This is a genomic window from Chloroflexota bacterium (genome assembly GCA_035652535.1).
Classification (GTDB): Bacteria; Chloroflexota; UBA6077; order UBA6077; family SHYK01; genus DASRDP01.
Window position 1 is genome coordinate 1 of record DASRDP010000036.1, and the last position, 57,671, is coordinate 57,671.

At 66.4% G+C, this 57,671-nt stretch carries 49 protein-coding genes (1 of these 49 running past the window's edge); 28 read left to right on the forward strand and 21 right to left on the reverse strand.

Going from position 1 to position 57,671, the window contains the following annotated elements:
• The first annotated feature begins 59 nt into the window (after positions 1 to 59).
• Positions 60 to 557 (forward strand): pyridoxamine 5'-phosphate oxidase family protein, encoded by a 498-nt coding sequence (locus tag VFC51_04440; GenBank protein ID HZT06254.1) that lies wholly within the window; start codon positions 60 to 62, stop codon positions 555 to 557.
• Between the two features lie 65 nt (positions 558 to 622).
• Complete coding sequence (locus VFC51_04445; protein HZT06255.1) at positions 623 to 1,756, forward strand: cupin domain-containing protein; 1,134 nt, start codon at positions 623 to 625, stop codon at positions 1,754 to 1,756.
• Positions 1,757 to 2,075: 319 nt separating this feature from the next.
• Here the strand turns inward: VFC51_04445 and VFC51_04450 are convergent, their stop codons facing one another.
• Positions 2,076 to 3,365: an aromatic ring-hydroxylating dioxygenase subunit alpha gene (locus VFC51_04450; protein ID HZT06256.1), complete on the reverse strand. Its 1,290-nt coding sequence runs from the start codon at positions 3,363 to 3,365 to the stop codon at positions 2,076 to 2,078.
• 267 nt (positions 3,366 to 3,632) lie between these two features.
• On the opposite strand from VFC51_04450, the gene VFC51_04455 reads away from it, so the two are divergent.
• The 4 genes from VFC51_04455 to dnaA all read left to right on the forward strand — a co-directional run bounded on the left by VFC51_04455 (position 3,633) and on the right by dnaA (position 8,748).
• The gene (locus VFC51_04455; GenBank protein ID HZT06257.1) at positions 3,633 to 5,276 is read left to right on the forward strand and encodes an ABC transporter substrate-binding protein; all 1,644 of its coding nucleotides are present in this window, start codon (positions 3,633 to 3,635) and stop codon (positions 5,274 to 5,276) included.
• Positions 5,277 to 5,289: 13 nt separating this feature from the next.
• Positions 5,290 to 6,228 (forward strand): ABC transporter permease, encoded by a 939-nt coding sequence (locus VFC51_04460; GenBank protein HZT06258.1) that lies wholly within the window; start codon positions 5,290 to 5,292, stop codon positions 6,226 to 6,228.
• Complete coding sequence (locus tag VFC51_04465; GenBank protein ID HZT06259.1) at positions 6,225 to 7,199, forward strand: ABC transporter permease; 975 nt, start codon at positions 6,225 to 6,227, stop codon at positions 7,197 to 7,199. The genes VFC51_04460 and VFC51_04465 overlap by 4 nt, the downstream gene beginning before the upstream one ends.
• A gap of 181 nt (positions 7,200 to 7,380) precedes the next feature.
• Entirely contained in the window at positions 7,381 to 8,748 is a 1,368-nt protein-coding gene (dnaA, locus tag VFC51_04470) for a chromosomal replication initiator protein DnaA (protein ID HZT06260.1), read from the forward strand.
• A gap of 58 nt (positions 8,749 to 8,806) precedes the next feature.
• Here dnaA and VFC51_04475 read toward each other — a convergent pair whose 3' ends face one another.
• Positions 8,807 to 9,748 (reverse strand): DUF6612 family protein, encoded by a 942-nt coding sequence (locus VFC51_04475; GenBank protein ID HZT06261.1) that lies wholly within the window; start codon positions 9,746 to 9,748, stop codon positions 8,807 to 8,809.
• Between the two features lie 85 nt (positions 9,749 to 9,833).
• On the opposite strand from VFC51_04475, the gene VFC51_04480 reads away from it, so the two are divergent.
• Both VFC51_04480 and VFC51_04485 read left to right on the forward strand, forming a co-directional pair.
• A complete protein-coding gene (locus VFC51_04480; protein ID HZT06262.1) occupies positions 9,834 to 10,502 on the forward strand; it encodes an NUDIX domain-containing protein in 669 nt (222 codons plus the stop codon).
• Between the two features lie 61 nt (positions 10,503 to 10,563).
• Positions 10,564 to 12,015: a UbiD family decarboxylase gene (locus VFC51_04485; protein ID HZT06263.1), complete on the forward strand. Its 1,452-nt coding sequence runs from the start codon at positions 10,564 to 10,566 to the stop codon at positions 12,013 to 12,015.
• Positions 12,016 to 12,049: 34 nt separating this feature from the next.
• Here the strand turns inward: VFC51_04485 and VFC51_04490 are convergent, their stop codons facing one another.
• Both VFC51_04490 and VFC51_04495 read right to left on the reverse strand, forming a co-directional pair.
• Positions 12,050 to 12,697 carry a hypothetical protein gene (locus VFC51_04490; GenBank protein HZT06264.1) on the reverse strand — a complete coding sequence of 216 codons (648 nt, stop codon included), beginning with the start codon at positions 12,695 to 12,697 and terminating at the stop codon, positions 12,050 to 12,052.
• 51 nt (positions 12,698 to 12,748) lie between these two features.
• Positions 12,749 to 13,771 (reverse strand): hypothetical protein, encoded by a 1,023-nt coding sequence (locus VFC51_04495; protein HZT06265.1) that lies wholly within the window; start codon positions 13,769 to 13,771, stop codon positions 12,749 to 12,751.
• 112 nt (positions 13,772 to 13,883) lie between these two features.
• Here VFC51_04495 and VFC51_04500 point away from each other — a divergent pair, with 112 nt between their 5' ends.
• The 4 genes from VFC51_04500 (at position 13,884) to VFC51_04515 (ending at position 19,561) form a co-directional block, all read left to right on the forward strand.
• Positions 13,884 to 15,227 (forward strand): aromatic ring-hydroxylating dioxygenase subunit alpha, encoded by a 1,344-nt coding sequence (locus VFC51_04500; protein HZT06266.1) that lies wholly within the window; start codon positions 13,884 to 13,886, stop codon positions 15,225 to 15,227.
• A gap of 53 nt (positions 15,228 to 15,280) precedes the next feature.
• Complete coding sequence (locus tag VFC51_04505; GenBank protein HZT06267.1) at positions 15,281 to 17,026, forward strand: peptide ABC transporter substrate-binding protein; 1,746 nt, start codon at positions 15,281 to 15,283, stop codon at positions 17,024 to 17,026.
• Between the two features lie 161 nt (positions 17,027 to 17,187).
• On the forward strand, positions 17,188 to 17,703 hold the full coding sequence (locus tag VFC51_04510; GenBank protein ID HZT06268.1) for a TadE family protein: 516 nt from the start codon (positions 17,188 to 17,190) through the stop codon (positions 17,701 to 17,703).
• Between the two features lie 271 nt (positions 17,704 to 17,974).
• Positions 17,975 to 19,561 carry an ABC transporter substrate-binding protein gene (locus VFC51_04515; protein ID HZT06269.1) on the forward strand — a complete coding sequence of 529 codons (1,587 nt, stop codon included), beginning with the start codon at positions 17,975 to 17,977 and terminating at the stop codon, positions 19,559 to 19,561.
• 63 nt (positions 19,562 to 19,624) lie between these two features.
• Here VFC51_04515 and VFC51_04520 read toward each other — a convergent pair whose 3' ends face one another.
• The 8 genes from VFC51_04520 to VFC51_04555 all read right to left on the reverse strand — a co-directional run bounded on the left by VFC51_04520 (position 19,625) and on the right by VFC51_04555 (position 29,699).
• Positions 19,625 to 21,337, reverse strand: a complete 1,713-nt coding sequence (locus VFC51_04520; GenBank protein ID HZT06270.1) for a peptide ABC transporter substrate-binding protein — start codon at positions 21,335 to 21,337, stop codon at positions 19,625 to 19,627.
• Positions 21,338 to 21,363: 26 nt separating this feature from the next.
• On the reverse strand, positions 21,364 to 22,473 hold the full coding sequence (locus VFC51_04525) for an amidohydrolase family protein (GenBank protein HZT06271.1): 1,110 nt from the start codon (positions 22,471 to 22,473) through the stop codon (positions 21,364 to 21,366).
• Positions 22,474 to 22,580: 107 nt separating this feature from the next.
• The gene (locus VFC51_04530; GenBank protein ID HZT06272.1) at positions 22,581 to 24,284 is read right to left on the reverse strand and encodes an ABC transporter substrate-binding protein; all 1,704 of its coding nucleotides are present in this window, start codon (positions 24,282 to 24,284) and stop codon (positions 22,581 to 22,583) included.
• A gap of 380 nt (positions 24,285 to 24,664) precedes the next feature.
• The gene (locus VFC51_04535; protein ID HZT06273.1) at positions 24,665 to 25,153 is read right to left on the reverse strand and encodes a hypothetical protein; all 489 of its coding nucleotides are present in this window, start codon (positions 25,151 to 25,153) and stop codon (positions 24,665 to 24,667) included.
• Positions 25,154 to 25,172: 19 nt separating this feature from the next.
• Positions 25,173 to 26,693, reverse strand: a complete 1,521-nt coding sequence (locus tag VFC51_04540) for a cobyric acid synthase (protein ID HZT06274.1) — start codon at positions 26,691 to 26,693, stop codon at positions 25,173 to 25,175.
• Complete coding sequence (locus VFC51_04545; GenBank protein ID HZT06275.1) at positions 26,693 to 27,931, reverse strand: histidinol-phosphate transaminase; 1,239 nt, start codon at positions 27,929 to 27,931, stop codon at positions 26,693 to 26,695. The genes VFC51_04540 and VFC51_04545 overlap by 1 nt, the downstream gene beginning before the upstream one ends.
• On the reverse strand, positions 27,928 to 28,857 hold the full coding sequence (gene cbiB, locus VFC51_04550) for an adenosylcobinamide-phosphate synthase CbiB (GenBank protein HZT06276.1): 930 nt from the start codon (positions 28,855 to 28,857) through the stop codon (positions 27,928 to 27,930). Before cbiB ends, VFC51_04545 begins: the two co-directional genes overlap by 4 nt.
• A 380-nt stretch (positions 28,858 to 29,237) precedes the next feature.
• Positions 29,238 to 29,699, reverse strand: coding sequence for a transposase (locus VFC51_04555; protein ID HZT06277.1), 462 nt, complete (start codon positions 29,697 to 29,699; stop codon positions 29,238 to 29,240).
• A 293-nt stretch (positions 29,700 to 29,992) separates the two neighbouring features.
• On the opposite strand from VFC51_04555, the gene VFC51_04560 reads away from it, so the two are divergent.
• The 16 genes from VFC51_04560 to VFC51_04635 all read left to right on the forward strand — a co-directional run bounded on the left by VFC51_04560 (position 29,993) and on the right by VFC51_04635 (position 48,746).
• A complete protein-coding gene (locus tag VFC51_04560; protein ID HZT06278.1) occupies positions 29,993 to 30,802 on the forward strand; it encodes an aspartate/glutamate racemase family protein in 810 nt (269 codons plus the stop codon).
• Positions 30,799 to 31,272, forward strand: coding sequence for a VOC family protein (locus VFC51_04565; GenBank protein HZT06279.1), 474 nt, complete (start codon positions 30,799 to 30,801; stop codon positions 31,270 to 31,272). Before VFC51_04560 ends, VFC51_04565 begins: the two co-directional genes overlap by 4 nt.
• Before the next feature lie 79 nt (positions 31,273 to 31,351).
• On the forward strand, positions 31,352 to 33,388 hold the full coding sequence (locus tag VFC51_04570) for a hypothetical protein (GenBank protein ID HZT06280.1): 2,037 nt from the start codon (positions 31,352 to 31,354) through the stop codon (positions 33,386 to 33,388).
• A 68-nt stretch (positions 33,389 to 33,456) separates the two neighbouring features.
• Positions 33,457 to 34,479, forward strand: a complete 1,023-nt coding sequence (gene tsaD, locus VFC51_04575; protein ID HZT06281.1) for a tRNA (adenosine(37)-N6)-threonylcarbamoyltransferase complex transferase subunit TsaD — start codon at positions 33,457 to 33,459, stop codon at positions 34,477 to 34,479.
• A gap of 238 nt (positions 34,480 to 34,717) precedes the next feature.
• A complete protein-coding gene (groES, locus tag VFC51_04580) occupies positions 34,718 to 35,008 on the forward strand; it encodes a co-chaperone GroES (protein ID HZT06282.1) in 291 nt (96 codons plus the stop codon).
• A gap of 57 nt (positions 35,009 to 35,065) precedes the next feature.
• Positions 35,066 to 36,691, forward strand: a complete 1,626-nt coding sequence (gene groL, locus VFC51_04585; GenBank protein ID HZT06283.1) for a chaperonin GroEL — start codon at positions 35,066 to 35,068, stop codon at positions 36,689 to 36,691.
• A 57-nt stretch (positions 36,692 to 36,748) separates the two neighbouring features.
• Positions 36,749 to 38,014, forward strand: coding sequence for a Rieske 2Fe-2S domain-containing protein (locus VFC51_04590; protein ID HZT06284.1), 1,266 nt, complete (start codon positions 36,749 to 36,751; stop codon positions 38,012 to 38,014).
• Positions 38,015 to 38,178: 164 nt separating this feature from the next.
• Positions 38,179 to 38,970 carry a HAMP domain-containing sensor histidine kinase gene (locus tag VFC51_04595; protein HZT06285.1) on the forward strand — a complete coding sequence of 264 codons (792 nt, stop codon included), beginning with the start codon at positions 38,179 to 38,181 and terminating at the stop codon, positions 38,968 to 38,970.
• On the forward strand, positions 38,967 to 39,707 hold the full coding sequence (locus VFC51_04600) for a response regulator transcription factor (GenBank protein HZT06286.1): 741 nt from the start codon (positions 38,967 to 38,969) through the stop codon (positions 39,705 to 39,707). Before VFC51_04595 ends, VFC51_04600 begins: the two co-directional genes overlap by 4 nt.
• 353 nt (positions 39,708 to 40,060) lie before the next feature.
• Entirely contained in the window at positions 40,061 to 40,888 is an 828-nt protein-coding gene (locus VFC51_04605) for a response regulator transcription factor (GenBank protein ID HZT06287.1), read from the forward strand.
• A gap of 301 nt (positions 40,889 to 41,189) precedes the next feature.
• Complete coding sequence (locus tag VFC51_04610) at positions 41,190 to 42,440, forward strand: MFS transporter (protein ID HZT06288.1); 1,251 nt, start codon at positions 41,190 to 41,192, stop codon at positions 42,438 to 42,440.
• A 30-nt stretch (positions 42,441 to 42,470) separates the two neighbouring features.
• Complete coding sequence (locus tag VFC51_04615; GenBank protein HZT06289.1) at positions 42,471 to 43,868, forward strand: mercuric reductase; 1,398 nt, start codon at positions 42,471 to 42,473, stop codon at positions 43,866 to 43,868.
• Positions 43,865 to 44,722, forward strand: coding sequence for a metallophosphoesterase (locus VFC51_04620; protein HZT06290.1), 858 nt, complete (start codon positions 43,865 to 43,867; stop codon positions 44,720 to 44,722). The genes VFC51_04615 and VFC51_04620 overlap by 4 nt, the downstream gene beginning before the upstream one ends.
• Positions 44,723 to 44,749: 27 nt before the next feature.
• Positions 44,750 to 45,997 (forward strand): D-alanyl-D-alanine carboxypeptidase, encoded by a 1,248-nt coding sequence (locus VFC51_04625; GenBank protein ID HZT06291.1) that lies wholly within the window; start codon positions 44,750 to 44,752, stop codon positions 45,995 to 45,997.
• Between the two features lie 68 nt (positions 45,998 to 46,065).
• Complete coding sequence (locus VFC51_04630; GenBank protein ID HZT06292.1) at positions 46,066 to 47,793, forward strand: ABC transporter substrate-binding protein; 1,728 nt, start codon at positions 46,066 to 46,068, stop codon at positions 47,791 to 47,793.
• Between the two features lie 29 nt (positions 47,794 to 47,822).
• Positions 47,823 to 48,746 carry an ABC transporter substrate-binding protein gene (locus VFC51_04635; protein ID HZT06293.1) on the forward strand — a complete coding sequence of 308 codons (924 nt, stop codon included), beginning with the start codon at positions 47,823 to 47,825 and terminating at the stop codon, positions 48,744 to 48,746.
• Between the two features lie 3 nt (positions 48,747 to 48,749).
• On the opposite strand, the gene VFC51_04640 is transcribed toward VFC51_04635, so the two are convergent.
• From VFC51_04640 to VFC51_04680, 9 genes are all read right to left on the reverse strand, one after another.
• Positions 48,750 to 50,192, reverse strand: coding sequence for a PQQ-binding-like beta-propeller repeat protein (locus VFC51_04640; GenBank protein ID HZT06294.1), 1,443 nt, complete (start codon positions 50,190 to 50,192; stop codon positions 48,750 to 48,752).
• Positions 50,193 to 50,226: 34 nt separating this feature from the next.
• On the reverse strand, positions 50,227 to 51,261 hold the full coding sequence (locus tag VFC51_04645) for an ABC transporter substrate-binding protein (GenBank protein ID HZT06295.1): 1,035 nt from the start codon (positions 51,259 to 51,261) through the stop codon (positions 50,227 to 50,229).
• Positions 51,262 to 51,304: 43 nt separating this feature from the next.
• The gene (locus VFC51_04650) at positions 51,305 to 52,171 is read right to left on the reverse strand and encodes an ABC transporter permease (protein ID HZT06296.1); all 867 of its coding nucleotides are present in this window, start codon (positions 52,169 to 52,171) and stop codon (positions 51,305 to 51,307) included.
• Between the two features lie 3 nt (positions 52,172 to 52,174).
• Positions 52,175 to 53,032, reverse strand: a complete 858-nt coding sequence (locus VFC51_04655; GenBank protein ID HZT06297.1) for an ABC transporter ATP-binding protein — start codon at positions 53,030 to 53,032, stop codon at positions 52,175 to 52,177.
• 129 nt (positions 53,033 to 53,161) lie between these two features.
• A complete protein-coding gene (locus tag VFC51_04660) occupies positions 53,162 to 53,983 on the reverse strand; it encodes an ABC transporter permease (GenBank protein ID HZT06298.1) in 822 nt (273 codons plus the stop codon).
• Positions 53,980 to 54,951: an ATP-binding cassette domain-containing protein gene (locus VFC51_04665; GenBank protein HZT06299.1), complete on the reverse strand. Its 972-nt coding sequence runs from the start codon at positions 54,949 to 54,951 to the stop codon at positions 53,980 to 53,982. Before VFC51_04665 ends, VFC51_04660 begins: the two co-directional genes overlap by 4 nt.
• A 47-nt stretch (positions 54,952 to 54,998) precedes the next feature.
• Entirely contained in the window at positions 54,999 to 55,259 is a 261-nt protein-coding gene (tatA, locus tag VFC51_04670) for a twin-arginine translocase TatA/TatE family subunit (protein HZT06300.1), read from the reverse strand.
• 53 nt (positions 55,260 to 55,312) lie between these two features.
• Positions 55,313 to 57,079 (reverse strand): phosphoenolpyruvate carboxykinase (GTP), encoded by a 1,767-nt coding sequence (locus tag VFC51_04675; GenBank protein HZT06301.1) that lies wholly within the window; start codon positions 57,077 to 57,079, stop codon positions 55,313 to 55,315.
• A gap of 98 nt (positions 57,080 to 57,177) precedes the next feature.
• On the reverse strand, positions 57,178 to 57,671 hold the final stretch of the coding sequence (locus tag VFC51_04680; protein HZT06302.1) for an FAD-dependent oxidoreductase. The gene runs 1,093 nt beyond the window's last position; only the last 494 of its 1,587 coding nucleotides appear in the window; its start codon lies off the right edge, out of view; its stop codon occupies positions 57,178 to 57,180.

Here is a 57,671-nt window from a genome sequence, read left to right on the forward strand (position 1 = left end):
CGCGGTGGGAGAGGGCTGTGCCGACGCACCCGAACACAATCTCAACAACTGGAGCAACCATGTCGCAAGACCACCCAGCCGCTGACCGTCCACAGTTTCCAGAGGGCTACGGTGTCGACCGAACACATCGGGCCGACATGCTGAGCTGGGATGACGCGGGGGAGCGTCTCGCCGCTGCGCGGAACTACTGGGTGTGCACCGCCGACGCGGCCGGTCGTCCGCACGCCGCGCCCGTCTGGGGGCTGTGGTCGGACGGCGCGCTCTACTTCTCCACAGACCCGGCTTCGCGCAAGGGACGGAATCTGGCGGCGAGGCCGGAGGTCGTGGTCCACCTGGAGAGTGGGGATGACGTCGTCATCATCGAGGGGACGGCGGAGCGCGTGCGAGATGTGGCCCTCCTGGAAGGCCTCGTCGATCCGTACGAGCGCAAATACGGCGTCCGCGTGGACTTCACCGACGAGAGCTTCGCCGTCTACGTGGCGCGGCCGCGGCGGGCGTTTGCGTGGTTCGAGCGCACCTTTCCGACGACGGCGACGCGCTGGCGGTTCGACGCCTAACGCCCTTTCGCGCCGGCTGGCGCCTCGACGATACTAAAGCTGCCATTGGATGGAAGGAGAGATGCATGGCCGCTGCGCCGGATAAACCGCGACCAGACCTCTTGAGCCGCACGCCCGCGTACCAGAACGGCGGGTTCACCTACGACCGGTGGATGGAAGCCCAGGGGCTGCCCATTCACCGGGGCTACTACATCGGAGACCTGCGCACTGCGCCGCTCGGTCGCTGGGACGAGCGGGAGTGCGACGCCGCCTTCATTCAGCTCATGGGGCAGGAGGGCGTGAGCGAGGCGCGGATCAGCGAGATCCGCCCTGGGGCCACGCTGCCGCCGCTGAAGCTGGCGGTCGACGAGCTGATCTACGTCGTCGAGGGGCGCGGTCTCACCACCGTCTGGCCCTCCGAGGGGGCGGCGAAGACCACCTTCGAGTGGCAGACGCGGAGCATGTTCGTCGTACCGCACAACTTCACCCACCAGCTCTCCAACGCGCAGGGCGACCGCCCCGTGCGCCTGCTCCACTACAACTACCTTCCCGTCGCCATGTCGGCCGTCCAGGATCCGTCCATCTTCTTCAACAACCCGGTCGGGGTGGGAGAGTCCGTCGAGGACCAGCTCTACGCCGAGGCGCGCGGGATCACCGGAGAGATCCAGGGGATGCCGGCGCCGGGCTCGTTCTGGTACGGCAACTTCTTCCCGGACATGGGCGCCTGGGACAAGCTGGTGCCATTTCGGGGCCGGGGCGCGGGCGGCACAACGGTCTTCGTCGGGTTCCCCGGCTCAGAGCTGTCCTGCCACATGTCGGTGTTCCCCGCCCGAACCTACAAGCGCGCGCACCGACACGGACCCGGGCGCGTCATCGTGATCCCGCGCGGCGAGGGCTTCTCGATCCTGTGGGAAGAGGGGAAGGAGAAGATCGTGGTCCCGTGGCACGAGGCGAGCCTCTTCGTCCCGCCGAACCGCTGGTTCCACCAGCACTTCAACCTGGGCGGCGAGCCGGCGCGCTACCTCGCCTTTCATCCGCTGCGCCAGTTCTCGGGCCATGCCGAGAGCGTGCAGGATCGAGCCCGCGACCAGATCGACTACACGGCCGAGGAGCCGTGGGTTCGGGAGAAATTCGAGGCGGAGCTGGCGCAGCGGGGGCTCAGCACGGGGATGCCGCCGGAGGCGTACACGATTCCCAACTACGAGTGGGGGTACGACTGACGACCGCTCCTTCCCCCCTTGCGGGGGAAGGCGGGGATGGGGGGGTCCCCCTCACCCTCACCCTCTCCCCCGACCGCGGGGGAGAGGGGATTGACCGCTCCTTCGCCCCTTGCGGGGGAAGGCGGGGATGGGGGGTGTCCCCCTCACCCTCCCCCTCTCCCCCGACCGCGGGGGAGAGGGGATTGACCGCTCCTTCCCCCCTTGCGGGGGAAGAGTGTGGAACCCGGTAGGGCGGGGGTTTATCCCCCGCCGCGACGTCGAGCATTGCGTCGGGTCGGCTGGGGACAAGCCCCAGCCCTACCAGACTAGCCCTACCAGACTAGTGCACCGGCTCCAGGACGGCCTTCTCGCCCTGCAGCCGAATGGCCGCTTCCTTGAGCACCGGGCTGTACTTGCTCGCCTGCCCCGCGCGGCTGATCTGGTTGGGGTCGCCGCGGTTGAAGAGCACCTGCTCGGTGTGCAGCTCGTGACAGACGTTGGTGGCGGGGTCCCGGAAGATGTTCATCGGGTCCTCGCCCTTCTCCACCTTCAGGAGGTTCAGCTCGAGCAGCTTGCGGTACATCGCGACGCCCTTGTCCGACAGCCCCAGGTGCTCCTCGCGACGATCGGCAATGTCGCCCTGCGTGTACCACATCGCCATGTCCTGGCCGCTGTTGTTGTCCAGATACTGCCACTCCGGCTGGCCGTGCTCGTCGAGGCCGGGCACCGGGACGTCGTAGAGCGGGATCGTCTCCTGCGGGCGAATCTCGAGGCCCGGCCGCGGCGGATGGGCCGAGTACCACCAGTACAGCGTGTGGGTGTCGTCGATGGGGACACGGATCTGGAAGGCATTGCCGGTCCGCAGGATGTTTGGGAAGACGACGGGGTGCCCCACGGACCAGCCGTCGTCGTCCTCCGTCATCCCCTCGAGGAGCCGCCGCTTGATGATGCCGTACTCGAAAACGTCGAAGCCGATCTTGGTGTGCTTCCAGGGCGTCTTGCCCAGATTGGCGTCGTAGCGCTTGAGGTCCGGGCGGCCGAGGCGCTGCAGGACGTAATTCGAGAAGTACGTGTGCAGCCACTCCACGTGGACCGGGTCCAGGGAGTTCTCCATGATCTGGAGCCAGTTGCAGGGAATGATCGCCGTCCCGATGTCGCGCATCACGTTGTCCCACACGAAGAGGTCCCAGTTCGGGATCAACGGCGCCGGCTGCGGCCCCAGGTACGCGAAGATCATGCCCGCCTTTTCCTGCACGGGGTAGGCGGTGATGGTCACGCGGTCCCTGAACGTGCTGCCCGGGTCCTCGGTCTGCTCGTATGGCTGATCGAGGCAGCGACCCGTCGCGTCGAAGAGCCAGCCGTGATACGCGCAGCGGAGGCCGTCCTGCTCGGGGATGCCGAACACCATGCCAGCGCGGCGGTGGGGGCAGCGGTCGCCGACGAGACCGAGCTTCCCCTGGCGGTCGCGATAGAGCACGAGATCCTCGCCGAGCAGACGAACGGGACGGGTCCCGTGTTCCTTGAGCTGTGCGCTCGCGGCGATGGGGTGCCAGTAGCGCCGGAGCAGGGTGCCCATGGGCGTTCCGGGCCCTACTCGCGTCATGCGCTCATTCTCCTGCTCGGTCAGCATCGCTCTCCTCCCGTGGCCAGGATCAAGTGGCTGGCGAATCTGTTGATTTTCGCGTGAAACTCGGGCAGTTTGGGTTCCCATCGTATCACGAAGCGCGATTTCGTGCGATTCCCGTGGCGACGAGCGGCGGCCGGCGCCCGACGCCGGTTAAAAGAGCCGCAGCTTGACACTTCCGGCGGGCACGCGTATCACTCTGGTAACATGGGCCCGCTTCTTGGGCGCCTTTCCGTCGCCGCTCGCCAACCCTGATTCGCATGGTGGATAAGAATGCCGAAATTTCGCAGTCTGTATTGGCTCGCGAGCCTCTTGCTGCTGCTGGCGTCCTGCACGTCAGCCGCGTCGCCGACGCAGAACCCGGGCGGGGCCTCGCGTAAGGGCGGGGTGCTGCGGGTGGCGACGCTCGGCGGGGCGCCGAAGGTGCTGCATCCCTATCCCGAGCCCCAGTACAACACGACGCCGCTGGCGGACGCCCTCACCCTGATGGAATCCGGACTCATCGACCTGAACTACGACACCCTCGACTACTGGGTCAATCCGGACTATTGCCTTGCCAAGGACATGCCCGTCATCTCACCCGATGGACGCACCTTCACCTTTACCCTCCGCGACGACATCAAGTGGAGCGATGGTCAGCCCATCACGTCCGCGGACTTCCAGTTCGCGTGGGACAACGCAAGCAAGCCCGAAAACGACTTCGTCGGCCTCGACGACCTGGAGCGCATCGCGTCCTTTACGACGCCGGACCCGAAAACGATCGTCGTGACCCTGAAGGAACCCCTTGCACGGTTCCTCGCCATGGGGATCGCGGCCGGCATCGGGCCCGTTCCCAAGCACGTCTGGGAAGGGAAACCGTGGCTGGACCCCAACGGCAACCCGGAGATCTTGAAGCCGACGGTGGTTAGCGGCCCGTTCATACCCAAGGAGATCAGCGCCGAGCGCACCACCTTCGTGCGGAACCCCAACTACTGGGGCAAGGCGCCCCAGCTCGACGAAATCGACTTCATCGCCGCTTCGCCCCAGACGGCGCTGGAGCTGGCGAAGACCCAGCAGGCGGAGTGGGTCGAGCAATTCCCGCCCTCGCAGTTCACCGAGGCGAAGCAGATCAGCACCCTCAATGTTATCGACTGGTCTGGCGCCTCTGGGAGCTATCGAAGCATCGAGTTCAACCTGCGGCGTCCGCTGCTCGCCGACAAGCGCGTTCGGGAGGCGCTCGTCCGCGCCATCAATCGCGCGGACCTCATCCAGTTCGAGGACAATCTCGCGGTTCCCCAGTACGGCCTCTACACTGAGGGCAACACGAAGTGGGTGAACCACAACGTCGAGCACTACGACTACGACATGAACAAGGCGAAGAGCCTGCTGAAGGACGCGGGCTACACCCTCGACGGTACGGTGCTGAAGGACCGGAGCGGACAGCCGGTCAAGGTGGAGATCCTGTTCCCGACCACGAGCCAGCCGCGGCAGAAGATGGCCGCGTACCTGCAGCAGCAATGGAAGCAGCTCGGGATCGACGCCACGGTGACGGGACTCGAATTCAACACGTTCGTCGACCGCGCCCAGCGTCAGAAAGACTTCGACATCACGATGGGAAGCTGGACCGCCGGGCTGGACCCCGACGGGATCCGCAGCCAGATCAAGAGCGACGGGACGCAGAATGCCACGGGCTATTCGAATCCCCGCGTCGACCAGCTCATGGACCAGGGTGCCGTGGAGCAGGACGAGGGACGACGGAAGTCGATCTACGACGAGGTCCAGAAGACCGTCATGGACGACCTTCCCATGTTCCCGACCGTCACCCTGAAGAACTTCACCGCTTTCGACAAGAAGGTCCAGGGCGTATCGCCATCCAAGGGCGGCGACATCCTGACGGCGAACAACATGCAGGTCCTCTCGTGGTCGCTGGCGCAGTAGCTCTCACCTTCTGATGCACCAATTCCTCATCCGGCGGCTCATTCAGTCAGCGCTGCTGCTCTGGCTGCTGATGACGTTCACCTTCGCGCTGACGCGGCTCACGCCCGGCGGGCCGGAGGCCGCATTCCTCGAGAACCCCAAGATCACGCAGGAGGACATCGCGCGGATGCGCGCGCGGTTCGGCCTGGACGACCCGATGCCCCTTGCGTACGCGAAGTGGCTCACGAGCGCCGTGACCCTGGACTTCGGGCGCTCGTACTTCTACCTGCGTCCGCCTCTGGACGTGATGAAGGATCGAGTGTGGCCGACGGTTCAGCTCGGGCTCCTCGCCTATTGCTTCGCGGTGCTCGGCATCCCCCTTGGGATCGTGGCGGCGTTTCACCGAGGGCGCCCACCAGACGTCATCATTCGGATCTTCACCGTCCTGTGGGACGCCGTGCCCACCTGGTGGATGGCGCTGGTCATCATCGTCGTCCTGAGCGCGACCATCGGCTGGTTTCCCCAGGGCCAGGGGCGAGACGGTCCCGTCGACTGGTTCACCCACATCATCTTTCCGTCCATGATTCTGGGAATGGGTGGGATGGTGGCCTTCACCCGGTACGTGCGCAGCCAGGTGCTGGAGGTCCTGGGGCAGGACTACGTGCGCGTCGCGCGCGCGAAGGGACTGCCCGAATACATCGTCACCGGGCGCCACATCCTGCGCAACTCGCTGCTCCCGGTCGTCACGCTGCTGGGCGGATTTCTCCCCTCGCTGCTCTCGGGCGCCGCCATCACCGAGGGGATCTTCAACTGGCCGGGGATGGGCCGCCTCTATCTGGAGGCGGCCTCCACGCGCGATTACCCGCTCCTGCTGTGCATCATCACGGTCCTGACGCTGGCGACCCTGATCGGCATGCTCTGTGCCGACCTGCTGTATGGATTCGTCGACCCGCGCATTCGGTACACGCGATGACGCAGGTCACGGGCCAGCCGCAGTTCTCGCGCACGACCGGCCGCGATGGCGCGCGCGACCGCGAGGCACGCCCGCCGAAGGACGCCCAGGTCGAGGAGATCGTTCCGTCCAAGGGGCTGTATCGGCGCGCATGGGAGAAGTTCCGGCATGACCCGGTCAGCGTGGCGGCGGCCTGCGGTCTCAGCCTCATCGTCCTCATCACCCTGCTCGGGCCGGTGTTCGCGGACCAGGTCCTTCACACCACACCGGAGACCATCATGCGCCTGCCGGACCAGCGGGTCGCCATCTTGCAGCCGCCGGATTCGCGGTTCCTGCTCGGGACCGACGACCTCGGCCGTGACGTCCTCACGCGACTGCTGTACGCCGGTCGTGTTTCCCTCTCCATCGGCTTCATGGTCGCGTTCATCTCCATCGTCGTCGGCACGGCCGCTGGGCTGGCTGCGGGCTATTGGGGCGGATGGGTCGACGACGTCATCAACGCCGTCATTCAGTTCGTCTTCAACATCCCCGGGCTCTTTGTCCTCATCATTCTCTCCGTCATGTTCCGCCCCGGCGTCGTGGCGCTGGCCATCATCTTCGGCTTCTTCTTCTGGCCTGGCACGGCGCGGCAGGTGCGCGGGGTCGCGCAGTCGGTCCGAAACCTCGACTACGTGGTTGCCGCGCAGTCACTGGGGGCCAGCAGCGTGCGGGTGATGGTCCGCCACATCCTGCCGAACGTGGCCAACATCATCATGGTAGTGGCCGGGTTCGACGTCGCCGGCGCGATTCTGGGCGAGTCGGCTCTCAGCTACCTTGGGTTTGGGGTCCAAGTTCCCCTCTCGAGCTGGGGCAACATGCTGAGCGGGTCCATCGATATGTTCCACAAGGCCCCGTGGCTCGTCTATCCGCCCGGCGCCATGATCTTCGTCACCGTCCTCTGCGTGGTGCTGCTTGCCGACGGGCTGCGGGATGCCCTCGACCCTCGGGTATAGCGCGGACTACGCGAAACAACCCAACCAAAACCGTCATGCCAGCTAGACATCAAGGGGCCCGGTATTCGTCCGGCGCGCTCGGTGGCGTTTGTTAACATGCTGATCACGATCCCGATCCCCGAGCTTTCCACTATTCGTACCCTGGGTTTCGTGACTTCACCATCCAGGACGGGCGATGGCCATCGACACCCATCGGATCTGGCAGAGCGCGCTCGGCGAGCTGCAGATCCAGATGCGCCCCGAAGACTTCCGGACCTGGTTCCGCGATACGGACTTGCTCTCCTTCGACGGCTCGAAGTGCGTCGTGGGAGTCGAGAACCCGTTCAACCTCGAGTGGCTATCCACGAAATGCAACGGGCTCGTGAGCCGGACGCTGCAGACGCTCATCGGCCAGCCAGTCGGCGTAGAGTTCGTGATCGGCCGCGGTGAGGACAAGGCGACCGCCGAGCCGCTGCAGCTCTCCCCCCCACCGCGCCGCGCGAGCCTGCGCGCGCGCCGCTCGCGAGCACGGGACGATTTGCAGGCAGCCATCTCGCCACGGTACGTGTTTGAGACCTTCGTCGTGGGCACGAACAACCGCCTGGCCCACGCGGCGTGCATTGCCGTGGCGGAGCGACCGGGCCAGGTCCACAATCCGCTCTTCATTTACGGCGGCGTCGGCCTGGGGAAGACACACCTGCTGCACGCGATCGGCCACGCGGCGATCGACCGCGGGCTGCAGGTGGTGTACGTGTCGTCGGAGACGTTCACGAACCAGTTCATCGAATCCATCAGTCGGGGCCGAATGGAGGAGTTTCGGTCCAAGTATCGCCAGCCCCACATCCTCCTCATCGACGACATCCAGTTCATCGCCGGGAAAGAGGGCACGCAGGAAGAGTTCTTCCACACCTTCAACGCCGTGTACGAGGCGAGTGGTCAGATCGTGATCACCAGCGACCGGCACCCGAAAGCGATTACGACGCTGGAGGACCGCCTTCGCTCGCGCTTCGTGTGGGGACTGATGGCGGACATCCAGCAGCCCGATCTGGAGACTCGGATCGCCATCCTCCGCGCGAAGACCGCCGAGACGGGGCGGTCCGGCAGGCCCGTGGCCCCGCCCGAGGTGCTGGACTTCATCGCCGCCAAGGTGCCGAGCAACATCCGCGAGCTGGAGGGAGCCCTCAATCGCGTCCTAGCCTATGCGGAACTGGCGTCGACGCCCGTTACGCTGGAACTCGCCGCGGCGGCGCTGGAAGACGTCATCGCACCCGCCGGGAAGCGCGCCATCGCGCCTGCCGCGGTGATTGATGCCGTCTGCTCCGCGATGGGCGTGGCGCGGAGCGACGTGGAAGGGAAACAACGCGATCGACGCGTCCTCCTGCCCCGCCAGATCGCCATGTACCTGTTGCGGGAGGCGACCGAGCTCTCCCTGTCGGAGATCGGCGCGCTGTTCGGCGGGCGGGACCACTCGACCGTGCTCCACAGCTGCGAAAAGATCGCCAACGGCCTGCAGCACAACGGCCACCTGCGGAACACGGTGCGCGCGATTCAGGAAGCGCTCGGCCATTAATCGTTGCGCCGACGAGCGCGCGCTCTGGTATTCGTCCGAGTCGCGCTCGGCCGCAGCCCTACAGGGTCGGCGGCTCCACCCGTATCGCGGGATTGTTGAAGTCCGTGACGGTGAAGTTGAGATGGATGGTCATCGAACCGGCGGAACCTGCAGACATCTCCGTGTCCGGCATGACCATCGTCATCGTCATTTCCATGGAATCCACATACTGCGTGGCCTTATTGACGCTCAAATTGAGATGCACGGTCATGCTGCTGAGATCGAACATGTCCATGCCCGTCATGTCTGTGCCCATCATGGACGCGGCGGACGAACCCTCGGCAATCGCCTGCGCCATGTCGACGTCAGTCGAAACCCGATAGGAGGCGCCCTCATCAGATACCGTCGGGTTGATCAAGAAGCGTGAGAGGTCCGTGTTGCCGGGGCGCGCCATCATTGTCGGGTTGACCGGCGCGCTCAAGTCAGAAGAGCTCATGGTTTCCCATGATCCATCGCCGGAGCGCGTCCAGAGCTGGGACCCCACCATGAGAATCTCGCCCGAGAATCCGAGCGCGCCCGAGCTGATGGTCATGTGCATGCGATCCGGAGCGACGAACTCGGCGGTGATGGGCATGTTCATCGAAAAGGACATGTCCGTTGCGTCCATCTGGAAATCCATGGCCCCGCGCATTCGCATGCTGGTCACGCCGTTCATCGCGGCATTGCTCGCGTCGAGGAGCGCGCGCGCGTCGGGGAGCGCTGCGGTCGTTGGCGCCGAAATAGCCGTTGGCGTCGCGGCGGTCACCGCGGTGGGCGTCGCCGTGGCGGGCACGCTCGTTCCGCGCGGAGTCGCCGTGGCGGCGCCCGAGGTGGACGGCTTCGTCGTGGGCACGGCGGCGGGCGTGGCAACGCTGGTCGCCGTCCGCTGAGACTGGGCGAACGCCGCGGGCGCGCCCGCAGCCTGAATGCCGACCGCGGCTATGAGGAGGATCGCGAGCACGCAGGATCGGAGCTCGGACATCAGGCTCTCCACATGTGCGATTTCGGGCAACGGCTGGGGAAGTATAGCGATCTCACGACGCAAAAACCCGCGAGGTTGGAGACGGATGGACCACGACGAGCTATTCGACCTCTGCGATCGAGATGGGCGGCGATTGGGGCAGACCAAGGTCCGACGCGACGTCCACCGCGACGGCGATTGGCATCGGTCCTTTCACTGCTGGGTGGTTGCAACCGGACCCCCGGTTCCGGGGATCGTTCTCCAGCGCCGCGCCGCGAACAAGGAGACCTGGCCGAGCCTGTGGGACGTCAGTGTCGCTGGGCACTACAGCGCGGGGGAGGGGATCGAGGGGGGCCTGCGCGAGGTCCGCGAGGAGCTCGGCCTGGACGCCGCTGCGAGTGACCTGATCCACGTCGGCTGGCGGCGCGAGGAGGTGGCATTCGACAACGGAATCATCGAACGGGAGGTGCAGGACGTTTACGTTTTGCTGCGGTCTCTCTCGCTCACTGATGTGCGCCCGACAGCGCCGTGGGAGGTGAGTGGCGTCGCGATCGTCCCCGCCCCGACGCTTCGCATGCTGGCGCGCTCGGGCAGCGCAAGCGCCGTGGTGCCCGGTGGGCCGCTGGGCCCCGACGGAATCGTCCGGGTGGGCACGATGGAAATCCGCCACGATACGCTGGTGCCGAGGGCCGGCAACTATTACGGCAAGGCCACCCGGCTTTGCGAGGCGCTGGCTTCCGGCGCTGCGACCGTTCGACGACGCCGCTGGTGGTAGCCCTCGTGTCGGCGGACGAGAGTCGCTATGATTGGCCAGCGAATCCTTCAAGGAGTGCGGCATGCCAGGGATGATCTTCGACGACCTCCAGACATACATCGACGCGGCGATGGAAGTGGACGAGTGGCGCGTCATCGAAGACGCAGACTGGAATGAGGAGATCGGAGCGCTAACGGAAGCGGTGGCCGAGCTGATTCCTGAGCCGCCGCTCCTCCTTTTCGATCGGATCAAGGGGTACCCGCCCGGCTATCGGGTCGTGAGCCTGCCGATGGCGTCCGCGAAGCGCGCCGCCCTCGCCATGGGCCTCGACATCGACGGCAAGGGCATCGGGCAGCTCCGCGAGATGGCCGCCGAGAAAATGAAGAACGTGAAGCCGATTCCGCCAGTCTTCGTTCCCACCGGGCCCGTGATGGAGAACATCCTCACTGGCGACGCGGTCGACATCTTTAAATTCCCGGTGCCGCGCTACCACGCGTCCGACGGCGGGCGCTACATCGGTACGGGCGACACCGTGATCAACAAGGATCCGGACAGCGAGTTCGTCAATGCTGGCACCTATCGCATCGAGGCTCACGAGAAGGACCTCCTCGGCCTCTGGATGAGCCCTGGACAGCACGGGCGCCAGATCTGCCAGCGGTACTGGGATCGTGGCGAGGCCTGCCCCATCGTCGCTATCTTCGGTGGCGACCTGCTGACTTTCATGGTCTCTTCGCGTCCGCTCCCCTGGGGGCGGTCCGAGCTGGACCACGTGGGCGGGCTGCGCGGGCGCCCACTGGAGGTTGTGAAGGGCCCGATCACCGGCCTTCCCATCCCCGCCCACGCGGAGATCGCGATCGAGGGAGAGGTGCCGCCCCCCTCGGTCGAGTCTCGCAACGAGGGTCCCTTCGGCGAATGGCCCGGCTACTACTCCGGCGGCTCGCTCGGAACCGGTGAGCCCCAGCCCGTGATTCGCATCAAGGCGATCTATCACCGAACGCACCCGGTCATCAACAACTCCGCGCCACTGTGGCCGGGCGCCCAGAAGTTCGGCCTGAACTACGGTCGAGCGAAGGACCGCTTGGAGGCCGCGGGCATTCAGGACGTGGTGGCCGTCGGCAGCCCCATGCCCTACATCGACGTCGTTTCCATCAAGCAGCGCTACGCCGGTCATGCCAAACAGGCTGCCCTCGCGATGACGTCGGGGATGCGCAACGGTCGGTGGGTCGTCGTCGTCGACGAGGACATCGATCCACACAACCTGAAGGAGGTGCTGTGGGCCATGACGACGCGATGCGACCCGGTCCGGGACATCGAGATCGTCGACGGGTGCTGGAGCACGCCGTTAGATCCGCTCGTCTCTTCCAATCCGGAGAAGCGTGCCTCTGGCGACCACACCAACAGCATCGCGATCTACTATGCGACGCGGCCGTTCCACCTGCGCGACGCGTTCCCGAAGGTGAGCCGAAGCCCGCGCGAGCTACGCGAGCAGGTCGTGGAGAAATACCGGTCGATCCTGCCGTTCCCTGCGTTGTAGCGTCGCGGGCGCCGGAGGTCCTGGCGGCGAGCGGCTACCAGCGCACGCCTTCGAACACCATCGCGTCGAGCGCGTCGAAGTAGCGCTTGCGGAGGGTCAGGCCGATGACTACGCCCCGCCGCACCAGGCGCTGGGCCTCCGCGGTCGTGGCGTACCGCACGAGCAGCGCCGCGGGCGCTGAGCCGTGCTCGTCCTCGTCCTCGACGATGTGACGATACGGCTGCTTGATCCACTCGGGTACCGCGTCGCTCTCGATTGCCCGCTTGATGAGGTGCGTGGCGACTGCCTCACCGGCGAGCTGGAAGGCGGCGAGGCGCTCGACCGTGGTCTCCAGGTTCCGCATCGTGTGGAACAAGGCGACCTGCTCAGGCGGCGGCCCGTACGTGAAGGGGTTGGTCCCCTTCGCTTTGATCCGGTCGATGAGCAGCCGAGCATGGCCAAGCTCCTCGTGGCACGCCTCGCCGAGCAGGTACTTCACGTCGAGCTCCGGTGTCGTGCCCAGCCATGCTCCGAACACCTCCGCGGCGCGAAGCTCGTTGAAGAGGCGACTCTGCATGACCAGCACGCGCTGCTCGTCGCCTGTAAGAGGCACGTAGCTGTAGCTGGGCAGCTTGGCGTCCAGCTCGTTGCAGAAGGCGCGAACCACGGCGAGCTGACCCGCCACGAACGTGCGTGCGTCCATCTCAGCGTCCCCTGCGCTCATCCGACGCAGCGTGTCCCCGCGCCGCGCGCGTCACGGATTGAAAATGGCGACACATTTCTCCGAATTGAAGATGTAGCACTCGGCAAACGCCAGCACATCGGCACTTCGCCCCTCCATCGCCCCCGCGAGGCAGACCCAGTTGAGAATTTCATGCTGGCCGGCATCGCGGATCTCCTCGGGAGTGAGGTCGCGCCACTTCCAGAACCGGCCGGACGTGAGCTCGTCGAGGCGGCGGTGGTCGGCCTCGACGTCCGGCCAGAGGAAGTGATTCTTGCCGGTTAGCGAGGCGTGGGACCAACTCGACGTGCCGATGATCACCGCCCGCCACGGGCTGTCCTGGATGATGCGCCCCACCGCCTTGCCGAGATCGTAGCACCGCCAGGCCATCGGCGCCGGTGGCGGCGGCTCCTTCTTGTCCTCGATGAGCCGTCCGCGCACTGGCTCCGCCCCGTATCCCGGGATGCGCATATCGGCTCCATAACAGTTGATCGAGATGGGCACGAGCGGGTGAGGGAACCCACGCTTGTCCATATCGAGGTACTGCACCGTCGTCGTGAACGCGTGTCCATAGTCCTGGCGATTGCTCAGCTTCCACGAGCAGGCGACGTCGAACCCCTGGCGGATCAGCTCGCGGGTGATGTGATTCCCCGCATCCCGGTGGCCCAGCAGGGTGATCGGCGCGCCTCCCCGCGCCCCCCCGCACTCAACGCGATCGATGGCAAAGACCGCGAATGGAGGGAGCACGTCCTCGCGAAACACCTCGTACTGATCGTCCCCGAACATGACGACGAAATCGGGGCGGAAAGCGTCGATCGCCTCTCGCGCCTTCCGGTACGCGGGCTGGAGCTTGGCCTGATACGCCCGGGCGAATGCCATCCCCTCGTCATCCGCCCACTCTTCGCGCATCTTGGCGGGCCAATTCGCCGGATCCTTCATGTGAGCGGGCGTGAGCTCGCTCTTGAGATTCAGCTTCAGATAGATGTCGGTGAGCACTTCCGGGGGCCCGACGATCCCCGGCCCATGGCTGCATCCAATCCCGAGAATCTCGCCCATGGCGCTAACTCCTTCCTGCCGATTGCCGGCATTCTACGCATGATGCGCGGCATCGACGCAAGGTATGATGGCGGCGAACTGAGGCGTGAGCTTTGCATCGGAAGGACGAGTCATGCTGACGAAGGAACAGAACAAGCGATTCACCGAGGTGGGCCGCGGCACGCCGATGGGCGAGCTGCTTCGCCGCTACTGGCTGCCATTCGCCACGGTCAAGCAGCTCCACGATCACCCCACGCGCGCCGTCACGCTGCTGGGGGAGCACCTGGTCGCCTTTCGCGATCGAAGCGGTCGCTACGGATTGATCCAGGAATTCTGCCCGCACCGGAACGTGAACCTCCTGTGGGGAATTCCCGAGGCGGAGGGGCTGCGCTGTCCCTATCATGGGTGGCTCTTCGACAACGAGGGTCGCTGCCTCGAGCAGCCGGCCGAATCGCCGGACAGCACCTTCAAGGACCGGATCGAGGTCCAGACCTATCCCGTCGAGGAGCTGGGCGGAATGCTCTGGGCCTGGCTGGGACCGGAGCCGCGCCCGCTGGTTCCCCGATGGGAGTCGTTCGTGCAGGATGGCGTGCGGGACATCGGCTGGGCGGTGCTGCCCTGCAACTGGCTCCAGATCATGGAGAACAGTCTCGACCCCGTGCATACGGAGTGGCTCCACCGATACTTCACGAACTACGTGTTGGAACGCCTGAACGCGGAAGATCCTACAGCGCGATCGTTCTGGCGGTCGCACGCCGACGTGCGGCGCCATAAGAAGATCGGGTTCGACATCTTCGAGCACGGCATCGTGAAGCGCCGCGTGCTGGAGGGAACGGACGAAAATGACGCGCTGTGGCGAATCGGCCACTGCGTCGTTTTCCCCTTCATGCTCCAGCAACAGCAGATCCGTATTCCGATGGACGATACCCACACGTTGTATTGGTGGTACAACGTGCACCGCCGCGAGCCCGGCGATCCGGACCAGCGGCCCGAGGAGATCCCGCTGTACCAGGTGCCCCTGCCTGGCGTCGACGCTGAGGGCCTGCCGGTCTGGGAGCTGGCGGACAACAACAGCGGCCAGGACAACTTCGCCTGGGCCAGCCAGGGGGCCATCACGCCGCGCTGGACCGAGCATCTCGGCGAGTCCGATAAGGGGATCATCCTCTACCGTCGCCTCCTGCGCGAACAAATGAAGCTGGTCGCGGATGGGAAGGACCCCATGAACACGTTCCGCGACCCGGCGACGAACGTCTCCATCCACGTGCCCACCGAGACCGATGACCCCACCTTCGTCGGACTGACTGGCGCGCGGAACGGAAAGCTCATTGCTCAGGGCGCGATCAGCACAGGGTCGGCCGGGAAGTACAGCCCCATCAATCAAGAGCGGGCGCGACGCAAAGGGTTCGCCGTGCCCGAAGGTACCCGGGACGCCGCGAGCCGGGTCGTCTCCTTCGGGCAGATCCACCCACGCGATTGAAGCAGTCCGATCCGCCCGCGGGGGAATCGCGCCGCGCGCAGCGGCGGTTCGGTTTGGCGGGCCGCCGAGGAGAGCGGAGGGCCACGACGAGCGTCGCGCTCATCAGCGCGGTCCTGATGGTGTCCGCGTGCGCCAGCGTCCCGCAACGTCCATCGGTGGTCGGTTCCGATGGCGCTGCGGCTGGGCCTGCGCCGGGCCGGGCGCATACCGTGGTCTTTCTGACCCACGTCGAGCCGAACACGCTGTCACAGCATCGCGCGTTCACCGGCACGGGTGCGACCGCGGCCGACGCCATCAGCCTGTTCAACGCGGCCCTCTTCCTCGACGATTCGGCGGGCGTGGCCCATCCGGCCCTCGCCGCCCGGGCCCCCACGCTCGGCGACGACTCGTGGGTCGTCAACGCCGACGGGACGATGGACACGACCTACGCGCTGCGCCCCGGCCTGGTCTGGCACGACGGCGCGTCATTCACCGCGCGGGACATGGTTCTCTCTTGGCAGGTCGCCCGCAATCCGGATTTCGGGGTGGCGAATCTCCTCCCCACGAAGCTGATGCGCGAGGTCGAGGCGCTCGACGACCAGACGGTCCGCGTTCATTGGAGCGAAACGTACCCCCAGGCGGACGCCCTCAAAGGGCGTGACTGGGCCCCGCTGCCGGACCACCTGCTCGGGCAGGCGTTCGCGAGCCAGTCCAGCCAGGCGTTCGCCGCCAATGCATACTGGACGCAAGCCTACGTGGGGCTGGGGCCATTTCGCCTCGATCGGTGGGATCCGGGCTCGGCCCTCGACGGAAGCGCCTTCGACGGCTACGCTCTCGGGCGGCCCAAGATCCAGCGGATCCAGGTTCGGTTCGCGCCGGATCCCAACACGGCGCTCGCCAGTCTCCTGAGCGGCGACGCGGACATGGCAATCGACTTCGCTCTCGGCTTCGATCAGGGGGAGCTGCTGCGCAAGCGTTGGGCGGCAACCAGCGGCGGCCGGATCTTGCTCGATCCGGCCAAGCTCCGCTATCTGCAGATCCAGCTGCGGCCGGCCTACGCCAACCCACCGCAGCTCCTCGACCTGCGCGTGCGACAAGCGCTCACGCACGCCCTTGACCGGCAGTCCCTCATCGACGCGCTCCTGGATGGCCAGGGCCAGCCCGCGGAAGCCATGGCCCCGCCGCTGACAGACTACGCCGCGGAAGTCGATCGGGCGATCACCAGGTACCCGTACGACGTCTCCCGCGCGGATCAATTGCTCCGTGACGCCGGACTCATACGGGCGAGCACAGGGCCGTACGTGACGGCGACCGGGGCCACCTTTGCCCTCGAGCTGCAGGCGGCAGCGGGCGGCCAAGAGCAGCAGGAGCACGCGATCGTTTCCGACTCCTGGCGGCGCGCCGGCATCGACGTCCAGTCACACATGCTTTCCACAACCGAAGAGGCCGATCGCCAGGCGCGGTCAACATTCCCGGCCGTCGGCAGTGCCAATACAGGGCTTGAGGAACAGACGCTGTTCCTCAAGCTCTTTGGGCCCAACATCGCGACGGCGGACCGACAATGGGCAGGGAGCAATCGCGGCGGTTGGTCGAACCCGGTGTACGATCGGTTCTACGAGCGGATGACCAGCAGCCTCGACCGGTCGGAGCGCGTCGACGCGATCGTCCAGGCGGCACGGATCGTGAGCGAGGAAGTGCCGGTGATCCCCATGTACAACAACTTCGTGGTGGAAGCGCATACTGCGGCGCTCCACGGTCCCCAGGCGTACGCACCGGGTGGATCCGCCACGTGGGACGTTCAGAACTGGGAGTACCGCTGAGCGCGCTCCCTCACCCCCGGAGGTAGGCGCCGCCCCCTCCCCTCGTCGCCGCAGCGAACCACCCCGCCGCGCGGCCCACACCTGCCTGCGACCTACCTACGATCATCACGGGCGCGCTGGGCGTAGCGCCGTGTTTCACCATCCGATTCGGGGGAATTCGCGTGAGGATCGCGGCCGGACGGGCGCATCGCATCGACGGGCGGAGTCTCTTCGTCACGCGGCCACTGCAGTCGCTGGTTGAAACGATCATCATTCTCCCCGTGATCGCGGTGGTGCTCATCGGCACGATGGAGGCTGGACGCCTGCTCTACGCCGCGATCGCCGTCCAGGAGGCGGCCCAGGCGGGCGCCCTCGCTGCTGCACAGGTTGCCATGTCCGGCGAGGGCTGCGCCGGCTGTCGGATGCGCGAGGTGTGCGACACGATTGTCAGATCGGCGATCATGCCGAACGGCAAGCGGCTCGCCATCGATCGCGACCGCGACATCTGGTTCACGACACAGTCGCCCGGCATTCGGAAGAGCGCCACGTGCGCCACTCCTGTCACGCTCGACAGCTGGACCCCGGGCGCCCCCCTCACCATCACGGTTACGCATCGCTATGCGTTCATCACCCCGTTGCCGACTCGCCTGAAGACCGTCGACCTGCGGGCGACCATGACGGGTGGCAAGGCGTGGTAGATTTCTGGGCGCGCAACGCTCCCGCTCGGGGTGTATAGGATCTGTCGGTCCCCGCACAAGGCCCGATTGACCCTCACGGCGCGTGGCAGTATTTTGAGAACACGGAGCAGGAATGATCGACCCCTGGTTCGCGCGCCCGGCCGATCCGCGAAACGGGCGGGCCTGCGCAATCCTCCTAACCCTCGCTTGTCTCGCCTGTGCCGGGCCAGCCCCCGGAGGCTCGGGGCCAGGTGCCGCGGCGACGAGCGGAGCGACCGCCGCCAAGAGTCGGGTGACTATCGCCATCGGCGCAGAACTGAACAACCTTGCAACGAAGCTCGAGGGCGGAAACACCTTCGCTTCGGAATTCGACTTTCTCAGCAACAGTCCCCTCACGGTGAAGGACGCCCACGGGTCCACCAGCCCATTGCTCGCCGCCGATCGCCCCTCCCGGGATGCGGGCACGTGGACCGTGAACCCTGACGGAACGATGACCACGGTGTGGAAGATTCGCGACAATGCCCGTTGGCATGACGGCGTGGCAGTCACGTCGAGCGACTTCATCTTCGCGTTCCGCGTCTACACGGATAACGCCATTCCCGTGCGAGATCGTGATCCTGAGCGCTTCATCGACCACCTCGACGCGCAAGACGACCATACGTTCACGGTCTACTGGAAGCAATCCTACCCGTGGGCGAACGAGCTGGGCGCAGGGCAGCTCGAGCCGCTGCCGGACCATATCCTCGGCAGCCTCTATACGGCCGGAGACCCTGACGCCTTTATGAACAACGCCTTCTGGTCGAGCACCGCGTACGTCGGAGAGGGACCGTACGTCCTTCACGAATGGAACCCTGGCGCGCAGCTCGTCTACCAGGCGTTCGACGATTACTTCATGGGTCGTCCAAAGATCGACGAGGTCGTCTTTCGCATCATCTCAGACAGCAACACCGTGGTTGCCAACGTGATGGGCGGCACTGTGGACGCAACGGTGGGCATCACGCTTGGACAGAAGGCCGGCGTGACGGTGAAGAGCCAGTGGGCGTCCACCGGCGCCGGTCAGGTGATCGTTACGCCCGTGCGGTTCCGCTATGTACAGTTCCAGCTCGACCCGGCCCGGACCGAGCAGCCGGCCCTTCTCGATCGCCGCGTGCGCCAGGCGATGGCGTACGGAATCGATCGTGCAACGCTTGCGGAGACCGTGACAGAAGGGACGTCCGGCGTTGCCGACGTGCCCGTCTCTCCGAACGATACGCTCTTTCCGTCCGTTGACCGCGCCATCGCGAAGTATCCGTACGATCCGAACCGAGCCCAGACGTTACTGCAGCAGGCGGGGTGGACCCGTCGTGGCGATACGCTCTCCGACGAAACGGGCCAATCGTTTGCCGTCGACATTCGGACGACGGCAGGCGCCGACAACGAGACCGAGGCCAGTATCATGGCGTCGGACCTCGTCAAGCTCGGCATGCAAGCGACGCAAACGGTCGCGGCGCAATCACGCATCCGGGACCTGGAGTACCGGGTCACCTTCCCTGGGCTGAACACCACCGCCATGTCCATCGACGTGCCAGGCACCTTCGTGATCGCCCTGTCGGACCAGTGTCCCACCGCCGACAAGCGATTCGTCGGATCCAACCGCGGCTGCTGGAAGAATCCCGAGTTCGACCGGCTGTATACGGTCGCGTCAACGTCCCTCGATCCGGCAGAGCGCGGGCAAGCCGTCGTCGACGCGCTCAAGATATTGACCGAGGACGTCGGAGTCCTCGGGCTGAGCTACAACTCTGAGAACATCGCGGTGCGAAAAGGACTGGCGGGGCCGGGGCCGCGCTGGCCTGCGCAGCAGGGTGACACCTGGAACATCCAGGACTGGCACTGGGAGTAGAAGGCCCGGCTATCCTGAGGGCGAAGCCGGGCGATCTTGCCCATCAGGCATGCAACGCCGGGCTTATCTCACGTCCCACTCATTCGCGTTCCAGGCATGACTCGACCGCGGATACCTGCCTCGGACGTTCTGCACGCGGTTGCTCACGAGGATCGGCTCGATGGTGTAGAAGAGCCCCAGCAGCAGCACCTCGTCGGTCATCTTGTGCATGATCTGCCCAACGATCTCGGTGCGCTCCTGCTTGGGGATCGTCACGTAGTAGCGGTCGATGAGCGCGTCGAACTCGGGGTTCATGTAGCGGGAGATGTTGGCGCCCGTATAGTTGTTCTCCTTCGTCGTGGCCTGGCTGCTGTGCATGTTGTTCAGCGCGCGAAGCTGGTTCGGGCGCTGCGTGATCTGGAACGTCGGGTAGTTCGTGTAGTACTCCAGGTCTCGCGTTCGCTGGATCGGGACGATGACCGGATCCACGGCAATGCCCACCTTGGGCAGCTCGTCGGCGATGTCGAGCAGGAGCTTGCGGCGCAGCTCGTCGCCCGCGTTTGCGCGGATCTCCAGCGAGAGCTTCTTGTTGGCTGCATCGACGAAGATCCCGTCTGGACCGCGTCGGTAGCCGAGGCTTTCAACCGTGGCGATCGCCTTCGCTGGATCGAAGTCGTACTTCACGATCTGGGGCTCGATCTCCCGGTACTCGGCCTCCGCGGGATTGAGGTAGCTGTGGGCGACCGTCGTGAGGCCGCGCATAAAGGTCTCGACCATCTGCTGCCGGTCGAGACCGTAGAGCACCGCCCGACGGAAGGTGGCGTCGGTGACCACTGGCGGGTCGGGCGTCAGGAATTGAGGCCACATCTGGATCCAGGTATAGGGCGCGGTCTCCAGACGGCCGTCTGACCAACGGCCGCGCACGTCGTCCGCCTCCTCGAGGTTGAGACCGCGCCCCATGTTGAAGTCCACGGCGCCCGAGAGGATGTTGGCGATCATCGTCGCCGGATCGGTGATGAAGCGGACCTCGATCTCGTCGAGCTTCGGCCGGCCCAGCACATACCCATTGTTGGCCGTCACGGTCAGATACGCGCCCCGCTCCCAGGACTGGAGCCTGAAGGGACCCAACCCGACGAAGTCGTCGGTCCAGTAGGGAAGATCGACGAACCCCGCTTTGTTCTCGTGGAATGGCTGTTCGAGTAGGTGCTTGGGGAGGGGGATGGCGAACTGGGGCGTGAACATACTATCGGCGTAGATGTAGGGCTGCTTCCACCGGACGGTAATCGTGCGCGCGTCGGGCGCCGCCGCGCTCTCGATGTTGTCCCACGCGCGGTCGCGGAAGACGCCGATCTCCTCATCGCGCACAACGTCAACGGTGAAAACGAGATCGTCCGCGGTGAACGGCACGCCATCGTGCCACGCTACGTTGCTTTTCAGTCGCCAGGTTGTCTCCATGCGACCGTCGGGAAACGTTTTCCACAGCCCGTTCTGCGTCGTGGGCAACTCCTCCGCAAGCCGCGGCGCAAAGCCCCCGCTCACGTCGAGGGTCGCGAGGCCGGTGTTCACCAGCTCTTCCAACGCTTCTGAGCCAGGGGGCGTGTACGACCCGGCCGAGCTCATCTGGTAGTTCAGCGTGAATGGGTCCCCTTGTACGGCCGCAACCACACGCTTGACGGGAGCGACGCTCCCGACCTCCCCAGTCGTGCGGGCCTGGCTACCCGACTCGCTCTTGGGACTCGCACACGCGCTCAGAACACCGAGCGCGACGATCGCGAGACACACATCGAACCTTCGCACAGCTCCTCCGAGAACACGATCGAGATTCAGGCGCCGACCGTCGCCGACCGTCCCCGCGCCTGGGTCTTGGTGACGGGGTCGATCCCGAACAGCTCGGCGGCGTTGAGGCCGAGGATGCGATCCTTCTGCGCATCGGTGAGCCGTGGGTTGGCCACCACGTCATCGACACACGCTTCGCCGGCGCCTCCCAGCCCATGGGGGAAGTCGATGGCCATCATCAGCCGGTCAGCCCCATACCGCTCGACGACGTACGCCATCGTCTCTTTCTCGGTTGTCACGTTGGCCGCCAGCCAGAAGTGCCGGAGGTATTCTGGCGGCCGGTGCTTGATCAGCTCGTCCACGCCCTCTTGATCGTAGACCTCATTCAACCGGTCCATCAGGTACGGCAGATAGCCGCACCCCGTCTCCATGAGGGCAATGCGGAGCGTGGGGAAGAGGTCCAGAACGCCACCCGTGATGAACGACGTGATGGCGAGCGAACCCTCATAGAGGAACCCGAGAGCGTTGTCGAGATGGTACTTGGTCAGCCGTTCCAGCCCGAGGAGCTTGCCGCTTCGGCTGGGGTGAAGAATGATAGGCACGTCCAGCTCCTCTGCCTTCGCGTAGACCGGCCAGAACTCCGGCTCGTCGAGGTTTCGTCCGTTGACGTTTGTGAAGAGCGTGGGCGCGTGGATCCCCAGCTCTCGAACGGCACGCTCCAGCTCGCGAACCGCGGCCGTTGGCGCCTGCATGGGGAGATGCGCGAGACCGATGAATCGACCGGGATATCGATCGAGGACGCGCGCGATGGCGTTGTTGTACGACTGGCAGACGCTGGTCGCGAGGTCCGCATCGACGTCGTAATGGAACGACTCGTTCGACGGCACGAGAACCTGCATGTCGACGCCCACTCGGTCAAGGAACTCGATCCGCACCTCCGGATCCCAGAAGCCCGGCCGCTGCCGGGAAAAGCGCAGCAGGTTCGGCAGGGCCCGCTGATGGGGCGACATATTGGCTTCGCGCTCGGGATACGTGATCCGGGACCGGCCCACGGCATCGAACCACACGCGCGGCCGACGGTCACCAAAGCGCGGATCGACGTCGTCGAACACGTCCTTCGGGAAGAAGTGCGAGTCGACATCGATGCGGATAGCCATGGAAGCACCTCCTCAGCCGTCCCGGTTACGCCCACACGGATGGCCAAGGCAGAACGTACCGGCTTCGCCGTCTGGTGTCAATTACGCGCTGGCTCGGACTGCCGCCGCTAGCGCAGCTCCCACTGATTGACGTTCCACGTCTCGTCAGCGGCGGGCGCGTGGGCGGCGTGCACATTGGGCAGGCGGTTCGAGATGAGCTTGGGCTCCGGCGCGTAGAAAATGCCGAGCGCCACCACCTGGTCGGTCATCAGGTGCATCATCTGACCCAGCGCCTGTATGCGCTCTGCCAGGGGAATCGTCGTCAGGTACTTCTCGACGTATCCGTCCAACTCTGCATTCATGTAGCGGGTGCGGTTCTTTCCGCTGAATTTGTTCGTCGGCAGCGCCGCTTGCGAGCTGACGATGCGTTCCGGCTCGAACGGCTGGCGGACCAGGTCCAAACCGGGGAACGTCGCGCGATATTCGCGATCGGACGCCTGCTGGCGCGGGACGATGACCGTGTCGACGCCGACGCCGACGTGCTGCCAGTAGTCGGCGCTCGAAAATACGATCTTCTCCTTTACGTCGTCGCCAGCGTTCGTCCGACTCTCGATCGTGAGCTTCTTCCCCGACGAATCGTGGTAGAAGCCGTCAGCGCCCTTCGCGTATCCAAGGCCTTCGATGAGGCTCGCCGCCTGACGGGGGTCGAACGGGTACTTCACAATGAACGGCTCCACCTGGGCGTAGTTCGGGTCGCCGACCTCCAGCCAGGCGTGGGCGACGGGCGCCTGCCCGTTCTGTAGGCTGTCCGACATGGCTTGCCGGTCCAGCGACATCAACAGCGCCCTGCGGAAGGCAACCTCTCCGAGAACTGGCGGATTCGGGGTGAGCGCCTGCGGATAGTGGGCGATCCAGTTGGAGGAAGAGGTCTCCATGCGCCCCTCAGGCCACTGACCCGCCACCTGGACGATCTGGTCGAGGTTGAACCCCCGTCCCACCGTGACCTGCACCTCGCCGGCCAGGACGTTCGCGATGAGCGCGTTCGGGTCCTGGATGAAGCGAACCTCGATGGTGTCAAGCTTGGGCCTCCCCAGGACGTACTGATCGAACGCGTCGACCACCATGTGACTATCGCGCACGAACTCCCGCAGCTTGAAGGGGCCGAGCCCCACGTAGTCGACGGTCCAGTACGGAAGATCCAGGTACGACGCCTTGTCGTTCAGATAGGCCTGCTCCAGCAGGTGCTTCGGCCTGGGCATGAGGAACTCCGACGAGAAGAGCGTGTCGGCGTCGATGAAGGGCTGAATCCACCGGACTGTGACGGTGCGATCGTCCGCCGCGTCGATGCCGTCGATCGACTTGTAGCCAGGGTAGCCGGGAAGCGCCAGATCCTTGTCCTGCCCCTCGGTCAACGTAAACACGAGGTCGCCGGCCGTGAAGGGCGTGCCGTCGTGCCAGACGGCGCCCTGGCGGATGACCCACGTCGTTTCCATCCGTCCATCCGGTGAAATGCGCCATTTGCCATTCTCAAGGGTGGGCACGGCCTCCGCCAGTTGTGGCTGCAGGCGACCATCGCCGTCGCGGATGACGAGGCCCGAATGAATGATCTTCTCCACCTCGCCCACGCCGCGCACGGATCCGGTCCCGGCCGTGTTGATCTCGTAGCTCAGGGTGTAGGGATTGCCCAGGATTCCAGCCGTGATTCGCTTCGCTCCACCTGCGGAGGACGGCGCGCTGGACCCGACCGGGCCCGTCCCGGATGGAGAGCCGGCGCACGCTGAAGCGAAGGTCGCAACGATCAAGACAAGAGCGCCCAGTCGAACGATGGTCAACCTCTCCTCCTCGTTGAGGCCCGGAGCATCTCGAACGCTCCAGGGTGTCAGCGAAGCTCGCCGATCCCAATGTCGGCGAGTGCAACTTCCATCTTAGCGCGTAGCGACTCGGTAATCTGCTCGAAAGTATCGAAAACAAGATTAGGAAATGTCGGGCGCAATGTCAAAAGATGCATCGTCGCAAATCGCACGCCCGCGAGATGCTTCGCCGGGCTCCGGATGACATTGGCTATTCGCCTGGCATGACCTTCACGCCCGCGGTTAGCGTGGCACTCGCGTCCGCGCTCGGCGCGGCCTTCACGTCATCCCGAGGGCGCAGCCGGAGGGATCTCCCAGCGCCACGCCGGTTGTGTTCACCCGCCGCGACAGGGCTCCGGGCGTCATGAAGAAGGCGTCTTCGATTCCCCCCCGGCCTGCTCGAGCCGCTCGGAGAACGACAGCCGACGAGCGCCGCCCCTCCCGAACCGGCGCTCGTCGCTGAGCTTCCGCAGCTCCGCCTCGCGAAAAAGGCGTTGAAAGTACTTCCCCTGGGACACGCCGGCCACCCGGAAGCCGCCGTCCTCCTCGACGATGCTCGAGGCTTCCACTGCACCCTTGCTCAGCTCCTCGCCGAGGGTTCGGAGCTGCTCGGCGAACTTCCCCTCCATGGCGAGGTCCGTGGGCTTGCGCCGAAGGGCGACGCCCTCGCGGTGCAGTGCTTGCAGCTCCCATTCCTGGAAGCTCCGCTGCTGCGGGCCGACGTGGTGCTTGTCCCACGAGGCAGTCAGGAACGTCTCGTAAAAGGTGATCTCGACCTTCGACGCGCGCTCGTCATCCAGGAGCTTCCCGAGAGCACGTAGCAGATCTGGCTGCTCACTCAGACTCGGCACATTGGCTCTCCACCCTCGTTCACGCCGACCCGACAGGTCCGGTGACGCCGGCGATCATGCGCAGCCGGCCCACATCTAGGGTACCACTCAGCGTGTCGGCCAGGCGGTCATACGCGTCGACCTCTGGTGGGGTTTCCGGCGGATCGAACCCCTTCCGTCCGCTAAACCAGTCGACAAGAGCCGCAACGACGGACGGATTGTGAAACAGCCCATGGAGGTACGTTCCCACCACGAGCCCGTCTGGGGACACTGCGCCGTCGAACCGCGCTCCGTCAGCCGTCACGATGCGCGCAAACGGCGCGCAAGACCCTGCTGTTCGCCCCATGTGGATCTCATAGGCCGCGATCTCGCGGCGATGCGCCGCGAGCGGGCCACGGTCCGCCACGAGGCTGCCACGGACCTGGCGTGTCTCTTTCTCCCGCGCATAACGGGAATCGACGGGTAGCAGGCCGAGCCCGTCCTCCCCGCCCGGGGCGTCCTCAACGCCGTCCGGGTCGTCGATGCGCCGCCCCAGCATCTGGTAGCCACCGCAAATGCCGAGCACGGCTCCGCCGCGCCGGACGTGAGCGATGACCGCGAGGTCCAGTGACCGCTCTCGCATGAAGGCGAGATCTGCCCTGGTCGTCTTGGTCCCAGGCAGGATCGCCAGGTCCGGTCTGCCGAAGTCCTCGAGGCGTTCGACGTACCGGACGCGCACCCCTGGCCGGCGCTGGAGCGGCTCCAAGTCGTCGAAGTTGGCGATGCGGGGGAAGCGGATGACCGCGACGTCCACCGACGCTCCCGGGGCGCCAGGAGCGTCAGGATCGGACCCCGATCGGGGCAGCCCGAGCGAATCCTCCTGCGCGATCGCCAGATCGGGGATCCACGGGACCACGCCCAGCACCGGGCGGCGCAGCCGCTCCTGGAGGTAGGTGATGCCGCCGGCGAACAGCGCCGGGTCGCCACGGAACTTGTTGACGACAAACCCCGCGATCAGCTCACGCAGCTCGGGCTCGAGCAGCTCCATGGTGCCGACGAGCGCCGCGAAGACGCCTCCCCGCTCGATGTCGGCGACGAGCAACACCGGTGCCCCGACCGCCCGGGCAACGCGCATGTTGACGATGTCCGATTCCAGGAGGTTCATCTCGACGGGACTGCCCGCTCCCTCGATTACCACGAGGTCGAAGGTCTCCACCAGTTGGTTCAGGCTCGCCTCGACCACCGGCCAGAGTTCTGGAACGCGTCGGTGGTATTCGGCGGCGTCCATGCTGGTGAGCACACGGCCCTTCACGACCACCTGCGACCGCGAATTTCCCTCGGGCTTGAGAAGAATAGGATTCATCTCCACGGCGGGGGCAACGCGCGCGGCCTCGGCCTGGGCAGCTTGCGCCCGGCCGATCTCGCCGCCGTCGGGTGTGACAAATGAATTGAGAGCCATGTTCTGCGCTTTGAACGGCGCGACCCGCAGGCCCTCGCGCTGGAACCAACGGCACAGCCCTGCCACGAGCACGCTCTTCCCCACGTGCGAGGCCGTGCCCTGGACCATGATCGCGCGTCCCATCAGGCCTGTCCGGAGCGAAGGTGAATGGGGTCCCCGGTACGGGCGAGCGCATCCGGCAGCGCGGCCAGCAATCGCTCCTGGTCGGGGATCGAACGAACGCCGATGCGAACGTGCGCTGGCAATCCGAAGGACGCGCAATCGCGCACCGCCAGCCCGCGCTCCAGCAGGCGCTCGGCAACAAGGCGTCCGTTCCCCACCTCGACGAGGACGAAGTTCGCGACGGAGGGTCTCGGCGCGAGGCCACGGCGGCGCAGGCCATCGACGAGGTGGTCACGCGAGGCAGCCACCGCGGCCCGCGCGCGCCGCAGGTGCGCGACGTCGGCGACGGCGTGGCATCCAGCCGCCTGGGCGACGCTGCTAACACTCCATGGCGGAACGACGCGCCGGACTATCTCGACTACCTCTGGCGCGGCGAGGAGCGCGCCCACGCGAATTCCCGCCAGCGCCGCGTCCTTGGTCATCGACCGCAGAACGGCGAGGCGGCCTGACTCGATCCCCGTGAGCGCCGATGGCAGGCCATCGGTCAGCAAGAGGTACGCTTCGTCGACGACGATCAGCGCCTCTGGCGCCGCGCGCATCACCTCGCCCAGTCGGCGCACGGGCAGCGCTTCCCCCGTTGGGTTGTTGGGATGACAGAGCCAGATCATGCGCGCGTCGGACTCGTGGGCGCATCGCGCGAGACCGGCCGCGAACTCCGCCGGGTCCCGCGCCTCGCCCCTCCCGTCCGGCCAGAGCAGCGGGGCGATCTGGACGCTCGCGCCGGTTGCCGCGGATGCCACCGCGTACTCCCCATAGGTCGGGCCGCAGACGAGCGCGGTGCGGCCTGGGCCCAGATACGCGCGGGCAACGGCCCAGATCAGCTCAGTCGAGCCGTTTCCGGCCACGACGCAGTCCGCGGGAATCCCTTCGCGCGTGGCGATCGCCGCGCGCAAATCGTGCGCAGTCGGGTCCGGATAGCGGGTCACGTCGACGCCCGCGATTGCATCCGCCGTTCCAGGTGGCGGCCCGATGACGTTGCCGTTGGCGCTGAAGTCCAGCACGCCGTCCGGGCGGTCCCGGGGCGAATGGTACGCGCCGTGCGTGGCCGGCGTCAGCGACGCGAGCCACGGCACTGGTTCGGGCCGCGCCGCGCTTCCCTCGACCGCCGTACCGCTCGGACCAAGCGCAGCGCGGCCGGGGCTCGCCGCCGGCGCCGCCTGATGCAGCGCAGTCGCTGGGTCGCCGCGATCAAACGTCACGTGCGCGCCCCCATTGATCGCGCGAACGCCATCGCGACGACGGCGGACAGAATGGCGACCAGGCGCGCCAAGCGGACCGCGCGACGGACGTCCGCTGGTTCGCACGCGCGGTATTCCGCTCCCAGTCGATAGTGCCCGCACTTCGCAAGTCGTCGCTGAAGGGCGCCGGCCATCGCAGCCATCGGCCAGCCCGCGTTGGGGCTCTCCGTTCGTCCGCTCTCCGACCGGGCTCGGGCAATTGCACCACGCCAGTCGGCACCCGCAATCGCCGCCACCGCGATCATGCCCGCCGTCATGCGCGCAGGCAGGTAGTTGGCCAGGTCATCCAATCTCGCAGCGGCCTTCCCCAGAAATTCGTACTCGCCATGGTAGCCGACCATGGCGTCCCATGTGTTGACCGCCCGATACACGATGGCGCCCGGTACGCCGGCCAGGAGAAACGCGTAGATCGGCGCGACCAGCGAGTCGCAGAGATTCTCCGCCACCGATTCGATGGCGGCTGAGCAGGCGCCTGCCGCCGAGAGACGGCTAGTATCCCGGCTCACCAGCGCCCGGAGCGACTCCCGCGCCGCATCCAGGCGCCCGCCCTCGACGTGGTCGGCCACCACGAGCGCCTCGCGCTCGAGCTGCCGGTACGACAGACACACCTTGAGGATCGCCCCGCCCGCCAGCACAGCCGCGACCCGGGATCGAGCTTCGATAGCCCGGAGCCCGAAGGCGGCCGCAAGACCCGCCGCCAGCGCGCTCCCCATAACTGCCGCGGCGCCATACACGAGGCGCGCGATGGCTCCGGAGCGCGGGGCTCGACCGGCCAGCGCGCCGACCCCGCGACCAAAGAGCGCCACCGGGTGCCATCGGGTTCTCGGGTCCCCGATCGTCAGCTCCAGAAGAGCGGCGACCAGCAGAATTCGCGCACGGTCATTCATGGTTCAAATTCCGCCGCCGCCCTGAAGGGCGGGCCCACAAACCGCCGCCCTGAAGGGCGGGCCCACAAACCGCCGCCCTGAAGGGCGGGCCCACAAACCGCCGCCCCGAAGGGCGGGCCCACAAACCGCCGCCCCGAAGGGCGGGCCCACAAACCGCCGCCCTGAAGGGCGGGCCCACAAACCGCCGCCCTGAAGGGCGGGCCCACAAACCGCCGCCCCGAAGGGCGGGCCCACAAACCGCCGCCCTGAAGGGCGGGCCCAGAAACCGCCGCCCTGAAGGGCGGGCCCAGAAACCGCCGCCCTGAAGGGCGGGCCGACGGCCGTGAACGCGCGACCAAGCTAGCCGGCTCGCTTGTTCGCGAGCCGGCTCGAGTGGCGCCCTAGGCATGCCCGAGGTCTCGCCCGCGAGTCTCTGCCACGTAGGGAGCCAATCCGATTCGGCCGAGCCACGCATACTGTTGCTCTGGCAGGCCGAACTTACCGGGGTTTGCGCAGACGTACCGGCAGGCGCTATCCACTGCCGCGTCTGTCGTGAGTTGAGCCGCCTGGTACTCATCGGCCCACAGATGCTCGCTCCGCAAGTCGAGCTTGAGATCCTGGCACGCCAAGAACACCCGTCGCGACGACACTCCTTTCAGGTTATTGAGGACCTTTGATCTTTCGTGTCCACTCGTTCCTGCGTTCAACACGATGTGGACATGATCTGGCATCACTGCCAGCGCCAATGCGCAATAACCATTGCGCTCTGTCACCTCGCGAATCGCTTCCGCGCAGACGAGAAGCAAATCCGGATCGGCGAACACCGGTCGCCTTCGATACGTTGAGAAGGTGATCAACCACATTTCGCCATCCCTGGCCCGCCCTTCAGGGCGGCTTCCTCCTCCCGCCGCGGCGTCACCCACATTTCGCCATCCCTGGCCCGCCCTTCAGGGCGGCTCCCCGCTCCCGCCGCGGCGTTACCCACATTTCGCCATCCCTGGCCCGCCCTTCAGGGCGGCTCCCTCCTCCCGCCGCGCCGTCACCCACATTTCGCCATCCCTGGCCCGCCCTGAAGGGCGGCTTCCTCCTCCCGCCCGCGCGTTGACGCCAATTTTGCGCATTCGTATAGTGCGCCCAGTGGAGGAGGTGCCGCGCCATGCGAATTATGGTCCTGAACCAGACGCCGGAAGACCCAACAAATGGCGAATACGCGGAGCGCGTCATCCCGATCCTCCGCAGCTACGCGTCGCCCGGAACCGAAGTGGACCTCTGTTTCCCCGACGACTACCCGGGCGCCGCGCTCTCGCAGGTCATGAACAGCCAGGGAATCCGATCCGAGCTGGACTACCACGTCTCGACCCCGGCCCTGATCAAGAAGATCGTTTGGGCCCAGCAGAACGGCTACGACGCCGTCGTGCAGAGCAACAATTTCGACCCTGGCGTCGAGGCCGCGCGGTTCGCCGTTCGCATCCCGGTCATCGGGATCTGCCGCACCAGCGTGCATGTGGCGGCGAGCCTCGCCGATCGGATCGGCATCACCGTTCCGTTCGATCACTACGCGCTCCTCACGCGGCGGCTCCTGCAGAGCTACGGCCTCCTCCACCACGTGATCGACATCCGCTCCATGGCGCTGGGCGGCGTGCCGCGCGGCGAACAGGTGGCCGTTCAGAGGCCCATCATTTTCGAGCGAGCGGTGGAGCAGATGCGAGCCCTGGCGCGCGAGACGGGCGCGGAGTGCATCGTGCCCCTCGGGGGCGCCGTCATCCCTTACATCGTGTCGCCCGTCGATCTGGAGCGGGAGGTGGGCGTGCCGGTGCTGAACCCGAAGGCGATCGGCATCTACGTCGCCGAGATGTGCGTGCGCGGCGGTATGTCGCAGAGCCCGATCGCATATCCGGCTCCTCGGCTCGTGGCGGAGGACTTCGAGGCCTTCGCACATGCGCCAGCCGGGGCAGGGCGCGCATGACCGACGCGCACGAACCCCCGGGCCTGTCCCACATCGGGCTTCGCACCGCGGACCTCGACCGCGCCGCGCGCTTCTACACGCGAGCGCTTCCGGGCGCTGTCCTACGGCGACGCGACGAGCCCGACCGCAGAGTCTGGGTGCGCGTGCTTGGCGTGACCCTGGAGATCGCAGAAGTGGCGGGCTGGAAGCCGCTGGACGAGGCGCAGCGCCGTGCGCTCCCACAGATTGGGCTGCTCGTCGGCCCACGGGAGCTGGACCAGATCGTCAACCGCCTCGACGCCGCCGGCGTTCCCCACCACGGACCTACCCTCAAAATGGCCGGTCAGGCGGTGGGCGTCTACTTTTCCGACTGCGACGGGAACCCGTTCTCCCTCTCGTGTCCGGAGGGGTACCCGAGCGCCGGGTTGCCGCGAAACGCCCGGATGTGGTTCCCATCTCCGTGGACATGGGCGGAGCCGGTCGGCGACTGACCAGCGGGTCACGCTTGGGTCTCACGGCGGCCGCGGGCCCGGTGCTCGTGTATACTCCGGGCGCCTTCAGGAGACCATGGTGGCCCACCTGCCACTTCGGATTGCCACTGTTTCGCCCGCCAACGGCAGCGGCGCTGACCATCCACCTGCCATCGTCTCGGGTGCCGTCCGCGCATGGCTCCGGGAGCGCCGGTCCGAGCCTTTCGCGGCGTGCGCCAGCATCCAGGGCGCCCCGGGCTACACGGAGGAGCTCCTCGCCGACGTCGAATCGGAGTTCCGCGCCTCTCCGCGCCTCTCCATCACCACGAGCCTGGGGCGCGCGATCCGCGTGGCCCACGCCCATCTCGTCGAGGAGAATCGGCTGACCCTTCCCGACCAGCGGCGCTCGGCGTCGGCGGTGCTGGTCGCGGCGCGGCCCAACGGGGTGTACATCTCACGCACCGGCACAGCAGTCGTCGGATCGATCCGGGCACGCGGCGTGTGGGCGCGCTCGGGCGATCCATCGCCCGTGCGCGCGGGCGTCGACGCACCCGGCATTGGCCGCGCGGTTACCCCGAACGTGACCAGCGAGTTTTGCCCCCTCGAGCCGGGCGACGCCGTGCTGCTGCTCCCCGGTGTTTCGGTCACCGAAATCCCGGATGCGGACCTCGCCGCGGCGCTCCACGACCCTCTGGATCTGGACCGCGTCGCGGCCCTGCTCAAGACCGCACGCGGCGAGACCTGCGGCCTGGTGATCTGGTGTCCGAAGGAGGAGGACGAGATCAGCCCAGGCGGCGACTGGATCGACTGGATGCGCGCGACGCGCTCGCCGGACCGCCGGACTCAGAAGTCCGAGAGCCCCATCGCCGAGCGGCCGACCCCACCGTCGCCTCCGCCCGCGATTCACCGCTCGGCGACGTCTGTACCGCCGCCCCGACTTCGGTTCGGCAATCGGCCCCGGGACGTGCTCGACGCGCTGGAACGAATCCGCACGGTGGCATCGGCGGCGCCGATGCTCGCGCGCTGGGTTCAACTGCCGCAGCTGGCCATGCTGCTGGCCGCGCTCGTGGTGGCGTTCTTCGTGGTGCGGACCGTGGCCGGCATCGCGGGAATCGGAGTGGACCACACCGTCGCCGACGCCCGCAGCATCGTGAAAGAGGCTGAGGCGAATCCGGACCCCACGGTCGCTTCGGCCCTGTTGGCGGACGCCATCGCGATCCTGGAACCGCGGGCGGCGCACGACGAAGACGCGCGGGCGGTGCTCCAGGAGGCGCGCGATGATCTCGACCGCATCCGCAACATCGTGCGCGTCACCCGGGTCACGACGTACAGCTTCGAGGTCGACCCTGCATTCCGACCGGTCGGTCTGTGGAATACGGACTCGGGCACGTACATTCTGGACCTGGGCGGACAGCTCCTGTACCGCTTTGACCAGAGTGCGGCGAGCCTCAAGATGGCGCTTCGACCCAACGACATGCTGGCCGGGCAGCCCCTTGGACAGTTCGTCACTGCCGCATGGTCGCCGGCGCGCGGCGTGGAGAGCCAGGGTCAGCTCGTGCTCATGGATACGCTGCGCAGCTTCGTCACCCTGGACGCGACGGGATCGACCGCCCAGCGCTGGTGGCCAGCGGACAACGCCGCATGGAAGCGCCCCGGCCCCTCCGCGGCGACGTACGACGACTTCTACTTTCTCGACACGGACCGCGCCGAGGTCTGGCGCTATCCGGCTCGGCTCCCCGGCGCCGCGGGCACCGTCGTCGCGACGGCCGCGGATGAGCCGCAGCTCGGCTCGGCGCTGGACTTGGCGACGGACGGAAATCTCTACGTGCTGCTTCCGGACGCCACCATCGCCAAGCTCGCTCCATCCGGGGGCGTCTTGCCGTTCGATGCCACCGTCCCCGACCAGCCCCTCACGGCGCCCGTCGCGCTCTTCGCACACCCGGATCTGGACGGCGTGTGGGCACTGGAGCCATCCGCGTCGCGCGTCGTCGAGTTCACGAGCGCGGGGGCATACGTGAGGCAGTACGTCTTCCCTCCCGACATGCTGCGGAATGCCATAGCGCTGAACGTCGACGCGGACTCTCAGGAGCTGCGCATCTTGACTCCGCAACAGATGGTGCTGGTACAACTAAGCTAGCGAACCACCACCCCTCAATGGCGAGAAGACGCCCTCCCCCTTCGTGCGGAGGGAAGCGGGATCTCCAGATGACGCGCGTGCTGGCAATCGAAAGCTCCTGCGACGAGACTGCCGCCGCCGTCGTGCGCGACGGCCGGTGGATCGAGGGGGACGCGGTCGCGAGCCAAATCGCGTTGCACCGTCCGTACGGCGGCGTCGTCCCGGAAGTAGCATCGCGCGCCCACGTGCAGGCATTGCTCCCGGTCATCCACGATGCGATGGAGCAGGCGGAGGTCGGCTGGAGCGACATCGACGTCATCGCCGCCACCCGCGGGCCTGGGCTCGCCGGGTCCCTGCTCATTGGGTTCAACTGTGCCAAGGCCCTCGCCTTCGGCAGAGAGCTGCCCTTCGTCGCCGTCAACCACCTCGAGGGGCACATCTACGCGAACTGGCTGGCGCCGTCCACGGCCGAAGCTACACCGCCGCCCGCGCCGGAGTTTCCCCTGCTCTGCCTCGTCGTCTCCGGCGGCCACAGCGATATGGTTCTGATGCGGAGTCACGGCGACCTCACGCGACTCGGCCACACGCGGGACGACGCCGCGGGTGAGGCGTTCGATAAAGTCGCGCGGATCCTCGGCCTCGGGTTTCCCGGCGGACCTGCCATCCAGGCGGCTGCCGAGCTTGGAGACCCGTCTCGATATCCCCTTGCCCGGGCCTGGCTGAAGGGGAGCCACGACTTTAGCTTCAGCGGTGTCAAGACCGCGGTGCTGCGCCTGACGCAGTCCTTCGGGGACGGGCCCATTCCCGTTGCGGACATCGCGGCGGCGTTCCAGGAGTCGGTCGCCGATGTCCTCTCCGCGAAGACGGCCCAGGCGGCGGAGGAGTTCGGCGCGCGGCAGGTCGCGGTCGCGGGCGGTGTCGCGGCCAACTCGCGCCTGCGGGCGATGGTGGCCGAGCGCTCAGCAGTTCCGGTATTGCTGCCGTCGCTGCGCTATTGCACCGACAACGCCGCCATGATCGCGAGCGCGGGCTATTTTCGATACCGCGACGGCGCCCGCGCCGATCTCGACACGGACGTGTCGGCGAACTTGCCCATCGCCACCTCTGGTTAGCGCCGTCACCACGGCGCAGGGCGCCACGCATGCGTTCCGACCAGCGGTTCCTTCCGACCTGCGCACGCGTCGGAAGCCCGTGTCCGTGGAAGTCGCCTCGGCTCCTTGCGCGCATCCGGGCCTTTCGCTAACATATCGGTTGGCGTTAGCACTCTGTGCAGTGGAGTGCTAAACCCGTGGCCGGCCCGGTGCCGGACCGTGGCTCCCCAGATTATGTCGCGTAGGAGGATGACGCGTTATGGCCAAATTGCAGCCGCTCGGCGACCGGGTTGTCATCAAGCCGATGTCCCGCGAGGAAGTGACCAAGAGCGGCATTGTGCTGCCTGACACAGCCCAGGAAAAGCCGCAGGAGGGCGAAGTCATCGCCGTTGGCCCGGGACGAACCCTCGAAAACGGTCAGCGCCAACCGATCGAGATGAAGGAGGGCGATCGCGTCCTGTTCTCCAAGTATGCCGGCACGGAGTTCAAGCTCGACGAGGACGAGCTCCTCGTGCTCTCCGAGCGGGACGTGCTGGCCCTCGTTCAATAACGCGTGTGGGAATCGAAGTTTCGGGCGCCCGAGCCCGAGAAGCAGTGAGGAGGAGGAATGCCGGCCAAGCAGCTCATCTACAGTGAAAAGGCGCGCGATTCGCTGAAGCGCGGGATGGATACCCTCGCCGATGCTGTGAAGATCACCCTCGGCCCCAAGGGCCGCAACGTTGTGCTCGACAAGAAATTTGGCCCGCCAACAATTACCAACGACGGGGTCACCATCGCCAAGGAGATCGAGCTGGAGGACCCCTTCGAGGACATGGGGGCGCAGCTCCTGAAGGAAGCCGCCACCAAGACGAACGACGTCGCGGGCGATGGGACGACGACCGCCACCGTGCTGGCGCAGGCCATCATCAGCGAGGGGTTCAAGAACGTCGCTGCGGGCGCCAACCCCATGTACCTGAAGCAGGGAATCGAGAAAGGCGTTGACGCGATCGTGGGAGCGCTGAAGGACATGAGCCTCCCGGTTCAGGGCAAGAAGGAGATCTCGCAGGTCGCGTCGATCTCCGCGGCCGACCAGGAGATCGGCGACCTCATCGCCGACGTCATGGACAAGGTGGGGAAAGACGGCGTCATCACCGTCGAGGAGTCCAAAACCCTCAAGTACGAGACCGAATTCGTCGAGGGGATGCAGTTCGACCGGGGCTACATCAGCCCGCATTTCGTGACCAACACCGAGCGCATGGAAGTCGAGCTTGAGGATCCGCGCATCCTCATCACCGATAAGAAGATCAGCGCCATCACCGACATCCTCCCGATTCTTGAGGGCTTCATCCAGTCCGGGCAGCGCAACCTCGTCATCATCGCCGAGGACGTCGACGGCGAGGCGCTCGCGACCCTCGTGGTCAACAAGCTGCGGGGCACGCTGAACGTCGTCGCGGTGAAGGCGCCGGGCTTTGGCGACCGGCGGAAGGCAATGCTCGAGGACATTGCGATCCTCACGGCGGGCGCTGTTATCACCGAGGAGGCGGGTCGGCGACTCGACCAGGCCGGGCCCCAGGATCTCGGGACGGCGCGCCGCGTGGTCGTCAACAAGGACAACACAACGATCATCGAGGGAGCTGGAACGGACCAGGCGATCCAGGCGCGCATCCAGCAGATCCGCGCCCAGATCGATACCACCACCTCCGAGTTCGACAAGGAAAAGCTCCAGGAGCGACTGGCCAAGCTGGCCGGCGGTGTCGCCGTGATCCGCGTTGGCGGCGCCACCGAGGTGGAGCTGAAGGAGAAGAAGCACCGGGTTGAGGATGCCCTCTCGGCGACACGCGCGGCTGTCGAAGAAGGCATCGTGCCCGGTGGCGGCGTGGCTTTCGTCAACGCGGTGAGCGCGTTGGACAAGGTGCTGACCGACAATGCCGACGTGCGCACCGGCGTCAACATCCTCCGCCGCGCGCTCGAGGAGCCCATTCGCCGCATCGCGTACAATGCCGGCCAGGAAGGCTCCGTGATCATCGAGGAGATCCGCCGGCGCAACCAGCCGCGTCTCGGCTACGACGCGGCGCGGGGGGAGTTCGCCGACATGGTCGACCGCGGCATCATCGATCCCCTGAAGGTCACCCGGTCCGGTCTGGAAAACGCGGCGTCGGCCGCGTCGATGATTCTGACCACGGAGACGCTCGTCACCGACGTTCCTCAGCCGGAGCCGCCGCCCATGCCGCACAGCCACGACATGGATTTCTAGCGTGATCGGTGGGCGCTCCCGCCCGTTGGCGGGAGCGCCCAAGATTGGGGTGAACGAATGCTCTCCACGGAAGAGAACGCGCTGCTGACCCGCACCGGCCCGGGCACGCCGATGGGAGAGCTGTTTCGGCGGTTTTGGCTCCCCGCCCTCCTCTCCGAGGAGCTACCCAATTCGGACTGTCCTCCGATCCGGCTGCGCCTGCTCTGCGAGGACCTCGTTGCCTTTCGCGACTCAACAGGGCGCGTGGGAATCCTCGGGGCCCACTGCCCGCACCGAGGCGCGTCGCTCTTCTTCGGCCGCAACGAAGAGCGCGGGCTGCGTTGCGTCTACCATGGCTGGAAGTTCGACGCGGACGGCCATTGCGTCGACATGCCCAACGAGCCACCGGAGAGCAATTTCAAGGACAAAGTTCACGCTCCCTCCTACCCCACCCGCGAGCGTGCCGGCCTCATCTGGATCTACATGGGCCCCGCCGACCGGCGTCCATCGCTACCGGAGCTGGAGTGGGCGCGCGTGCCCGACGACCATCGGCTCGTCGCCAAGTGGCTCCAGGAAACCAATTACCTCCAGGGCTTCGAGGGCGACATTGACACGTCTCACGCATCGTTCCTGCACACCTATCTCGACCCCAGCCAATCGCCGGGCGACCGGACCATTCGCCCCGACCTCAAGGCCGCCGACCGAGCGCCCAAAATCATCGTGGATCAGACGGACTACGGCTTTCGCTATGGGGCAAAGCGGCGCGTGGGCGACGGGACCTTCAACTGGCGGATCACCCAGTGGCTCATGCCAACGTACAGTCTGATCGGCTTTATCGACTTCCCCGCCAACGGTCGCTGCTGGATCCCCATCGACGACGAACACACCTGGACATTCTTTTTCCACTTCCACCCCGAGCGGCCACTCACTGAGAAGGAGCGGGCAAGCTTCGCCTCGGGGCGCGCCTTCCCACCGCACCTCATCCCGGGCACCTATCGTCCGCTGCGCAACCGGGAGAACGAGTACATGCTGGACCGCGAGCTGCAGCGCACCTCGACGTACACGGGCATCTACGGGGTCAACGATCAGGACCGGGCCATCCAGGAGAGCATGGGCGCCATCTACGACCGAACACAGGAGCACCTGGCGACCGCCGACACCGCCGTGATTGCCGCACGCCGGCGGCTCATCCAGGCGGTGCGCGACCTTCAGCGCGGCATCGAGCCGTATCCCGCATCCCACGGCGACCTGTACCACGTGCGGGCGCTGGACGCGGTCACCAACCACGATGACATGCGCGCGCTGCTCGCCGACTTCGGGGACCGCGTCGTCGCGAGCGTTTGACGATGTGTGGAGCGGTGCTCTCTGGCGCCACGTCTCTCTGGCGCCACGTCTCTCTGGCGCCGCGTGACGTCGCGGGTCCGTGCGTGCGGGGATTCACAGAGCCTTATGTATACTGACTAAAGAGCCGTTCGCATAGCCTCATCCGTACCCCTTTTGGCGGATGCATGAGCGCGCAAAGCTTGAGCTCCCACTCCATCGACTCCCCCGATCGAAGCGATGGGCTCACATCGCTCGTTTCCGGTGGGGAGGAGTTTATCTCGCGCATCGCCCATGACTTGCGCACGCCCTTGGCGGCTATCAAGGCGGCGATCGGCGTCGTGATTGCCAACGAGCCGCCGGGCACGACGGACCCCATTCGACGCATGCTCCACAACATCGACCACGCCGCGGACCAGATGAACAGCCTTATCGCAAATGCGTCCGAGCTGTCGCGCCTCACCACGGGACGCGACGAAATCCATCTCGGGCCCACCAACCTCGGGGACGTGGCGATTCGGGCGGCGAAGGCGGCGGAGGCGAGCGCCCGACGGCTGGACCAGCACGTCGACGTGCACGTGCCGTCCGCGCCAAGACCGATCATGGCGGACGCGCGCCGCGTGGAACGCGCGGTGTTGAACATGATCGAGAATGCCCAGCGATTTGGCCCCCGAGGCGGCGCGATCTCCGTGTCGGTCGATCAACGCCACGACGAGACGGTGATTTCGATCGAGGACCAGGGGCCAGGAGTAGCGGCCGCGGACCGCGACCGCGTCTTCTCCGGCCAGGCCGACGGTTCGAGTCGTGTCGGACTCGGCCTGCCCGTCGCGCGCGTAATCGCCGAGCTTCACGGCGGCCGAGTCTGGGTGGACGACGCGCCCGGGGCGGGCGCAGCCTTCCACTTCGCGGTCCCAAACCGCGTGGCCGCACAATCCGATCTCTCTGGACCAGCGCGCGGCTTCAAGGATGGTGACTCATGAAAATTCTCATCGTGGATGACGACGAGCAGATCCTCGACGCCGTATCGGTCGGATTCCAAATGCAATGGCAGGATTGCTCCGTGTCCTCGGCCACGGACGGCGAGGCCGGCCTGCAGCGCTTCTACGAAGAGGACCCGGACGTGGTGGTCCTCGACGTCGCCATGCCCGGCAAGAACGGCTTCGAGGTTCTCCAGGAGATCCGGCGAATCTCCGACGTGCCGGTGATCATGCTGACCGCTCACGGCGAAGAGATGCAGCAGGTGCGCGGCCTGGAGCTGGGGGCGGACGACTACGTGGTCAAGCCCTTTAGCCATCTGGCGCTCCTGGCGCGCGTCAAGGCCGTGCTTCGCCGCGCGGAGCTGCCTCCGCCTGCCCGCGCTCTCCCGGACTTCGTGGCCGGGCCGCTGGCCATTAACTTCCAGAACCATCAGGTGGCGATCAAGGGCGAGCAGGTGAAGCTGACACCCGTCGAGTACAAGCTCCTGTATCACCTCGTGCGCAACGCCGGGCGCCTGATGCCCCACCAGGCCCTGCTCGACCGCGTCTGGGGTCCCGACTATGGCGCCACGCCAGACTACCTGAAGGTGTTCATCAGTCGGCTGCGCGCCAAGATCGAGCCCGACGCCGACGGGCCGAAGTACATCGAGAACGAGCGCGGGCTGGGTTACCGATTCGTTCGGCCGAAGGACGCCGCGCCAGCCCCCGCCTCAACGGCAGCGAACGGCGAGCAGCACTGAGCCTCCGGCCATTGGCCCTGAGACCTTCGGCTTCGCTCAGGACGGGCCTGTCGAAGGCGCACGGGATGGAATGGTCGAAGGAAGCGCGTCGGCCGCTCACCGCGCGCGGCTTGGCGCTCCGGTCATGCCGAGCGCAGCGAAGCATCTCTGGACATCCAGATCCTTCGGGCCCGCCCTCAGGATGACAGCGGGGCGCGGCCCTCAGGATGACAGCGGGGCGCCGCCCGGACAGCTCAGGAAAATGTTTACGCTGCTGTAACTGGCTGCTACGGTCGCGTTTCCTCTGTATCACCATACTGAGGCCAATTTGAGCGTCACGATTCGGCATCTCTATTACCTGGGTGGTGGCACATATGAAACTTCTCGTCATCGACGACGACCCCGCCGTGTGCGACGCGCTTCGCGTCTCGTTCACCTTCCAACGGCACGACTGTCGGGTCGGCGCCGCTGAGGATGGGCGCGCCGGGCTCCAGGCGTTCTTCGAGCAGCAGCCAGACGTTGTCGTGCTGGACATCGGCCTGCCCAAGATGAACGGGCTCGAGGTACTCGCGCGAATTCGAGAAGCGGCGCATACCCCTGTCATCATCCTGTCGGCTCGCGATGGCGAGCTGGACATCGTACGCGCGCTCGAGATGGGAGCGGACGACTACGTGACCAAGCCCTTCAGCTGCCTCGAGCTCATGGCTCGGATCCGCGCTCAGGCGCGGCGGGTGGACGCGGGCGCGCGCATCAGCACCGATCCGGAGACGTTCAGCGCCGACGGGCTCACCATCCACTTCCCGAGCCAGGAGGTGCGGGTCAACGGCGTTCGCGTTCCCCTGACGAACACCGAGTATCGGCTCCTCTATCACTTGGTTCGCAATGCTGGCCGCGTCATGCCGCACCGAACCCTGCTCCAGCTCGCCTGGGGTTCGGAAAGCTACGGCACAGATGTGGTTCGCGTGTACGTCAGCCGGCTTCGATCCAAGCTAGAGCCCAACTGCGAAAATCCGCGGTACATCTTCACCAAGGCAGGGCTCGGATACCTGTTCATGGGGCCCCAGAGCGACGGCGACGACAGCGACGTGACCGACGAGCTGGACGAGGTACCCGACATCCGGCGTGCGATTACCCTCGCTCGCCCAGCGCGAGATACGGACGAGCGCGAGGCGGTCGCGAGAACGTCACTGGCCGCCAGCTAACCCGGCGACGGCCGCCTCCGCGATGGCCCAACGGGTCGATGAAAAGCTCGTCTTGACCCTTTCGCCGGGCGGAGCGTGCTCGGCCTGGCTCAGCACGAACCATTCCGCCAGCTAGGTCCGTATCCTGCCGAGCGCGTCCCTCCCCGTATACTGGTGACAAGAGGTGTCGCCCACGAGCTGCTCGCGCCGTGCGCGGACTGGCGGGGGCGGCGCCATCCTTCCGCCAGGCATCTCCTTGGATTCAACGCTCACCTCAGAATCCGGGCCTGCGCCATCCGCCGGCCCTCAGGATTCGCGCTTATTGCCCTCCCCAGCCACGGGCCTGCTCGGGCTGCTGCTGCGCGTGCCCGCGTTTGGAGGGCTTCAATATCGGGAGTTTCGGCTCTTGCTCGCCGCGCAGTTCGGCAACAGCATGGGCATCTGGATGGACCAGGTGGCCCGAGGCTGGCTCTTGTACGACCTGACGGGTTCGACGGTGGACCTCGGGCTTGTGAGCGCGGTCAAGGTCCTCCCCCTCCTCCTGCTCTCGCCCGTGGCGGGAACGATGGCCGACCGCTACGGGCGGAAGACGCAGCTCATCGTAGCGCAGACTCTGAACGCCCTGGCCAATCTCATCCTGGGCACCCTCGTGATCAGCCGTCGGATCGAGCCGTGGCACGTGTTCGCCACGGGGTTCGTGGTCGCCGTTGTGCAGGTGTTCGAAGTGCCCGCCCGGCAGGCGATGATCTCGGAGACCGTCGATCGCGCCCATCTCACCAACGCCATCGGCCTCATGTCGATGGTCTTCAACGTCAGTCGCAGCCTGGGCCCAGCCGTCGCGGGCGGCCTCATCGCCGTCATGGGACCGGGCGGCTCCTACCTCGTGCAGGCGCTCATCTACGCCGCCTCAACCCAGTGGACAGTCCAGCTCCGCGTCCCGGACCGACCGCCCGTCACGTCGGAGGCGGGGCGATCCTTCGCGGCGACCACGTTCGCCGGGTGGAGCTACGTCGTGCACCACGCGTCCATTCGCAGTGTTCTTCTGGTGCTCGCGCTCGTCGGGACGTTCGGGATGTCGTTCGGGACACTGCTGCCGGTGTTTGCGCGCGACATTCTGCAGGTCGGATCGGCGGGCCAGGGGTTCATGCTCACGGCGATGGGAATCGGCGCGATCGTTGCGTCTTTCCTCGTCGCCTCCTTCGGCGAAACGCTCCCCAAAGGCGCACTGATCGTGTCCGCGGCCGCAGTCTATGGGCTCGGCGTTATGCTCTTCGCCCATTCGACGGCATTCCCGCTCTCGATGCTCCTCATGATCGGCATCGGATCCGCCAACGTGACCTCCGCGACCCTCACGCAGACCGTCGTCCAGGGCCATTCCAGCAAAGAGATGCGCGGCCGGGTCATGGGCGTCTTCCAACAAAACCAGATCCTCATCACCCTGGGGAGCGTCCTAGCAGGCGCGCTGGCCGCCACCTGGACATCGCAAACGGCGCTCACCATCATGGGTGCAATCCTGTCCGCGTCGGCGCTCGGCATCCTTTTCGCGAACCCCCAGATTCGGCGCATTCGGTAGTCCCGCCGATCTACACGTCGGAGGAAGTGCATGAGCCAGGCAAACGGCGAAGCCTATGACGCCATCGTCATCGGATCCGGCCAAGGGGGCGGCCCGCTCGCCACCGCGCTGGCCCGCGGCGGGCGAAAGACGGCGCTCGTCGAACGGAAGTGGGTTGGCGGAAGCTGTATTAACTACGGATGCACGCCCACGAAGACGATGATCGCCAGCGCGCGCGTCGCCTATCTGGCTCGGCGCGGAGCCGACTTTGGGGTCGCGACCGGTCCCGTCCGCGTCGATCTTGCGCGCGTTCGCCAGCGGAAGCGCGACATCGTCGAGAGCTTCCGGACCGGAAGCGAGCGCCGAATCGTGCAGACGCCGGGCGTCGACCTGATCTTTGGCGAAGCCAGCTTCGCAGGACCCCACACCGTCCAGGTCGCGCCGACCGATGGAGAGCCGCGGCGCCTCGCCGCGCCCATCATCTGCATCAACACAGGACTTCGACCGGTCGAGCCGCGAATCGAAGGCATCGATCGCGTGCCAACGCTCGATTCGACGGCCATACAGGAGCTGGACGAGGTTCCGGAGCATTTGGTCGTCCTGGGCGGCGGATACATCGGTGTGGAGTTCGGCCAGATGTTCCGCCGCTTCGGAGCGCGGGTCACCATTATCCAACACGGGGCGCATCTGCTCGATCGTGAGGACTCAGACGTCTCAGACGAGGTGGCCAAAATCCTGAGAGAGGACGGCATAGATGTGCTGCTCTCCAGTGAGGCCCAGCGGGCGGAGGTAGGCGCTGGTGGGCGCGTCCTCCTCTCTGTGCGGACCCCCGATGGAGAGCGCCGCCTCGACGGCTCGCACGTCCTGAAGGCGACGGGCCGCGCACCGGACGTGGCAGCCCTGAACCTCTCGGCGGCGGGGATTGCGACCACCGATCGGGGCGCCATTCGCGTGAACGATCGCCTCGAGACGAGCGTCCCCGGCGTGTACGCCATGGGCGACGTGAAAGGCGGGCCGGCATTTACCCACATCTCGTACGACGACTTCCGCGTGCTGCGGACGAACCTGGTCGACGGCGGCAGCGCGTCGATCGCGGGTCGGATCGTGCCGTATACCGTATTCATGGACCCGCAGCTCGGCCGCGTCGGCGCGACCGAGACCGAGGCCCGGAACGCCGGCCGCCCGATTCGCGTCGCGAAGATGCCCATGAGCTGGATCGCGCGGGCCCTCGAAGTCGACGAGTCCCGTGGCTTCATCAAAGTCGTCGTGGACGGGGAGAGCGATCAGATTCTCGGCTGCGCCGCGCTGGGTCTCGAGGGTGGCGAGCTGATGGCGATGATCGAGATCGCCATGATGGGACACCTCCCCTTCACCGCGCTTCGGGACGGGATCTTCGCCCACCCGACGTTGGCCGAGGCCTGGAACAACGTCTTCTCCGAGTTCCAATGAGGCGTGGTCCCGGCCGCTGGGTCGCGCCGTCGCTGGCGCTCGCATCCATCGCCCTCGGTTCACTGGGCGTCGTGTGCCGGGCAGCGATGAACGAAACGCGAAAGCTGGAGATTCGCCGACGGGTGGTCCGCTTGCCGCGTCTGTCAGACGCGTTCCACGGATATCGGATCCTGCACATCAGCGATCTCCACGTGGGCGGTTGGGCCCCGGGTCTCGATCACGTTCGCACCGCACAGTCGATCGGTGCGGACCTCATCGTCGTGACCGGCGATTTGATCGACCATGATCGGGACCGTGAGTCGTGCGCCGCGGCGTTGGGAGCGCTGCATGCGCCGGATGGCGTCTGGTGCGTTCTGGGCAACCACGACCACGCCGCCACGCGGTGTGTTGGCGGTGTCCATCGGTTCACGAACGACCTCGCGCGCCGCGGCGTTCGAACGCTGCGGAACGGGGCTTCGCCGATCTGTCGGGGCCGCGAGCGCCTCTGGCTGGTGGGCGTCGACGATCCGTACGAGTGGCGCGTTGATCTGGTCCAAGCCTACAATGGCATTCCCGAAGGTGCCCCGTCGATCCTTCTCGCCCACTCGCCGGACGTGCTGGCTTTCCTCCCGCCCGGTCGCGCGGACCTGGTTCTCGCGGGCCACTGCCATGGGGGCCAGATCCGCACACCCCTCGGCGCGGTCGTGACGCGCACGCGCAGGCGCTATCCGGACGTGCTCGGGCTCCAGCGCATCGACGGCACCCTCACGCACCTCTCCGGAGGCGTGGGCTCGACCATTCCATTGCGACTCCTCTGTCCACCGGAGGTCACCGTGCTCCACATCGTCGCGGGGGCTCACGCCCAGACCCGGTGAACACTCCAGACCAATTTGGGGGTTTCGGTGCGCGTCAAAATCCTCGCAGGCCTCGCGGTACTCCTTGCCCTCATCGCCGCAGGCGGGGTCTACGGCTGGGTGCAGCTGTCTCAGCCGATACCGCCGATCGTCGCCGCGACCTCCTTTCCCACAAGCCTCACCGTCGAGGGGGAGCCACCGGCGCTGCCCTGGCCGAGCCAGGGAGCAGCCGCGGTCGCCGTTCCGGAGATCGGCATCGTGGGGACGTCAGGGCCGAAGACGCCACGGCCGATCGCCAGCATCGCCAAGGTCATGACCGCCTACCTCGTGCTCACGGACCACCCGCTGGCGCCGCGTGAGCCGGGGCCGACCGTTGGCGTGACCGCCGAGGACGTGCGGATCTTCGAGGCCGATCTGGCCGATGGCCAGTCCGTTGTTCCCGTCGTCGCGGGCGAGCAGCTCACCGAGTACCAGCTCCTTCAGGCGCTCCTGCTTCCATCCGGAAACAACATCGCGGACCTTCTTGCGAAGTGGGACGCCGGCTCACGTGAGGCGTTCGTCGCGAAGATGAACGCGAAGGCGGGAGAGATGGGCATGTCGTCGACACGCTTCGCCGACGCCAGTGGCTACTCGCCGCAGACCGTGAGCACCGCGACGGATCTCATCATCCTGGGACAGGCCGCGATGCGGGAGCCGGTCTTTGCCGAAATCGTGGCCCAGCAGGAAGCCGCGATCCCCGTGGCGGAGCGCATCTTCAACGTCAACACCGACCTCGGTCGGGGCGGCAACATTGGGATCAAGACCGGCTCGACGCCCGAAGCGGGCGCCTGCTTCATGTTCGCCGCGCGCCGCACGGTGAACGACCGGGAGATGGTCCTCGTCGGCGCGGTTCTGGATCAACCCCAGCTTTCCGACGCCTTTGCTCGCTCCAGCGATATCGCGGCGGCAGCGGCCCGCGGCGTTCGAATGAGCCGCGTGCTGGACACCTCCACCGTCGTGGGGACCTACGCGGCGCCGTGGGGACCCAAGGTCGACGCGATGCCCGCTGAAAACGTGGACTTCCTGGCGTGGCCCGGTATGGCTGTGAGCGTCGAAGCGCAGCTCGATCCGATAGAAGCGCCCCTCCAATCAGGCGACCGCGTCGGGCTGTTGTCCTTGAAGCTGGGCGACCAGAGCAAGACGGTAGAGCTGGTCGCCAGCGGGTCGATTCCATCGCCCGGACGCACCTGGCGGCTGCTTCGCCCGCTTCGCGAGCTGGGGGTCGTGAGCAGCACCGCGGGAGCGGCGAATCGGTAGCCGCGCGCTTCGACCGGCTCCGTCCGAACGAGCCGACTCCTGCGCGCCCATCGACCCTGTGCTACGCTATGCGCGTGCACCGCTTTGGATCGATCGCCGCGGCCCTCGCCATCGCCGCCATCGCCGCCTGCGGCGCGCCGGCGCCGAGCCAGACGCCGAGCGCCGATCAGCGGTCCGCCCCCGCTCGCGCGCTTCCCCGCACGGTCCGCGTCGCAGTCGGGTCTGAGACCGATAATCTCTCCACCAAGCTGGGGGGTGGGACGAACGCCGCCGAGTACAACTTTTTGAACAACAGCCCCCTCGTGCTCCTCGACGAGCGGGGCGTCCCAAGCCCGCTGCTGGCCTCGGAGCAGCCCTCGCGCGACAACGGGACGTGGGTGGTCAATGCCGACGGCACCATGGAGACGACCTGGCGAATCCGATCCAACGCCCGATGGCACGACGGCGAGCCCGTCGTCGCCCGCGATTTCCAGTTCGCCCTGCGCGTGTATCTCGACGACGCGATGCCCATCTCCGATCGCATGCCCGAAATGCTGATGACGTCGGTCACCCCTGTGGACGACAAGACATTCGTGATCGCCTGGAAGCAGCCGTATCCAAAGGCCAACCTATTGATCCAGCGTGATCTCGAGCCCCTCCCGGTGCACATCGTCGGGTCGCTCTACGCGGCTGGCGACCCCGACGCGTTTCTCAACAACCGATTCTGGTCCTCTCCCGACTACGTTGGGACCGGCCCATATCGCCTGGTGGAGTGGGACCCTGGCGCCCAGCTCGTATACCAAGCATTCGACGGTTACTTCATGGGCCCACCCCCCATCGAGCAGATCGTGGTCCGAATCATTCCGGACACCAATACGGTCGTCGCGAATCTGCTGTCGGGCGACCTCGACACCGCTGTGGGGGCGACGGTCCTGGGCCAACAGGGCGGCGCGACGGTGCGCGAACGGTGGAATCAAACCGGCGAGGGCACCGTGATCGGTACGCCGGTGCGCTTCCGGTACAGCCAGATTCAGTTCGACGCCGCGTACCTGCTGCAGCCCGCGCTGCTCGACCTGCGCGTCCGACGCGCCATCGCCACCGGCGTGGACCGGCAGACGCTCGCTCAGGTGGTCACCCTCGGAGAGTCGGACGTGGCAGAGATTTACCTCATCCCGACCGATCCGCTCTTCGCCAAAGCGGATAGCGTCATCACCAAGTATCCGTACGATCCCGCGCGGGCGGCGTCGCTGCTCGCAGACGCCGGCTGGACGCGCCGTGGAGACACGCTCGTCAACAGCGCCGGCGAACCCTTCACCCTCGATATCCGCACCACACAGAATGAAGACAATTTGACCGAGATGCACATCATGGCGGCCGACTTGACCAAGCTTGGGATGGACATCACCGAGACCGTCGTCCCACAGTCCCGCATCAGAGACTCCGAATACCGCATCAAGTTCCCCGGCGTGAACAACACCGCCATGTCCATTGGCGTGCCCGACACGCTTCGGGTCGCGCTCAGCGCGGAATGCCCAGATCCTGCCCGTCGGTATTCGGGTAGCAATCGCGGCTGCTGGTCGAATCCTCAGTACGATCGGTTCTACGAGATCGCCAGCACCTCCCTCGATCCGAGCGACCGCGACGACGCCGTCGTTCAGGCTCTGCGCGTTCTGACCGAGAACCTCGGCGTCATTGGCCTGGGGCGCAACGCGGAGATGGTGCCCGTCCGCAAGGGCCTGGTCGGGCCCGGTCCGCGATGGCCAGGGCAGATCGGCGACACGTGGAACGTGCACCTCTGGCACTGGACCGATTCCTGACGTATCGAAGACGCGTTGCGGGTGGGCTCGTGCGTATTGCGGTTCCGGACCTGATCTCCAACTCGTATTTTCCCGCCATCGCCGCCGTCGAACTGGGCTTCTTTCGATCCGAGGGAATCGACGCGACGCTGGACCTGGTGTTCCCCGTGACGCGGGCGATGGAGTCGCTCCGCGATGGAGAGCTCGATCTCGTCGCGGGAGCCGCGCACGCCACCCTCGCGGCATTTCCGGACTGGCAGGGAGCCCGCCTCCTCGCCGCTCTCGCACAACACATGTACTGGTTTCTCGTCCTCCGATCCGATCTCCGAGTGCGCCGGGGCGATCTGACAGCGCTGGCCGGGTTGCGGATCGGCGCGGCGCCGGGCCCGGACGAGGGATTGCGGCAGCTCCTGATCGAGGCGGGCATCGACCCGGCATCGAACCGGATCGAGATCGGTCCAATCCCGACCGCGAACGCCGCCGGCGTTTCCTTCGGCGTGACCGCCGCCCGCGCCCTGGAGGAGGGCACCCTCGACGGGTTCTGGGCCAACGGGATGGGCGCGGAGGTGGCGGTCCGACGCGGAGTTGGATCGGTGGTGCTCGACGTTCGCCGAGGAGACGGGCCGCCCCCTGCACGCGGCTTTACGTTTCCCGCGCTGGTCGCCACGACGGACCTCATCGACCGCGAACCGACGCTGGTCGCGAGCGCCGTGCGCGCCGTCGTGCGCGCACAGCAGGCCCTGAAAGCGGAGCCGAGTTGCGCTACCCGGGTTGGGGAGCGGCTGTTTCCGCCACTCGAGGCGAGCCTGATCGCGGAGCTGATCCGCCGCGACACGCCCTACTACGACCCACGAATCGAGCAGGACACCGTCGAGCGCCTGAACCGCTTCGCCACGGCCCGCGGCCTGCTGTCGCACGCGGTGCCCTACTCGGGCGTGGTTGCCGCGGCGTTTCGCGATTGTTGGAGCGCCTAGCCACTACGGCGGGGCGCCGAACGCCAGCACGCTGTGGCCTGCCGGGACGAACAGCGCGTCGCCAACGGCCGACGGGGTGGTGAAGTGCGCGCGGATCGGCCCGTCCAACGACGTTCGCGATCGAATCGAGCCATCGGTCGGATCGATCTGGAGCAGCGCTGCATTTCGCTGATCGATCGACCAGACCGACCCGTAGGCGATGATGGGCGAGTTGAGCTGGCCCTCGCCCGCGCGCCACGCGATGCGAAACGCGCCGTCATCCACCTCGATCGCGGCGAGGCCGTCGACACACGGCACGATCAACGTCGGCGGCTCATAGGCTGCTCCTCCGTAGGCTCCGCGGCACACGCGCGCCGAGAATAGCTCGCCGCCAATCCCGCCCAATGCGCTTGCGCGCAGGAGATAGCCCATTCCGTTCTTGCCCGATTGCAGGACCTGGCCGGCGCCCACCAGCATCGGCCCGATCGAGCCGACGTCGGTATCGGTGGCGCTCAAGCTCGCCCAATTCGCGGGGGCCCAGTAGTCGAGGAGCTCCAGGTCCGGAGACAGTCGGACCACGGCATTCGCGTAGTCGAACGCGTCTTCCGACTCCCCGTTCCCGGTCGCGACCAGCAGCGAGCCGTCGCCATCGACCGCCGGACCGGGCGGCGCCCAGATCCCGGCCTCCCGCGGAGTTGGAACCTGGTAGGTGACCAGGTCGCCGGAGCCGTCGGCATTCACGCCGACCACCCAGCCGTGATAGGGCCCGCAATCGCCGAAGTTCCCCCCGAAGGCGACGTACACGCGACCGTTCGCCAGCGCGAGGGCGCCGCGCTGCTGGAGGAAACGCGGATCATCCCCCGGCGGGTCCACCGAGCGGTGGAAGAGCACCGAACCGGATTCGACGTTGAAGGCGTACAGCTCATGGTGGGTCGGTTGAACGCGGCCGACAGCGTACACGATGTTCGACGTCGAATCGATCACGGGGGTTGAGGTGAATCCGCTTGGATCGATGTTGCCGCACGGAAGGCTCGAAAGCGGCACTGGGTCCGCGACGTGCTGCTCCCAGATGATCTCGCCACTGGAGGCGTCCAAGGCGTATGCCGTGTCGTTTTCCGTGACGACGATCAGTCGCCCATTGATCGCGAGGGGCTCGGCATAGATTTCCGCGTCGAGATCGGCCCGCCATCGAAGGACCGGGTCGCCAAAGGTCGGCGTGCTCGGGCCCACGCCAGCCCGCTCGTTATTCCCGTGGTAGGTCGCCCAGCTCGCGCGCCCGTCGGCCGTCGGCGCGGCGACCTCGGCGACGGCTGGGCCCGCAGGCGGTGGCTGGCGCCTCGGGAGCGAGCCCGTGGACGGCGCGGCGCTACACGCGACGAGCCCGAAGGCGACGAGGCCGAGCGGCGCGGACGGGATGGGACGGAAGAGATCGCGCAATTCGGAATACCGTAGCCCAACTCCAGCCACCGCGGCTGGAGCGCCAGGAGCCGATCTGTCAAGATCAGCTCACGTTGGCGCCGACCTTTCGGTCCACGGCGTTTTGCACGAAGCTGGTGGTGATCATCTTGGTCACGTCCGCCTCGGTTGCCGGTTGGCCCTTGGCCTGGAGCTGATCGAGCACGTCCTTGAACTGATCGGTCGACGGGAATGGCTGGTCGGGCATCGTCTCGAGGAGAAAGTCGTACGTCGCGTTCATCGCCGCATCGTCGTCCGACTGGTAGTACTGCTTGAGGATCTGCACCGCGTACGCTCGATCGTTCCGCACCTTGGCCATGGCCTGCATGATGGAGTCCACGTATCGCTGCACCGCGTCCTTGTTGCCGTCCACGAACGAGCGCTGCATGACGATCGTGTTGTTGGACGCCGGCAGCTTCTGTGCCGCGAGATCGATGAGGGCGTGGAGTCCCTGCGCCTCCTGCTTGATCGAGCCGGGCGGATTATCGAGGCCGGCATCGATTGCACCGCTCAGCAGGGCCGCCGTCCGGTTCGCCAACGACCCGACGGGGACGATGGTAACGTCCTTGTCGGGATCGATCCCGTTGGCTTTCAAGGCCGTCCGGGTCGCGATGTCCGAGGACGAGCCCGGCTGACTCACCCCGATCTTCTTGCCGCGCAGATCGTCGATGGTCTTGATGCTGGGCTGGGCCATCAAATAGTAGGGGTAGACGCCTCCGACAACCCCGACGATCTCGAGGTCGGCGCCGCTGAGGTTTGCGCTCAGCGCCTCGGATCCGCCCGCGTGGGCTGCTTGGACCTGGCCGGAGAGGAGCGCCGCGATGGCGTTCGAGCTACTGATCTGCTGCAGGTCGACATCCAGCGAGTTCTTTTCAAAGATGCCGGACTCTTTCGCCACCCAGAGCGGGAGGTTACTGAAGACGATCTCGCTGTAGGCGATGGACATCTTGACGACGGGCGCGGCGCCTGTCGCCGGCGCCGTGGCGGCCGGACCCACCGGCTTCGCGCAGGAAGAAAGCGCCACAGCCGCCGCAATGATCGCCGCGACCCAACTGACCAGCCAACCCGTTTTCCGTGCCACACGCGCCTCCGTCATCTCGTTTGCCAGCTCAAGCCTCACACCGCTAGTCTGGCCGCCATGCCTGGTAGCGGCGCTCGATGGACTGCAGGAGATACGTCATTCCGAGGCCGGCCGACGAGAGAAGGATGAGCCCCGCAAACACCTTCGGCGTCTGGAACGTCGAGCCCGCCGTGGCCATCATGAGGCCGATACCGGCCTGGGCCGCGACCAGCTCGCCGACCACGACCCCAACGAGCGCATGACCGATCCCGAGCCGCAAGCCCGTGAGGATGAAGGGCACCGATCCGGGCAGCGCCACCGTTCGGAAGATCTGCGAGTCCGATGCGCCGAAGGAGCGGGCCGCCTTCACCCAGTTCGCGTCCAAGTTCCGAACGCCCGCCATCGTATTGATCACGATCGGGAAGATGGCGCCCAAAAAGACCACCGCCACCTTCGAATAGATCCCGATCCCGAACCAGATGATGAGCAGGGGAATGAGGGCGACCCGGGGCATGCTGTAGAAGAACGCGACGAAGGGATCGAGCGCGAAGGAGAGCCGCCGATACCAGCCCATCAGGAGCCCAAGCGGCATGCCGATGACGATGGCAAGGACGTACCCGTAGATCATCTCCTGTCCGCTGACCCACAGGTCGTTCCACAACGACCCGCCCTTTACCAGACCGACAAACGCGTTGAGCGTGTCGAAGGGGCCGGGCAGGAACAGGGCCGGTACCAGGCGCGCCGCGGTCACCGTATGCCAGACCACGAGAAACGCCACCACGGAAAGAATCCCGATGAGCGTCGACTCGTAGCGCTGCAGGCGGCTTGGCTGTCCGGGGATGCGCACCGGCTCGACGGCCACCGATGGGCCGGCGGTCAGCGCGCCATTTGCGCCGTGGAGCTTTTCCGATTGGGTTGCTGGCGCCGCCATGGATTACCTCCCCGCCTCTCGGCTCATCATCGCCATCGACTCCTCCTCAATGCTCGTCCAGATGGCGTCGGTGTACTGCAAGAACTCCTGCGCGCGCTTGATGCGCAACGGCCTCGGCCGCGGGAGTCCGACCTCGACGGTCTGCTTCAACTTTGCCGGCCGAGCTGTAAATACTACGACCCGGTCCGCCAAATAGACTGCCTCGTCGATGTCGTGGGTGATAAACAGCGCCGTCTTTCGGGATTGGGCCCAAATTTTCAGCAGCTCAGCCTGCATGAACTCGCGCGTCTGGGCATCCAGCCCACCGAACGGCTCGTCCAGGAGCAGCATCTGCGGATCAGTGGCGAACGCGCGCGCCAGGTTGACGCGCTGCTGCATGCCGCCCGACAGCTCGGACGGGTAGTGGTTCTCGAAACCGTGAAGCCCGACGAGGTCGATGCACGACTGCACGCGATCCCGCGCCTCAGCGCCGGAGACGCGACCCTGGATCTCGACGCCGTACATCACGTTGCTCCACACCGTCCGCCAGGGCAGAAGGCTCGGCTGCTGGAACACCATGGCCCGGTCGCTGCCCGGGGCCTTGATCGGCGCCCCGTTCAAGGTGAGGGAGCCACTGGTGATGGGGAGCAGCCCGTCGACGGCGTTGAGGAAGGTCGTCTTGCCACATCCCGAGGGGCCGACGATGGCGACGAACTCGCCTTCCGCCACGTCCAGGCTGACGTGGTCCACGGCGAGAAACGCCGAGTTGACCCGTTCCAGCCAGTAGTGGATCGTGACGTCGCGCGCCTGAAGCGCCGCCGACCTGCCCCACCCGGCGCTTCCGTTCGTCCCAGAGATCTTGAACTGCATATTGTTCGACACGTACGCCCCTCGTGCGTATACGTGCGCACTCTGGGCGTGCCTGGATTCTGTTCGTCAAAAAGGTTCGCTACGCCCAGTATCGAAATCATAAGCTGCGCAAAAAGACAGCGTCAATTGAGCCGATACCGGCTATTCCTGAACCTGGAACGCACGCACGGCCGGAACCAGCATCGCGGCGCCGAAGAGGGCAAGCACCGCGACTTCTTCCCCGATGGTCAACCCGTGCCCGAGCCACTCGATCCCCGAGGCTGCCTGTGCCGAGGCGCTCAGCGTCGCGCCCACGACTCGGCGCAGGGGGTCGACGCCGTATGCCACGGGATCGATGTGGGTGAGAACGGACAACCACGCGGGCGCCTGTTGCAGGGGAAAGAGCGCCCCGCTCAAGAAGAACATCGGCATGACGAGAAAGTTCATGACGACCTGGAAGCCCTCCATCGTCTTCATCCGTGCTGCGATGACGATGCCGAGGCTGGTCAGCGCGAAGGCGAGGAGCGCCATGATGGGGACCATCCGCAGCACCAAGTCCCAGGAGAGCGGAACCCCGGCCAGGGGGGCCAGGATGAGCAAGATGCTTCCCTGCATCACCGCCTGGCTCGCGCCGCCGAGCGCCTTGCCCACGGCCACGGACCAGCGGCTGACCGGCGCCACGAGCACCTCTTTCAGGAACCCGAACTCCCGGTCCCACACGATGCTCATCGCCGAGAAGACCGACGTGAAGAGGACCGACATGGCGATCACACCGGGGAACAGGAACGCCACGTAGGTGCCACCCTGCCCCAGCTGCGCGGCGCCGCCAACCGAACGGGAAAGGCCGGTCCCGAAAATGAACAGGTACAGCATCGGCTGCGCCAGCGCCGCCACAATTCGCATCCGGTCCCGCGTGAATCGCCGGACGTCGCGAAGCCAGATCACGTACACGCCGCGCAGGTCCGCGCGAATCTGCCGTGTCATCGCTGCATCCTCCCTGCCCACGCGCGCATCGCTTCCATGCCGGTCGCTTCCTGCTCCCGGATCGCGCGGCCGGTCAGCTTCATGAATACGTCGTCGAGGGTCGGGCGGCTCAGGCTGACCGCGCGGACCTTTCCGCCGAGCGCCCGAATGAGCCGCGGGATGAACTCTTCTCCGTGCACGACCTCCAGGCGAAGCTCTTCGCCGCGAGGCACAGCCTCGAGCTCGAACTGTTGCTGAATCTCCCGAATCGCTTGCTCATTGTCCGTCGTCGTTATGGTGATGATGTCCCCGCCCACCATCGCCTTCAGATTGTCCGGCGTGTCGAGCGCCACCAGGCTCCCATGGTCGATGACGCCGATGCGATCGCAGTACTCCGCTTCGTCCATGTAGTGGGTCGTGAGAAAGATCGTGAGGTCCTCGCGGTCGCGGAGGTCCAGGATGTACTCCCAGATGTGGCGGCGCGTCTGCGGATCGAGGCCGATCGTCGGCTCGTCGAGGAAGAGCACCCGCGGACGGTGGAGCAGGCCGCGGGCTATCTCCAGGCGGCGCCGCATACCACCCGAAAAGCTCCGCACGAGATCGTCCCGGCGGTCCCACAGCTCCACCATGCGCATCAATTGTTCCGCGCGCTCGCGGGCCTCCCGCCGTGGCACGTCATAGATGTAGGCGTGAAAGTCGAGATTCTCCAGGGCGGTGAGCTGAACGTCGAGCGTGGGGTCCTGGAAGATGAGACCGATGGACCGCCGAACCAGAGATGGCTGACGAACGACGTCGTACCCGTTGACGGTCACGGTTCCCCGCGTGGGTCGGAGGAGCGTGCACAGGATGCTGATGGTCGTCGTCTTCCCCGCGCCGTTGGGGCCGAGAAAGCCAAATACTTCGCCCGACCGGACCTGAAAGCTGACGTGGTCCACAGCGGTCAGCTCGCCAAACCGCTTGACGAGGTCCTCGACAGCGATCGCGTTCATTTGATCCTCAACCGCGACAGCCCAGGCCGGCGGTTGAGGGCTCCTCGCTAAACCGCTTTTCGAGCCTCGGCGATGAGCTGGTGGCCGCAGGAGCCGCAGAACCGGTCGCCCGGCTGCACCGGCGCGTGACACTGTGGGCAACCAGACGCCGGCGCGGCGGCGGGCGCTTCGTCTTCGTGCACGGCGCGGCGAAACTCGCGGATGCCCTGGCCAAGGGACTTGCCCGCGTCGGCGAGCTTCCCAGCGCCGAATAAGATCAGCGCGAGAAAGAGGACGATGATGAGCTCGGGCGCTCCGAGACTTGGCATTCCATGCCTCCCTGATTGGGTGCTTAAGTGTAGTTCCGCGACGGCAAACGGCGCTACTTCACGAGTGACGCCGTCAGGCCGAGGCGCGTGCTGAGCGCCCGGTGCTGCTCGCGAAGCTCCGCGGGAAGCTGTTCGCCAAACTGGGCCAGGAACGCCGCGTGGTCTTCAACCTCCGGCTCCCACGCGTCACGGTCCACCTCCAGGAGCGCGCGGACGCGGTCTGCCGGCAGCTCGAGCTCGTCGGCTCCGATGTCCGCCCCGTCCGGTACGAGCCCGACGGGTGTTTCCCGGGCGGCGCTCGTTCCGCGGCCGGTTACGCGCTCATAGATCCATCGTAGGACGCGCATGTTCTCGCCGAAGCCGGGCCAGACGAACTTGCCGTGCTCGTCGCGGCGGAACCAGTTGACCTGGAATATCTTGGGCGGATGGCTGGCGCGTTGGCCCATCTCGAGCCAGTGGCCCCAGTAATCGGCCATGTTGTAGCCGCAGAACGGAAGCATCGCCATGGGATCGTGCCGCAGGACGCCGACAGCGCCGGTCGCCGCCGCCGTCGTCTCGGATCCCATCGTGGCGCCCACGTAGACGCCGTGCTCCCATCCCAAGCTCTCAAAGACCAGCGGCACGGTCGTCGCTCGCCGTCCTCCGAACAGGATCGCCGAGATGGGCACGCCTTCGGCGTCTTCCCAGTGGGACGAGAGCACCGGATTCTGGGCAGCGGGGGCCGTGAACCGCGAGTTGGGATGGGCCGCCGGCGCGCCCGCCTGCGGCGTCCAGGGGTTGCCTTGCCAGTCGGTCAGGCGCTCGGGTACCGGTCCATCGATTCCCTCCCACCACACGCGACGGTCGTCAGTCATGGCGACGTTGGTGAAGATCGTGTTCGCGCGCACCGTCGCCATCGCGTTCGGGTTCGTCTGGAAGTTCGTGCCCGGGGCCACGCCGAAGTAGCCGCTCTCGGGATTGATCGCCCACAGCCGTCCGTCGGGGCCGACGTTGAGCCAGCAGATGTCCTCGCCGATCGTACGGACGGTCCATCCGTCGGCCTCAAAGGGCGAGCGCAGCATCGCCAGGTTGGTCTTGCCGCACGCGCTCGGGAACGCGCCGGCGACGTAGATCGGGTCCGAGTCCGGTGCGCGCAGCTCGAGAATCAGCATGTGCTCCGCCATCCATGCGCTGTCCCGGCCCATGACCGAAGCGATCCGGAGCGCGAAGCATTTCTTCCCAAGCAGCGCGTTGCCCCCATACCCGGAGCCGACACTCCAGATGGTGCGGTCTGCCGGGAAGTGGAGGATGAACCGACGATCCGGGGAGAGGTCACCGACCGAGTGAATGCCGGGCACCCATTCCTCATTTCCGTTCAGACGCTCCATGGCCGGCTGCCCCATCCGCGTCATGATTCGCATGTTGGCGACCACGTAGGGGCTATCGGTCACTTCGACCCCAACCTTGCTGTACGGTGAATCCACGGGGCCCATGATGTAGGGCACGACGTACATGGTGCGACCACGCATGGCGCCGTTGAAAAGCGGCCAAACGCGCTCGCGCGCCTCGCTTGGCGACATCCAATTGTTCGTTGGGCCGGCGTCCTCCTCGCGCTCGGAGCATATAAAGGTGAGGTGCTCCGTCCGGGCCACGTCGGTGGGATTGCTGCGATGCAGATAGCAGCCGGGATACGCCTGCTGGTTCAGCTGGATGAGCGTGCCGCTCTCCAGCATCTCCCCCACGAGCCGCTCATACTCGGCGTCGCTGCCATCGCACCACGCGATTCGATCCGGACGCGTCGTTTGGGCTACGCCATCTACCCACTGTTCGACGGATGACATCGTCGTCACCTCTCCCGCTCATCTTTGTCAGTATAGCGACGGCGGCGCACTCGCCCGACCCGAGCGCCGGATCTCGCATGCTACGGACGCCGGAGCGGCTACTCCCCGCGCTCTCGCGCCGCGTCGATGAGCACTTCCCGGAGCCCGGCCCAGTTCTTGGCCAGCACCGTGAAGTCGTCGCGCCCGAGCGTCAGGACGTTGACCGGGGACACTGCGCGCACGGTTGCGTTTCGCGTGCCCGCGTGAAGCAGGGCCAGCTCGCCGAAGTAGTCGCCCTGGCGCAGGTGGGTGATGGGGTGCTCGCTCCCGTCTTGAGCATAGCGCACAACTTCCACCTCGCCGGTCGTGATCACGTAGAACAGATCGCCGATATCTCCCTGTTGCACGATCACGTCGCCTGGCTCGTAGTGAGCGCGGCCCACGCGCTCTCCGCGGGCCAGGGGGAGCTGCGTGATGTCGCGCCCAAACAGGAGATCGAGAGTCCAGTCGAGCGCCACGCGCGCCTTCCGCGAGAGGCCGGGCAGCTTCGCGAGATAGACGGTGCGCCACATGAACCACGCGATGAAGCCCGCGATCCGGAACCGGAGGATCT

Excerpts from the sequence above, each read along its gene's own strand:
- VFC51_04440 (HZT06254.1), top strand. The coding sequence starts at position 60 with ATGTCGCAAGACCACCCAGCCGCTGACCGTCCACAGTTTCCAGAGGGC.
- VFC51_04445 (HZT06255.1), top strand. The coding sequence starts at position 623 with ATGGCCGCTGCGCCGGATAAACCGCGACCAGACCTCTTGAGCCGCACG.
- VFC51_04450 (HZT06256.1), bottom strand. The coding sequence starts at position 3,365 with ATGCTGACCGAGCAGGAGAATGAGCGCATGACGCGAGTAGGGCCCGGA.
- VFC51_04455 (HZT06257.1), top strand. The coding sequence starts at position 3,633 with ATGCCGAAATTTCGCAGTCTGTATTGGCTCGCGAGCCTCTTGCTGCTG.
- VFC51_04460 (HZT06258.1), top strand. The coding sequence starts at position 5,290 with ATGCACCAATTCCTCATCCGGCGGCTCATTCAGTCAGCGCTGCTGCTC.
- VFC51_04465 (HZT06259.1), top strand. The coding sequence starts at position 6,225 with ATGACGCAGGTCACGGGCCAGCCGCAGTTCTCGCGCACGACCGGCCGC.
- VFC51_04475 (HZT06261.1), bottom strand. The coding sequence starts at position 9,748 with ATGTCCGAGCTCCGATCCTGCGTGCTCGCGATCCTCCTCATAGCCGCG.
- VFC51_04480 (HZT06262.1), top strand. The coding sequence starts at position 9,834 with ATGGACCACGACGAGCTATTCGACCTCTGCGATCGAGATGGGCGGCGA.
- VFC51_04485 (HZT06263.1), top strand. The coding sequence starts at position 10,564 with ATGCCAGGGATGATCTTCGACGACCTCCAGACATACATCGACGCGGCG.
- VFC51_04490 (HZT06264.1), bottom strand. The coding sequence starts at position 12,697 with ATGGACGCACGCACGTTCGTGGCGGGTCAGCTCGCCGTGGTTCGCGCC.
- VFC51_04495 (HZT06265.1), bottom strand. The coding sequence starts at position 13,771 with ATGGGCGAGATTCTCGGGATTGGATGCAGCCATGGGCCGGGGATCGTC.
- VFC51_04500 (HZT06266.1), top strand. The coding sequence starts at position 13,884 with ATGCTGACGAAGGAACAGAACAAGCGATTCACCGAGGTGGGCCGCGGC.
- VFC51_04525 (HZT06271.1), bottom strand. The coding sequence starts at position 22,473 with ATGGCTATCCGCATCGATGTCGACTCGCACTTCTTCCCGAAGGACGTG.
- VFC51_04540 (HZT06274.1), bottom strand. The coding sequence starts at position 26,693 with ATGGGACGCGCGATCATGGTCCAGGGCACGGCCTCGCACGTGGGGAAG.
- cbiB (HZT06276.1), bottom strand. The coding sequence starts at position 28,857 with ATGAATGACCGTGCGCGAATTCTGCTGGTCGCCGCTCTTCTGGAGCTG.
- VFC51_04555 (HZT06277.1), bottom strand. The coding sequence starts at position 29,699 with ATGTGGTTGATCACCTTCTCAACGTATCGAAGGCGACCGGTGTTCGCC.
- VFC51_04560 (HZT06278.1), top strand. The coding sequence starts at position 29,993 with ATGCGAATTATGGTCCTGAACCAGACGCCGGAAGACCCAACAAATGGC.
- VFC51_04565 (HZT06279.1), top strand. The coding sequence starts at position 30,799 with ATGACCGACGCGCACGAACCCCCGGGCCTGTCCCACATCGGGCTTCGC.
- tsaD (HZT06281.1), top strand. The coding sequence starts at position 33,457 with ATGACGCGCGTGCTGGCAATCGAAAGCTCCTGCGACGAGACTGCCGCC.
- groES (HZT06282.1), top strand. The coding sequence starts at position 34,718 with ATGGCCAAATTGCAGCCGCTCGGCGACCGGGTTGTCATCAAGCCGATG.
- groL (HZT06283.1), top strand. The coding sequence starts at position 35,066 with ATGCCGGCCAAGCAGCTCATCTACAGTGAAAAGGCGCGCGATTCGCTG.
- VFC51_04590 (HZT06284.1), top strand. The coding sequence starts at position 36,749 with ATGCTCTCCACGGAAGAGAACGCGCTGCTGACCCGCACCGGCCCGGGC.
- VFC51_04595 (HZT06285.1), top strand. The coding sequence starts at position 38,179 with ATGAGCGCGCAAAGCTTGAGCTCCCACTCCATCGACTCCCCCGATCGA.
- VFC51_04600 (HZT06286.1), top strand. The coding sequence starts at position 38,967 with ATGAAAATTCTCATCGTGGATGACGACGAGCAGATCCTCGACGCCGTA.
- VFC51_04605 (HZT06287.1), top strand. The coding sequence starts at position 40,061 with ATGAAACTTCTCGTCATCGACGACGACCCCGCCGTGTGCGACGCGCTT.
- VFC51_04615 (HZT06289.1), top strand. The coding sequence starts at position 42,471 with ATGAGCCAGGCAAACGGCGAAGCCTATGACGCCATCGTCATCGGATCC.
- VFC51_04620 (HZT06290.1), top strand. The coding sequence starts at position 43,865 with ATGAGGCGTGGTCCCGGCCGCTGGGTCGCGCCGTCGCTGGCGCTCGCA.
- VFC51_04630 (HZT06292.1), top strand. The coding sequence starts at position 46,066 with ATGCGCGTGCACCGCTTTGGATCGATCGCCGCGGCCCTCGCCATCGCC.
- VFC51_04650 (HZT06296.1), bottom strand. The coding sequence starts at position 52,171 with ATGGCGGCGCCAGCAACCCAATCGGAAAAGCTCCACGGCGCAAATGGC.
- VFC51_04660 (HZT06298.1), bottom strand. The coding sequence starts at position 53,983 with ATGACACGGCAGATTCGCGCGGACCTGCGCGGCGTGTACGTGATCTGG.
- VFC51_04665 (HZT06299.1), bottom strand. The coding sequence starts at position 54,951 with ATGAACGCGATCGCTGTCGAGGACCTCGTCAAGCGGTTTGGCGAGCTG.
- tatA (HZT06300.1), bottom strand. The coding sequence starts at position 55,259 with ATGCCAAGTCTCGGAGCGCCCGAGCTCATCATCGTCCTCTTTCTCGCG.
- VFC51_04675 (HZT06301.1), bottom strand. The coding sequence starts at position 57,079 with ATGTCATCCGTCGAACAGTGGGTAGATGGCGTAGCCCAAACGACGCGT.